Genomic DNA, 57,671 nt, shown 5'->3' with positions numbered 1-57,671 from the left:
GGCCCTTGCTGGGCACGTATCGTTCTGGGAGGCAATGCATTTCAAGACCGATATGCCGGCGTATTTCGTCTTGGCGCCGCGCGACGGCGGCCCGGTGCGCACGGTCGAGACCGACGCGTTCTTCCACTGGCACTACACCAACGCCTACGACGACGGCGACGACGTCGTCGTGGAGTTGCCGCGGTTCGCGACATCGACCTGGGCCGGTGTGAAGAGCTACACGGCTCACATCCGATCAGACGTCGCCCAGGTCGCCGGCTCAGCCGACCCGGACGATGCCGTCGTCCTGACGCGCTTTCGCATCGCGGCCAACGGCCGGGTCAGCCGCGAACCCGTCGCCGACTTCGGATGCGAGTTTCCGCAGATCGATCAACGGCGATCGACGTTGCGTCACGACTGCTCCTTTGTGGCCGTGCAGGACCCGAGGCGCTACAGCGGCCAGGGCATCGCCCGGATCGATCACCGGACCGGGGCGAGTCAGGTGTACAGCGCACCAGGCGACATCCTGGTCGAGCCCACCTTCGTGCCTCGTCCGGGCAGCACCGCCGAGGACGACGGTTGGGTGCTGACCGTCGGCTACCAGGAGGCGCGGCATCGCAGCAGGCTGATGGTGTTCGACGCCGCCCATATCGACGATGGACCGATCGCCGAAGCATGGCTGCCGTTTCATGTGCCGATGAGCTACCACGGCACGTTCACCTCGCGGGTGGCGCGCTGAAGGGCACCCAGCTTCAGGAAGCGCGGTAAGCGGTCAGCCACTGCAGCATCGGAGCGGCCGCCCGCGCCGCGTGCACGGCGTAGGCCTCCTCGGTCTGCATCGCGAACACCCGCTGGTCGCCGAAGCCGCGGTCGATGCGATCCCGCACGAAGGCCAACTCGACGACCTGGGCTGCGAACCGCTTGACCGCCTTGCCCGCGGGTCGTCCGCCCTGGCGGGTGGCCAACGCGACGGCCTGCTTGCGGTGCCGCAACGAACCCAGCCAGGTGGCCTCGTTCGGCGTCACGAGGCCCGCGGCCACCATGCCGGGCAGCTTGGCCGCGACAATGGTCTGCTCGCGGCGCCGGCCCTGCACGCCGAGCACGATCACCATCGCGAAGATCGGGACCATCCAGAACAGGTAGACCGCGAAATACCACCCGATGCCCAGCAGCGACGAGCCGTTCCACAGCCCGTGCATGACGACCGCGGCCAGGTAGCCCAGACCGATGTAACCCGCCCGGGTCAGCGCGTTGCGGTGGTGCAGCGCGAAATAGACGCCGATCCCGAGAAACGTGGTGAACAGCGAATGCGCGAACGGCGCCATGACCAGTCGCAATGCCGCGGTGAGCAGCGAATCGCCGAGCGATTCGCCGCTGGCGATGTAGAGGATGTCCTCGAGCCAGGCGAAACCGGCGCCGACCAGCCCGGCATAGACCAGGCAGTCGGTCAACGAGTTGAGTTCGTTGCGGCGCCGACCGGTCATCATGAACAGCAGAAACGTACCCTTTGCCGCTTCCTCGATCACCGGTGCGATGACGGCCACCGATACCCAGCTGACCTCATCGGTTCCGCCGGTCACGATCAGGGATTCGAAGAAGAGCCCGAGAAGCACCGACAGCACCACGGCAACCGAGGCGCCCCACAAGAACGCGAAGATCAACAGCCGCGGCGGCTCCGGCTCGAAGCGGTCCAGCCACACGTAGGCCAGCAGCACCAGCACCATGGTCAGGCTCGACAGCACCAGCCCGATCCCGGCGCCGACCGGGTTGAGGGCGGTCAGCCCGACGATGATCAGCCCCGCCACGGTGCCGAGCAGGATGAGGACCGCAAGCGGCGCCCCGACCTTTCGCACCTTGCGCTGGAACGGCGGCTGAATCGGCCAGGACTGGGGCGCGCCGGCGTAGGACACGAGAAGTCAGGGTAGCGAGCGCCGCGCAACAGGCTGGGGACCGGGTTTGTCCAGCATGTGCCCAGTCGAGTAACCTCTACCGGTACCTGTCTGTGGTTTTTGCATTCTTCTGCGGCGGGTAACACCAATAAACAACTGTCCCTACGATCAAACCTGTCCGGAGCAACCCACCACATGCCAAGTCCCTCCGTCACCTCGCCGCAAGTAGCCGTCAACGACATCGGCTCGAGCGAGGACTTTCTCGCCGCCATCGACAAGACCATCAAGTACTTCAACGATGGCGACATCGTCGAAGGGACGATCGTCAAGGTTGACCGTGACGAAGTCCTGCTCGACATCGGTTACAAGACCGAAGGCGTCATCCCGTCCCGTGAGCTCTCCATCAAGCACGACGTCGACCCCAACGAGGTCGTTTCCGTGGGCGATGAGGTCGAGGCTCTGGTCCTCACCAAGGAGGACAAGGAAGGCCGCCTGATCCTGTCCAAGAAGCGCGCCCAGTATGAGCGCGCCTGGGGCACCATCGAAGAGCTCAAAGAGAAGGACGAGGCCGTCAAGGGCACCGTCATCGAGGTCGTCAAGGGCGGCCTGATCCTCGACATCGGCCTGCGTGGCTTCCTGCCCGCGTCGCTGGTCGAGATGCGCCGCGTCCGCGATCTGCAGCCGTACATCGGCAAGGAGATCGAGGCCAAGATCATCGAGCTGGACAAGAACCGCAACAACGTGGTGCTGAGCCGCCGCGCCTGGCTGGAGCAGACCCAGTCCGAGGTGCGCAGCGAGTTCCTCAACCAGCTGCAGAAGGGCGCCATCCGCAAGGGCGTGGTCAGCAGCATCGTCAACTTCGGCGCGTTCGTCGACCTCGGCGGTGTCGACGGCCTGGTGCACGTCTCCGAGCTGTCCTGGAAGCACATCGACCACCCGTCCGAGGTGGTCCAGGTGGGCGACGAGGTCACCGTCGAGGTACTCGACGTCGACATGGACCGCGAGCGGGTTTCGTTGTCGCTCAAGGCGACTCAGGAAGACCCGTGGCGGCACTTCGCCCGCACCCACGCGATCGGCCAGATCGTGCCGGGCAAGGTCACCAAGCTGGTGCCGTTCGGTGCGTTCGTCCGCGTCGAGGAGGGCATCGAGGGTCTGGTGCACATCTCCGAGCTTTCCGAGCGCCACGTCGAGGTCCCGGACCAGGTGGTGCAGGTCGGCGACGACGCGATGGTCAAGGTCATCGACATCGACCTGGAGCGGCGCCGTATCTCGCTGAGCCTCAAGCAGGCCAACGAGGACTACACCGAGGAGTTCGACCCGTCGAAGTACGGCATGGCCGACAGCTACGACGAGCAGGGCAACTACATCTTCCCGGAGGGCTTCGACTCCGAGACCAACGAGTGGCTCGAGGGTTTCGAGAAGCAGCGTGAGGAGTGGGAGTCCCGCTACGCCGAGGCCGAGCGCCGGCACAAGATGCACACCGCGCAGATGGAGAAGTTCGCCGCTGCTGAGGCAGACGCCGCGGAGGCATCCTCATCGTCGAACGGAACGTCGCGTGGCGAGGAGCAGTCGTCGGGCGGATCGCTGGCCAGCGACGCCCAACTCGCGGCGCTGCGGGAGAAGCTCGCAGGCAACGCATAACGCGTTCGGCACCCTGACAGACTGGGGCGGTGCTGCGCATTGGGCTCTCCGGCGGTATCGGCGCCGGGAAATCGACCGTGTCCGCGACGTTCAGTGAACTCGGGGGGATCGTCGTCGACGGCGACGTGATCGCCCGCGAGGTCGTCGAGCCGGGGACAGAGGGGCTGGCCAAGCTGGTCGACGCGTTCGGCGAGCAGATCCTGCACGGCGACGGACCGTCGGCTGGGGCGTTGAACCGCCCGGCCCTCGCCGCGATCGCGTTCAGCGACGAGGAGAAGCGCAAGACCCTCAACGGGATCGTCCATCCGCTGGTCGCGCAGCGCCGATCGGAGTTGATCGCGGCTGCGGCCGAGGACGCCGTGATCGTCGAGGACATCCCGCTGCTTGTCGAATCCGGTATGGCACCGATGTTTCCGTTGGTGGTGATCGTGCACGCGGACGAGGATCTGCGGGTGAAGCGGTTGATCGAGCACCGCGGCTTCAGCGAAGAAGACGCCCGGGCCCGGATCGCCGCGCAAGCCACCGAGGAACAGCGCCGTGCCGTTGCTGACGTGTGGCTGGACAACTCGGGCAGCACAGCACAGCTGGTCGGCGCGGCGCGAGCGCTGTGGCAGGAACGGATCCTGCCGTTCGCGCACAACCTGCACGAGAATCGGCCCGCACACGCGGAACCGGTTCTGGTGCCCTACGACCCGACATGGCCCGACCAGGCACGGCGCATCCTGGCGCGGCTCAACACGGCCTGCGGGCACCGCGCCGCGCGCATCGACCACATCGGTTCCACGGCGGTACCCGGACTGGACGCCAAGGACGTAATCGACGTGCAGGTGACGGTCGGCTCGCTCGAGGTCGCCGACGAACTGCGCGAGGCGTTGACGACGGCCGGGTACGTCTGCAGGCCGATCACCGCCGATGTCGGCAAGCCGGACGCCCGCAGCACGGTCGCCGAGTTCGACCACACCGGCGATGAAGCGCTGTGGCGCAAGCGATTTCATTGCTCGGCCGATCCCGGTCGGCCGACGAACGTCCATCTGCGGGTCGACGGCTGGCCGGGCCAGCAGTTCGCGCTGCTCTTCGTCGACTGGTTACGCGCCGATCCAGGTGCCCAGGCCGACTACCTCATGTTGAAGCGGCAGGTCGCCGCCCAGGGACACACCGAGGTCGGCGCCTACGCCGACGCGAAAGAGCCGTGGTTCCCCGACGCATACCGGCGGGCGTGGGAGTGGGCGGACGCCACCGGGTGGCGGCCCTGAGGTCCGCGGAGCTTAGGCCTGCGGCGGCGCGCTCACACCGGCGGCCGGAGCGCCGTCCATCGGAAGATTCAGCGGCGCACCGCATTGCAGCACTCCGTACATCGGATCGTCCTTCGGCCGGAGCAACCGCGGCGCGATGAACTGATCGGCCTTGGCGACGATCTGGTCGTCGACGAGGATCTCGCAGTGCAGGTTCGACCCGTACGGCCATTCGATCGAAATCTCCATGCCGGCCAGCTTTGGGTCCGCCAGCACCGCGTTGACCTCGAACGTCTGACCGGGCAGCAGCGTGGGTTGCGCGCTGTTGACGTTCTGGTCGTCCATCTTGTACGCGACGACCGCGCCGCGGGACGTGCCGTCGGCCCGCGCGCGGTAGATGACGTTGTGCAGGATTTTGGGCTGGGCGGGCGGCGCCACCTCGGTGTCGGAATCGACCGGCTGACCCGACGCGATCGCTGGGGCCACCAGGGCGCCCACCAGCACGGCCCCCGCAGCGACCGAGGCGGCGAAAGGCGTGCGTTGGATGGGATTCACGTGATCAGAGACTACCGTTCGTCGCGATCCGGACAAATTCATGATCATTTCCAGGTCAGCGGCATGCCTTGACTGGCCAGCCACCGGTTCAGGTCGTATCCGTGCCGCGACAGCCCGTCGATCGCTGACACCGCGGCCTGTACCGCCTGCTCGCCGGTCTCCGGGGTCAGCAGGTTGTGCCGCACCGCGGTGAGCAGTTCGTCGACGTCGCAGAGTTCGACCCCCTCGCCGGTGCGGACCACCAGGTCGAGGTAGTGGTCCTCGGAATGCCAGACGTCCCGCCCGGGCGTGTAGCGCCCGACATCGAGGTAATAGTCCTGGTCCAGTTCGTGTCCCGGGTTGAAGTGGAACACCGTCGCACGCAGCCGTAGCGACGGCAGCAGCCATGATTCGAGGTAGTGGAACTGGGCACGGCCGGGAGCCGGGCGAGCCATGTAGAGGCCCCAGGGCCGGACCGTGTAGATCTCGACGGCCCGCACGATGCCCTTCGGATCGGTGTTGGTGTGGGCGCGCAGGTCGAACGTCTCGTGCTTGGGAGCGTGGATGGGTCAAGGATAGGGGCACCGGGCCGTCGGTGGGGGCGGCCGCCGCCACGGGGAATGAAGTTGTCGGTCCGCACGCTTAACCTGGTGCATTATGGCCTTCGCTACTGAACACCCCGTGCTCGCGCACTCGGAGTACCGCCCGGTCGACTCGATTGTGCGCACCGGCGGCCGCTTCGAGGTGGTCAGCCCGTATGCGCCCGCCGGGGACCAGCCCGCCGCGATCGACGAGTTGGAGCGCCGGATCAAGTCGGGCGAGCACGATGTGGTGCTGCTGGGCGCCACCGGCACGGGCAAATCCGCCACGACGGCGTGGCTCATCGAGCGGGTGCAGCGGCCGACTCTGGTGATGGAGCCGAACAAGACGCTCGCGGCGCAGATGGCCAACGAGTTGCGGGAGATGTTGCCGCACAACGCAGTCGAGTACTTCGTCTCGTACTACGACTACTACCAGCCCGAGGCCTACATCGCCCAGACCGACACCTACATCGAGAAGGACAGCTCGATCAACGACGACGTCGAGCGGTTGCGGCACTCCGCGACGTCGAGCCTGTTGTCGCGCCGCGATGTGGTCGTGGTCGCGTCGGTGTCGTGCATCTACGGTCTGGGCACCCCGCAGTCGTACCTGGACCGGTCGGTGGAGCTGCGAGTCGGCCAGGAGGTGCCGCGCGACGCGCTGCTGCGCCTGCTGGTCGACGTCCAGTACACCCGCAACGACATGGCGTTCACTCGCGGGTCGTTCCGGGTGCGCGGCGACACCGTGGAGATCATCCCGTCGTACGAGGAGCTGGCCGTCCGCATCGAGTTCTTCGGGGACGAGATCGAGGAGCTGTACTACCTGCATCCGCTGACCGGTGACGTGGTGCGCAAGGTCGACTCGCTGCGGATCTTCCCGGCGACGCACTACGTCGCGGGGCCGGAGCGGATGGCGCACGCGATCTCGACCATCGAGCAGGAACTCGAGGAGCGGCTGGCCGAGTTGGAGGGCCAGGGCAAGCTGTTGGAGGCCCAGCGGCTGCGGATGCGCACGAACTACGACGTCGAGATGATGCGCCAGGTCGGCTTCTGCTCGGGCATCGAGAACTACTCGCGCCACATCGACGGCAGGCCGGCCGGATCCGCGCCCGCGACGCTGCTGGACTACTTCCCCGAGGACTTCCTGCTCGTCGTCGACGAGTCGCACGTGACGGTGCCGCAGATCGGCGGGATGTACGAGGGCGACATGTCGCGCAAGCGCAACCTCGTCGACTTCGGTTTCCGGCTGCCCTCGGCGGTGGACAACCGCCCGCTCACCTGGGAGGAGTTCGCCGACAGGATCGGTCAGACGGTGTACCTGTCTGCGACGCCCGGGCCGTATGAGATGAGTCAGACCGGCGGGGAATTCGTCGAGCAGGTCATCCGTCCCACCGGCCTGGTCGATCCCCAGGTGTTGGTCAAGCCGACGAAGGGCCAGATCGACGACCTGATCGGGGAGATCCGCAAGCGCACGGAGCGCGACGAGCGGGTCCTGGTCACCACGTTGACCAAGAAGATGGCCGAAGACCTCACCGACTACCTGCTCGAGATGGGCATCCGGGTGCGGTACCTGCACTCCGAGGTGGACACGCTGCGCCGGGTCGAGTTGCTCCGGCAGTTGCGCCTCGGTGAGTACGACGTGCTGGTCGGGATCAACCTGCTGCGCGAGGGGTTGGACCTGCCCGAGGTGTCGCTGGTCGCGATCCTCGACGCCGACAAGGAAGGGTTCCTGCGGTCTCCGCGCAGCCTGATCCAGACCATCGGACGCGCCGCGCGCAATGTGTCCGGTGAGGTGCACATGTACGCGGACAAGATCACCGATTCGATGAAGGAAGCCATCGACGAGACCGAGCGGCGTCGTGCCAAGCAGATCGCCTACAACAAGGAGCACGGCATCGACCCGAAGCCGTTGCGCAAGAAGATCGCCGACATCCTCGATCAGGTGTACCGCGAGGCCGACGATGTCGAGGTCGGCGGCTCCGGTCGCAACGCCTCCCGCGGACGCCGTGCACAGGGCGAGCCAGGCCGCGCAGTCAGCGCCGGGATCATCGAGGGGCGCGACACGTCGAACATGCCGCGCGCCGAATTGGCCGACCTCATCAGAGATCTCACCGAACAGATGATGACCGCGGCCCGCGACCTGCAGTTCGAGTTGGCCGCGCGGATTCGTGACGAGATCGCCGACCTGAAGAAGGAACTGCGCGGCATGGACGCCGCGGGCCTGAAGTGATCCCGGACGGCTTGACCTCAAGTGCGGTTCAGCTCATAGCGTGATCGGGTGACCGAGACAGCGACGACCACCGCGGGCCGCTGGCGTGACCTGCTGGGGCCGAAGTATCTCGGCGCCAGCACCGTGCTCGCCGGCGGGGTCGCGCTGTACGCCACCAACGAGTTCCTCACCATCAGCCTGATGCCCAGCGCGGTCGCCGACATCGGTGGGCACCGGTTGTATGCGTGGGTGACGACGGTGTACCTGGTCGCCTCGGTGGTCGCGGCCACCACCGTGCACTCGACGCTGATGCGCCTCGGCCCTCGGTCCTCATACCTGCTGGCGCTCAGCGTGTTCGGCGCCGGCAGCGTGGCCTGCGCCGCGGCGCCGACCATGGAGGCGCTGCTGGTCGGCCGCACGGTGCAAGGGCTGGCCGGTGGGCTGTTGGCCGGGTTGGGCTATGCGGTGATCAACACCGCACTGCCCGAACGGTTGTGGACCAAGGCCTCGGCGCTGGTGTCGGCGATGTGGGGCGTGGGCACCCTGCTCGGTCCGGCCGCCGGCGGGATCTTCTCCCAATTCGGTTCGTGGCGTTGGGCATTCGGAGTGCTCGCGATCCTGACCGCGGCGATCGGCGTGCTGGTGCCGTTGGCGTTACCCGCGCGGCGGGTTGCCGGCGCCGACATCCCGATCACGCCGATCCCCGTGCCGTCGCTGATCCTGTTGGGCGCCGCGGCGTTGGCGGTCAGCGCGGCCGGGGTTCCTCGGGACGCGCGGGTCACCGCTGCGCTACTCGGCCTCGGTGCCGTTCTGGTGGCGGCGTTTCTGTTCGTCGACCGGCGGCTATCCGCGGCGGTGTTGCCGCCCAGCACGTTTGGTCGTGGGCCGTTGAAGTGGATCTACCTATCCCTCGGCGTGCTGATGGCCGCGACGATGGCGGACATGTACGTGCCGCTGTTCGGGCAGCGCCTGGCGGGCTTGACGCCCGTGGCCGCCGGCTTCCTCGGCGCCGGTTTGGCGCTCGGTTGGACCGTCGGCGAGATCGGCAGCGCCTCGATGGGCAACGGGCGGATGATCAGGAGGACCGTCGCGGTCGCGCCCGCCGTGATGGCCGCCGGTCTCGCGCTGGCGGCGGCGACCATGCGCGACGACGCCCCACCCGCCGCAGTTGCGGTCTGGGCGCTGGCGCTGGTGGTGACGGGCGCCGGGGTGGGCATCGCGTGGCCGCACCTGTCGGCATGGGCGATGAGCCGGGTCGACGATCCGGCGGAGGGGCCGACGGCGGCCGCCGCGATCAACACCGTCCAGTTGATTTGCGGTGCGTTCGGCGCCGGGCTGGCCGGTGTCGTCGTGAACCTGACCGAGACGGGTACCGCGACGCCCGCTCGGTGGTTGTTGGCGGGCTTCGCGGTGCTGGCCGCGCTCGGGTTGGTGGCGTCGACGAGGAGCGCGCGTTTGCCACACGTCCCCAATACCGCGACACCACAACGGCATTGAACGCTTCCCCGACCGAGGGGATAGAATGACCCCGGGTCGGAATCGATGAATTTGCTGCAGTAGTAGGAGTTTCGTTGTGGTTGTGAAGAGGATCGGGATGCAGGCCGCGCTCATCGGCGCACTGGCCGCCACCGCCTTGGGTGTCGGTTCGGGTGTGGCCAACGCCGAGCAACCGGTACCGAATACACCGGGTATGACGTGGAAGCTCGACAAGTGGGACGACTGGGACGACTGGGACGACCGCGGCCGTGGTCCGCGCTGGGACGGACCGGCCTACTGGAACGGCCCGCATTACGGCGGACCGTGCGCGTGGGTGCCGCCCGCAGTGTCGATGTGGGTGCCGCCCGCTGCCTGTTAGCCGACGCTGATCAGGTCTTGGCCGAACGCAGGCCGGCGGCGAACCGCAGATCCGCCACCAGGGCCTGAAACGCCTCCTCGCGGTCTTCGGGCCTGCCCCGAAGCACCGACGACGGGTGCACGGTGACCGCCACGGCGGGGTGGACGTCGAGGTCCGTGATCTCGTCGATCTCAGGGAGCCGTAAGGCCTCGCCGCGGTGTGCGGTGAGCCGAAACGCGCTGCCCATCATCGACTGAGCGGCGGTCGCGCCCATCAGAACCAGCACTTCAGGTCGAATCGCGTCCAGTTCGGCCAGCAGCCATGGCCGGCAGGCCACCACCTCGGTGCGGCCCGGTGTCTTGTGGATACGGCGCTTGCCGCGTTCGGGCAGTGTGAACTTGAAGTGCTTGACCGCGTTGGTCACATAGACCCGTTCACGGTCGATCCCGGCTTGCACCAGCGCCTTGTCCAACAGCTTGCCCGCGGGGCCGACGAACGGTGCGCCCGCCTTGTCCTCCTGATCGCCGGGCTGTTCCCCGACCAACATCATCTGGGCGTCCGCGGAGCCGCCGCCGAACACGGTCTGCGTGGCGTCGAGATAGAGGTCGCACCCCTTGCAGCTGTTGGCGGCGTCGGCGAGGCCGTCGAGATCACGGGTGTCCGGAACGAACTCCGCGGCGGTGTGCGTGGGCCGTGCGGGCATGCACAGCGATTACCCGGTTCCGCCACGATCACGCGCTATCGCGTCGACTTGACGACCTGCGCGAAGCTGAACTGCCATCGCTCCACGACACGGAAGCCCATTGCCTGCGGCACCCGATATGCGGGCGCACGACGAAGGCGCGGTCCCGGATCCAGCGCGGTCCCGCTCTCGCGATCAGCGACGCTGGTGTCGCGTTGGGAGACCGTCCACAGCACGGTGCACCGCCGAAGCTGGTCGGCGACCCCCCAGATGCCGAGATGGGCGTCCCACAGGCGGTTTCGGTCCGCCGCACGCGGGCCGCGGCCGGGGTCGAGGAGGTGCGCGTAAGCCTCTGGACGCGCGGCCGTGAGCGGGCGAATCGGACCGGGCGCCCAATTGGTGGTGTTGTCCAGGACCAGACAGTCGCCGGGGGAGGCGTGCGCGGTGAGGACGTCGGCGACCTGGCTGAAGTCCATGCCCTCCTTCGCATACGGGCCCCGCTGTTCGAGCAGATAATTCGGCGTCGCCGCCACCGCGAAAACAGTCAGCACTGCCGCGACGGTCTCGCGTGTCCTGGCGACCGCCGTGATGCCGACCGCCAGGAGCAGCGCCATGGCCGGCGAGGTGTAGCTGAGGTAGCGCGGGTAGTACACGGGTTCCAGCCACACCGAATAGAGCAGCAGCACCGCGGTCGGGATCGCGATCCAGCCCAGGCTGATGAGCACCAGTGACCCGACGCCGGCATCGGTGGGCCGGAACCGCCTCACCAGAGGCAGAATCAGCACGACCGCAGCGGCGACCGCGAACGCCGCGCTGTGGTCGAAGTACTGCTCCTGCACCACCTCCGCGACGGTGTCCCACCCCGGGGCGGTGATCCAGCGCACCTGGGCGATCTGCGTCCTGCTGAACACGAGGAACGGCACAACGGCGGTGATCGCCACGGCGACCGTCGCGATCCACCGGTGCACCACCGCGCGGTGAGCCGCCACCGCCGTGAGCGCGACGGCGTGAACGAGCATCAGCAGCACTGTGAACACGTTGAGGAGCGAGGAAGCCACCATGGCAAGCCCGTAGCAGGCCCACAGCCGCTTCGAGTTGCGGTGAACGGCGACCACCAGCAGCACCGTCACCCAGACGGCGGCCGCGGCCGTCAGCGCATACGACCGGTCCTCGATGCCGGCCCACGTGATGCGCGGAAGGATCGCGAACATGATCCCCGCACACGCGGCGAGCGTGCGAGACGAGAACCGGCGCGCCAGGACGACGACGCCGGCCGCCGCCACACCGACGGCCAGACAACTCGACAGCCGGGAGTAGAACTCGGTGACCGGGAACACCGTGAACCACCCGTGCATGAGCAGGTAGTACAGGCCGTGCACCGCATCGATGTTGTGCAGCAGGCGCCACAGTTCGGGGATCGACCGGGTCGAGGCCGAGATCGTCGCCGCCTCGTCGAACCACAGCGACGGCCGTGCGGCGCCGGCCGCCGAAACCGCCACCGCAAACACCGCCACCAGCGCGGCATCGAACCGGCCGGTCCGCACGGATTCCGACCCCTCGAGGCGCGCGAGACGCTGCGCTCCCAGTGAAAGTTCCACGTCTGCTCGGCTCCGTACCCGTCCGGTGAACGGGAAAACGCTAGCGTGCGCGAACTCGCCGCGCGCGTCGAATCGGCATCGAACACGGCACCGAACAAAACCGGCCAGCGACTTCTGTTGCCGCACTGATTGTTTCGCCAGGCGGTCGCGGAATTGCCGCTGCCCGCCGCAAATTGACGTCGACGTGGCCCGGGGTGTCGCCGGACATCGCTTGGCACCACCGTGTAGGCGGCGTCACGCAGGGCCGCGCGGGGTGACGTTGCCTGCCAAGTAGGACGAAATAGCAGGCAAACGCCATTGGAAGGGCTACTGTTCCGAATGGCGTTGGAATCGACCCCGGGAGGACATGGATGAGCGCCTACAAGACCGTCTTGGTTGGCACGGACGGATCGGACTCGTCGCTGCGCGCGGTGGAGAAGGCTGGTCAGATCGCCGGTGACGCCAAGCTGGTCATCGCGACGGCGTACTTCCCCCAGGCCGAGGACCAGCGCGCAGCCGACGTGCTCAAGGACGAGGGCTACAAGATGGCCGGCAACGCACCGATCTACGCGATCCTGCGTGAGGCCAAGGAGCGGGCCCATCAGGCCGGCGCTCAGAACGTCGAGGAGAAGGCCATCGTCGGCGCGCCCGTCGACGCCCTGGTGGAGTTGGCCGAGGAGATCAAGGCCGACCTTCTGGTGGTCGGCAACGTCGGGTTGTCCACCATCGCGGGCCGCCTCCTCGGTTCGGTGCCTGCCAACGTCGCGCGCCGGTCCAAGACCGACGTGCTGATCGTGCACACCACGCCGTAACCACCACCAGCGCCACACCGATCACCCAGTCGCCCCAGCCGACGTAGGCGGTGGAGCGCGCCCCGAGCGGGACGTCGACCACGGTGGCGCCGCGCTCGGAAGCGGGTGACCACGCCAGCCGTCGGCCCTGCGCATCGAACGCCGAGCTCACCCCGGACAGCGCGGCGTGCACAGCGGGACGACCTGTTTCGACGGCGTGGACGGCGGGCATGCTCGCCAGCTGGGGTTGCGCCCAACTGCCCTGGTACGACGAGGTCGCGCTCTGGTAGGCGAGTAGATCAGCGCCGAGCTCCACCTCGCGCCGGGCCAGGTCCGAGAACAGCGTCTCGAAGCTGATCAGCGGCCCCACCGCGACGCTGTTGGAGTGCAGGTCGGTGTGCAGCGCGACCGGCCCGTCGCCGCGGCGACGATCCTCGTCCGCGGCGCCCGTCCCGGAGGTGGCCCAGTCGAGCAGCCCCCGCAGCGGCACGTACTCGCCGAACGGCACGAGGCGGGTCTTCGCATATGAGCCGCGCACCCCGTCCGGCCCGATGAGCACCGACGTCTTGTAGATGCCGCCGGAAGGGGCGCGGGCGTCGACGTTGACCAGCAGGTCGGCGCCCACACGCCGAGACAGGTCGGCCAGCCGGGCCGCGACGTCGGGGTGTGCGGTCAGGTCCACCGCGACGCTGCTTTCACCCCACACCACCAGGTCGACCCGCTGACCGCGCAGGCCGTCGGTCAGGCGCTCGCTGGCTGCTTGGCGGGCGGTCGCATCGTCGATGTCGCCCGGCTGCACCAGCGCCACGCGCATCGACGGGCCGGGCACGGGCGGCGGCGAAAGCCAGAACCACGCGGGACCGATCGCGAGCAGCACGACCGGAAGCGCGATCATCCAGGGCCTGCGCAGCAGAACGGCGCCGACGGCGGCGGTGTTGACCGCCACCACGAGGAAGCTGACGAGCCAGACGCCGCCCAGCGTCGCCGACGCCAGCGTCGCCGGCTGGTTCCACTGCGACGCGCCGAGCAGGGCCCACGGACCGCCGAGCCGGTCCCACGACCGCACCGCTTCGGCGAGGATCCACAGCGACGGCAGTATGGCCACGGCCGCAAGCAAGCCGCGACCGGTGAGCTCACCGGCGAGCAGGCGCTGCGCCGCCCAACCGAACGGCAACCACAACGCGCCGAGTCCGGCCCCGAGCAACACCAGCAGGGGACCGGCGCTCGGCCACAGCCAGTACTGGGTGACGCAGATGAACGTCGCCATCCCCAGCCAGGCCCGCACGGCGCCTCGCCCGGCCGTCGGCGCGGCGCGAACGACGAGGAGCAGCGGAACCAACCCGGCCCAGGCCACCCAGCACCACGCGGGCGCCGGAAAAGCGAGCGCAGGCAACGCGCCGGCGAGCACCGCCGACGCGTAGCCGAGCACTAGATCAGGTGGCCGACGCTTTGGCGATGCTCGCGATCGCCTGATCGAGCGTGGAGTTGAACTCCTCATCACTCTGCTGGGCGGTGAGGCCCTCGGTCAGCGCGCGCGAGAAGCTCGCGATGACACCGGTGTTGCGCGACAGCTTCTCGTTGGCCTCGTCGCGGCTGTAGCCGCCAGACAGCGCCACGACGCGCAGCACGTTCGGGTGATCGACCAGCTCCTTGTACAGGTTGTCGGTGTCGGGCAGCGTCAGCTTCAGCATGACCTTCTGGTCGCCCAGGTTGTTGACCCCTTCGAGCAGGGCGGCCTTGAGCTGGTCCTCCGCCTCGGCCTTCTTCGGACTCTTGATGTCGACCTCGGGCTCGATGATCGGCACCAGGCCCTTGGCGAGCACCTGCTTGGCGACTTCGAACTGCTGCGTCACGACGGCGTCCAGGCCCGCGCCCGGCAGCTTGATGACCGAGCGTTCCTTGGTGCCGAAGATGCCCTTGGCGACTGCGCGGTCGAGCAGGTCGTCGAGGCCCGGCATCGGCTTCATCGTCTGGGCGCCGTCCTTCTCCTCGGCCAGGCCCTTGTCGATCTTGAGGAACGGCACGATGTTCTTGACGTTCCACAGGTAGTCGGCGGTGGGACGGCCCTCGATCTCGCGGTCCATCGTCATCTCGAACAGGATCGCGCCCATGATGCGGTCGCCGTCGAAGGCCGGGCTGGTGATGATGCGGGTCCGCATTTCGTGCACCAGGTCGAACATCTGCTCATCGCCGGAGTACTGATCCTCCGCGATCCCGTAGAGCTTCAGCGCCTTCGGCGTGCTGCCGCCGCTCTGGTCGAGCGCTGCGATGAAGCCCGCGCCGCTCTGCGCCTTCTTTAGCTGGTCGTCATTCATCCGTGCCTCCTCAGACGAACGCATGGTACGTCACCGCCGAATGCCGTTCGGAGACCACCGGATCAGCGTTGGGAGACTTCCCTCGCGGCCAGTGCGCCGTAGAGCGCCAGCAGCGAGGATGCCGCCGCGGCGTTGAGGCCGAAATCTCGTGCGCGAATGTGCGCACCCACCGCCAGCGTGAAGTAGACGGTCAACATCACCAACGTCAGTTTGGCCAGCCACGGCATGCGGGTGCCGGCCAGCAGTCCCACTGCCGAGGCGGCCTTGACAACGGGGAAGATCCAGCGATTCTGCTGCGGGTACTTGACGTCGTCGAGGCATTTCGCGACATACGGGACGGGCTGCACGCAGATCGCGGCGTCGGCAGCCTGGGCGGCCGCCAGCAGCGCCAGCAGTTTCGGCGAGTTGTTGGTCATGCCCCCAGCGTAGGAGCGGCGCCCAGGTAGGCGGAACTACCAGCCGCGTTCTTTCCACTCAGCCAGGTGCGGGCGCTCGGTGCCGAGCGTGGTGTCGTCGCCGTGGCCGGGATAGACCACCGTCGAATCGCCGTACACGTCGAAGACCCGGCGGGTCACGTCGCCGAGCAGCTGGTCGAACGCGCCGTCCTCCCATGTCTTGCCGACGCCACCGGGGAACAGGCAGTCGCCGGTGAACAGGTGGGTCGCGTCGTCGGCCCCGTCAAGCGCGAGGGCCACCGAGCCGGGCGTGTGGCCCTGCAGATGGATGACATCGAACGACAGATCGCCGATTTCGACGGTGTCACCATGGGCCAGCAGGCGATCCGGTTTGACCGGCAGGGTGTCGGCGTCGAGCTGGTGTGCGGCGGTCGGTGCTCCGGTCGCCTTCGCCACGTCAGCCAATGCCTGCACGTGGTCGAAGTGCTGGTGGCTCGTGACGATCAGCGACAGCTGCGGCGCGTGCTTCTCGATCAGTTCGAGTAGGACCGAGGCGTCGTTGGCGGCGTCGATGAGCAGCGTCTCGCCGGTTCGGGAACAGGTGACGAGGTACGCGTTGTTGTCCATCGGGCCCACCGAAACCTTGACGATCGATGCGCCGGGGAGGGTGCGCCGAGCGGCCATTCCGGGCTCGACATGGCCGGTGTAGTTGTCGTCGACGGTCATGGTCCTCACGGTATCGGGCTTGTCGGTGGCGACACATAGCATGGGCATCAACTCTGTCGTGCGGGAGCGGATGCGGAAGGACTGACTTGGCTGACCGCCTTGTTGTGAAGGGTGCGCGCGAGCACAACCTGCGCAGTGTTGATCTTGATCTGCCCCGCGACGCACTGATCGTCTTCACTGGTTTGTCGGGCTCGGGCAAGTCGTCGCTGGCGTTCGACACGATCTTCGCCGAGGGTCAGCGCCGCTACGTCGAGTCGCTGTCGGCCTATGCGCGTCAGTTCCTCGGTCAGATGGACAAACCGGACGTCGACTTCATCGAGGGCCTTTCGCCTGCGGTGTCCATCGACCAGAAGTCGACCAACCGCAATCCCCGCTCGACCGTCGGCACCATCACCGAGGTCTACGACTACCTGCGTCTGCTGTATGCCCGCGCCGGCACCCCGCACTGCCCGGTCTGCGGTGAACGCATCGCCCGCCAGACCCCCCAGCAGATCGTCGACCAGGTGCTCGCGATGGACGAGGGCCTGCGGTTCCAGGTGCTCGCGCCGGTGGTGCGCACCCGCAAGGGTGAATTCGCCGACCTGTTCGACAAGCTCAACAGCCAGGGCTACAGCCGCGTGCGCGTCGACGGCGTCGTATACCCACTCACCGATCCGCCCAAGCTCAAGAAGCAGGAGAAGCACGACATCGAGGTGGTCGTCGACCGGCTCACCGTGAAGGCCACCGCCAAGCAGCGGCTGACCGACTCGGTGGAAACGGCGCTGAACCTTGCCGACGGCATCGTGGTGCTCGAGTTCGTCGATCGCGAGGACGACCATCCGCACCGCGAGCAGCGCTTCTCGGAGAAGCTGGCCTGTCCCAACGGCCATCCGTTGGCCGTCGACGACCTCGAGCCGCGGTCGTTCTCGTTCAACTCGCCCTACGGCGCCTGCCCCGAGTGCCTGGGTCTGGGCATTCGCAAGGAGGTCGACCCCGAACTCGTCGTCCCCGACCCGGACCTCACGCTGGCCGAGGGCGCGATCGCGCCGTGGTCGATGGGCCAGACCGCCGACTACTTCACCCGGATGCTGTCCGGGCTGGGCGACGCGCTCGGGTTCGACGTCGACACGCCGTGGAAGAAGCTTCCCGCCAAGGCGCGCAAGGCGATCCTCGAGGGCTGCGACGAGCAGGTGCACGTGCGGTACAAGAACCGCTACGGCCGAACCCGTTCGTACTACGCCGATTTCGAGGGCGTGATGGCGTTCCTGCAGCGCCGCATGGAGCAGACCGACTCCGAACAGATGAAAGAGCGATACGAAGGCTTCATGCGCGACGTGCCGTGCCCCGAGTGCGAGGGCACGCGGCTGAAGCCCGAGATCCTGGCGGTGACGCTGACGGCGGGGGACTTCGGCGCGAAGTCGATCGCCGAGGTTGCCGAACTGTCGATAGCGGACTGCTCGGAGTTCCTCAACGCGTTGACGCTCGGTGCACGCGAACAGGCGATCGCCGGGCAGGTGCTCAAGGAGATCCAGTCGCGGCTGGGCTTCCTGCTCGACGTCGGCCTGGACTACCTGTCGCTGTCACGCGCCGCCGCCACGCTGTCCGGCGGTGAGGCACAACGGATCCGGCTGGCCACCCAGATCGGCTCCGGACTGGTCGGGGTGCTGTACGTGCTCGACGAACCGTCGATCGGGCTGCACCAGCGCGACAACCGCCGGCTGATCGACACGCTGGTCCGGCTGCGGGACCTGGGCAACACCTTGATCGTCGTCGAGCACGACCTCGACACCATCGCCCATGCCGACTGGGTCGTCGACATCGGGCCCGCGGCCGGTGAGCACGGCGGGCAGATCGTGCACAGCGGACCCTACGACGAACTGCTGAAAAACCCCGAATCGCTTACCGGAGCATATCTTTCGGGCAAAGAAGAGATCGAGGTGCCGGCGATCCGGCGGCCCGTCGACAAGAAGCGGCAGCTGACGGTCGTCGGCGCACGCGAGCACAACCTGCGCGAGATCGACGTGACGTTCCCGCTGGGGGTCCTCACCTCGGTCACCGGGGTGTCGGGGTCGGGTAAGTCCACACTCGTCAACGACATCCTCGCGTCGGTGCTGGCCAACAAGCTCAACGGTGCGCGCCAGGTACCGGGCCGCCACACGCGGGTGACCGGTCTGGACAAGCTCGACAAGCTGGTCCGGGTCGACCAGTCGCCGATCGGCCGGACGCCGCGCTCCAACCCGGCGACGTATACCGGCGTCTTCGACAAGATCCGCACGCTGTTCGCGGCCACCACCGAAGCGAAGGTGCGCGGCTACCAACCGGGCCGGTTCTCGTTCAACGTCAAGGGCGGTCGCTGCGAGGCGTGCTCCGGCGACGGCACGATCAAGATCGAGATGAACTTCCTGCCCGACGTGTACGTGCCGTGCGAGGTGTGCCAGGGCGCCCGGTACAACCGCGAGACGCTCGAGGTGCACTACAAGGGCAAGACCATCGCCGAGGTGCTGGACATGTCGATCGAGGAGGCCGCGGAGTTCTTCGCGCCGATCACCTCGATCCACCGGTATCTGAAGACGCTCGTCGACGTGGGCCTGGGCTACGTGCGGCTCGGGCAACCGGCGCCGACGCTGTCCGGCGGCGAGGCGCAGCGCGTCAAGCTCGCATCGGAGCTGCAGAAGCGGTCGACGGGCCGCACCGTGTACATCCTCGACGAGCCGACCACCGGTCTGCATTTCGAGGACATCCGCAAGCTGCTCAAGGTGATCAACGGCCTTGTGGACAAAGGCAATACGGTGATCGTGATCGAGCACAACCTCGACGTGATCAAGACCTCGGACTGGATCGTCGACATGGGGCCCGAGGGTGGGGCCGGCGGTGGCACGCTCGTCGCGACAGGGACACCGGAAGACGTCGCGGTCAATCCCGAGAGCTACACCGGCCACTTCCTCGCCGAGGCGCTCGGTGTCGCGCGACCAACCCCCAAGCGCCGCAACGGCCGCAAGGTCAGCGCCTGATCCAGCGTCCTAGTAGCCGATCGACGGCAGCCAGGCGCCCTGCGGTTCGTTGTAGAGTCCGATCGTCATCAGCGTCGATTGTTGGACGAGGCGCAGGCCGTTGTGCAGGCACCACGTCATCAGCCGCGGATTGCGCGACGGCACGAGGACACCAAGGCCGACGAACTGCTCGGCGGCGCCGAGTAGAGCGATGATGTCGTCATCCGTCTCGCCGACTGCGTGACCGATATAGCCTAATCCCGTTGTGTACGCGGTGATTTGGCCTCGGCGCTGCACTACGCTCGCCATGCCGCGTGCGATCGCGGTCCGCAGCTCAGGATGACGGTCGTGGCCGTGTATTCGGCGGCAGAGGTGGTCGCACTCGTCGACGTCATCGAGGGTCGCCGGTCGCACCATCGTCGACGGCACGACGACAGCATCGAGCGGCCGCTGAAAGACCGACAGCGGCTCGCGTACCGCGAACCCGAGTTTCGCGTACAGCGACAGCGACCGGTAGTTGTAGGCGGTCTGCACCAGCCGGACACCCGCAACGTCACGTTCTCGCGATCGTTGCAACAGCGCCTCCATCAAGGCGTGGCCGACGCGACCCTGCTGTTGTGTCGGGCTGACGCTGACGGGTCCAACCCCGACTATGGTGGCGCGCTCGTCCTGTAACGCGCTGCCGACGATCTCGTCGCCGCATTCGGCCACCAAACCGAATGTGCCCTCGGTCGACAGCATCCCCTGCATCAGACCGGCCGTGAACTCGGGGCTGGCCGGCTCGACCGGAAAATTGTGTGCGGTGGCGAGCGACTCGAAGGCGTTCCACATGACGCGTGCGCAAGCAGCGGCGTCGTCGATGACCGCCTCGCGCAGGTGTACGTCGGTCATCGCCCAATCGTCGCGCCGAGACTGCCCACAGATCGCGGTTTTTCGCGATTCCGCAATCTCACCGGCTGGGCCCACGCGCAGCTGGGGATTTCGACAGGGGTGAGGGGAACCGCGGGCTGATCCGCACGCCGTCCAGCCACTCGGTCAACTCGTCGGCGCGGCGCTGCAACGCCTGGTGCGCCGAACGGCCGACGTCTTCGAGCAGCCGCACCTCGACGCGGCCGTCGTCGTCCTGCCCCCAGGCCCCGACGATCCTGCCGTCGCACCAGGCGGTCGGACCGCCGTTGCCGTTCCTGTCGAACACCTGGCTGCGGTGCGGCCCCAGGTACCAGTCCCGGTCGAACCAGCCCATCGTGGTGACGTCGAGGCTGGGCAACAATGCGCACCACGGCTCTGGCTCGGGTTCGACGTCGAGGTCGTCGGGCAGTGCGAAGCCAGGTGCGCCGTCGAGATCCACTTCCACGGCGCCGATGTCGCGCAACGCCTGCCGCGCCCACGTCAACGTGTTGCCGAACCACCACTTGACGTCGGTCAGAGTCGCCGGACCGAAGGCGGCCAACCACCGTCGCACCAGCACCGCGCGCGCCGTTTCCGGATCGACCGCATCGGCCGGTGCCAGCCAGTCCGAGGCGGACACCCAGAGCGGTCGCGACGTCGTCCACTTCCCCTCATTCGGACCGCGCAGAATGTCACCGCGCACCGACAACGCGGTGAGGATCCGCGGCGCCAGCGGCGTCTCGCCGCCCCAGCGCTTGCCCGGAGCCGGGTCCCACGCACCCGCCAACTCGGGCAGCGCGGACCGCAGGTCTTTCGCGCTGGTCGGCCCGTTGTCGGCGAGGTGGCGCAGCACCGCCGCACCCGCCGCGTCGAGCCACGCGTCGCCGTCTGTACAGACACCGGCCTTCTGCGCGTCGGAGATGAGGCGACGGCGCTCGTTGTCGGCGACCCGGTCGCTGGCCGCCGCCTGGATCAGCGGCAGGTCTTCGGAGCGCACCGTCCACAGCGTCCTGCGCATCGCGAGGTGTTTGACCAGCGTGCGGCGCTCGTAGAGCAGCACGTCGAGGTCGGCCACGGTGAAGCCCGGCACTCGCGCCCACAGCGACAGGTAGGGCGTCGCCGGATCGGTCGTGTGCAGCCCCACGACGCTGCCCGCGACGTCGCGAACCGAATCCGCCGGCTCGCACAGGAAGTGCCGACGGGCGAGCCGGGCACGTCGTTCCTCGACAGTGAATCTGCGCATCGCCTGCGAACCGTACCTTCGGCCGCCGACAAAGTTTGGGATCGGTAGCCACCCGACCGGCCTTGACTTGCCCCATGACGGGGAATGTCTCTTTGTCTCCCGTTGTGATGCTCGCTGACTGGGCGCTGGGGACGGTGTGGACTCTTAAGCGGCGTATCGGCGGTTTCGAGAGGGCAGGATGCCGGTGCCGGCTCGACCGTTGCGAGTCGGGGACGATTTGGGCTGATGTTGCTTCGGAGAAGCCCGCTGGCGGGTGGTGTATGCGCGCGGCGACGTCGAATCAGTACGAGTGGGCGAGGTGGTGCGAGGTCGGCTCGGACACCTACCGCAAGCGTCCAAGCTGCTCCACGTCTTGTCGGACCCGTCTGCGACTGTGGTGATCGTGGAGCATTGGGATTTGCAGGCCCGCTTCGCGGTTGGCCAGCTTGAGGCAGCGTTGGCGGCGCAGGGCCGCCGGATCGTGGTAGCTGCCCGGGTGAGAGAACCGATGATCTGGTGCCCGACATGATGGAAGTCGTCACATCGATGTGTGCCCGCCTCTACGGTCGCCGTGGCGCGTGCAACCGGGCGATGACCGCGGCCAAGCGAGTGGCCGGCGATGGCTAGGTTCGAGGTCCCCGACGGTTGGGTGGTGCAGGCCTACCGGTACGCGCTGGACCCGACACCGGCCCAGGCGCGGGCGTTGGCGTCGCATGCTGGTGCGGCCCGGTTCGCCCACAATCACATGCTCGCCGTGGTGAAAGCAGTCATGGACCAGCGCGCCGCGGAACGCAGTTATGGTATAGACGAGGCGCAGCTGACCCCGGTGGTGGGGTGGTCGTTGCCGGCCTTACGCAAGGTGTGGAATCAGCACAAAACGGTGTGCGCGCCGTGGTGGGCAGAGAATTCCAAAGAGGCCTACAACACCGGTCTGGACGGATTGGCTCGCGGGCTGGACGCCTGGTCGAAGTCGCGGCGTGGTCAGCGCGCCGGTGCACCGGTGGGATTTCCCCGTTTCAAGTCTGCCCGGACGTCACGGTCGGTGCGGTTTACCACCGGCACCATCCGCGTCGAGCCTGATCGTCACCACGTGACCCTGCCACGGGTCGGCGCCATCCGCACCCATGAATCCATGCGAAAGCTCGCCCGACGCCTCGAAGCCGGCACGGCGCGGATACTATCGGCGACCGCGGCTCAAGACAGCGCCGGCCGCTGGCACTGCTCGTTTCAGAGCGTGGTCGCGGCCAAGTCTCGGCCCGCCCACGCCCGGGTCTCGCCGCACCCGGTGGTCGGCGTTGACGTCGGGGTGAAAGCCGACAGCCTGTTGGTGGTCGCCACACCCGGCGGTGTAGAGATCGATCGGATCCCGGCCCCGAAGTCGTTGACCGACGCGCAACATCGGCTGTCGATGTTGCAGCGGCGCGCTGCGCGCCAGCATGGAGCCTACGATCCGGCGACCCGGACCAAACGCGCACCGTCACATCGTTGGCGCGTCACTCAGGCCCGGATCGGCAAGGCGCACAACCGCGCCGCGGCGGTACGCCGTGATGTGCTGCACAAGGCCACGACAGCGCTGGCCCAACAGCACCAGGTCGTCGTTGTCGAGACACTTAACGTCGCTGGCATGCGCGCAGCTGGCGGCGCCTGCAAACGAGGACTCAATAGAGCACTCGCCGATGCCGCACTTGCTGAGATCCGTCGAATGCTCGACTACAAAACACGTTGGTACGGTGGTCATCTGGTACCCGCAGACCGCTTCTATCCGTCGACGAAGACATGTTCTGCGTGCGGGAGGCGAAAGCCAAACCTCACCCTCGTCGATCGCATCTTCCACTGCGACGGATGCGGTATGAAGATCGACCGCGATATCAACGCCGCAACCAACCTCGCCCGACTCGGCGAACCCGTGCACGCGGGTGAACAAAGTCCCGCCGGGAGTGGCCCGGTGGCAGGACGTGGAGCTACGCATGAGACCGATCCCGCGCCAGCGGGCGACGCTGCAGGCGATGAAACGTCAACCCCGCGCCACCCAGTGGATCAGACGGGGACCGCCGCACCACAAGGTGAGGCTGCCTAATGGCCAAGCATTCACATTCGCTCACCAAAAGGCAACGGAAGATCGATGAATCGAGTCGCGATCCCGGTGCTCGACAGCGCCATCCTGGATGCCGAAGTCGCGGTGCTGACCGCCGCCGCGCACGACTACTTCGGCGACGACACCTTCGATTCGGAGCTCAGCCATCTGCTCGCCCGGCATCGGCAGCGTTGAATCCTGATGCGCAGGAAGGTGATTCGCGAATCAGTGCGCTCATCGAGAGGTATCGAAACGTCGCTGATGACAGCGACGTCGCGTTGGACGCGGAACCGGTGAGAAGTCGGCGTGACGATTACGCGCTCGCGGCCGGGGCGGACACGCGCGCTCGGGTACGGGAGTCATTGCCGGCGGCACCGGCTGCGTCAACCAGGCGCCGACGCGTTCCTGGCCGAGATTTTGGCCGCGGAATCGGATTACTGAGAGTCGTCGGAGTCCTTGTTCATCTGTTCGCGGATTCGATCGAGACGCTCGGCGGCCGCTCGCTGTCGCTCGTCGTACTGTTCGGCGACGCTGCGGCCCTCCGGTGTCTCCTCGGCGAGTTCGGATGCGCCGATCGCGGTGCCGTACCGGGTTTCGATCTTCTCTCGCACGGATTCGAACGTCGGGACACCGCCCGGGGTGTATCCGCTGTCGACCGGTTCGACGGGCGTGGTGGCCCCGGGTTTGGGCTCGACGATCTCGGCGTCGACCGCGGGTTCCGGGTCGGGAGGCGGTTCGTCCGGCATGTCGCTCACGGTACCCGTTGCTGCCCAGCACGCGCGTCCGGGCAAATAATGTCAGTTGCGACAGTTTTCGGTGAAAACGTCGCCGAACACTGCCGGGCCGCGTAGCGTATCGCCGTTGGCAAACCGGGCGAGAGGAGCCCAACATGCGCGGTGCCACGTTCTTTTCAGCGGTCGTCGCGGTCGGCCTGGCGCTTGCCACCGCCGCACCGGTCCTCGCCGACGAAACCGACGACGTGTTCATTTCCGTGATCGAAGCCGAGGGCATCCCGTTCTCGACGCCGGAGGACGCCATCGTGCTCGCTCACGCGGTGTGCGATTACGTGGCCGCCGGCCAGGCCCCAGAACAGGTGGCCGTGGAGATCAGCGAACCCGCCAATTGGACCGTCGAGCAGAGCGGGTTCTTCGTCGGGGCTGCGACCCAGTCGTACTGCCCGGCGTAGCAGTCGATTTCGGCCGCATCAGCGCGGCTTGGCCAACGGGAACGGGAGCGTCTCTCGGATGCTGCGGCCGGTGATCAGCATGACGACGCGGTCCACGCCCATGCCGAGTCCACCCGTCGGTGGCATCGCGTACTCCATCGCGTGCAGGAAATCCTCGTCGAGTTCCATCGCCTCGGGATCGCCGCCCGCGGCCAGCAGCGACTGCTCCTGCAACCGTCTGCGCTGCTCGACCGGATCGGTGAGCTCGCTGTAGGCGGTGCCGAGTTCGACGCCCCAGGCGACCAGGTCCCAACGTTCGGCGACACCGGGAACGCTGCGGTGCGGCCGGGTCAGCGGAGAGACCGACGTCGGGAAGTCCTTGTAGAAGGTGGGCTCTTCGGTGCGGTCCTCGACGAGTCGCTCGTAGAGTTCCAGCACCACCGCGCCGGCGTCCCAGTGCGTCAGGTAGGGGATTCCGGCGGCGTCGCACAGCTTGCGCAGCGTCGCCAGGTCGGTGTCGGGGCAGATCTGCTCGCCGAGCGCGTCCGACACCGCGCCGTGCACCGTCTTGACCTTCCACTGCCCCGAGATGTCGACGGGTTCGAGCGCGCCGGCGTCCCGCGGTCGGTAGAACACCTGCGAGCCGTTGGCGGCCTCGGCCGCGTTCTGGATCAACTCGCGGCAACCGTCGACCCACACGTTGTAGTCCGCGTGGGCCTGATACGCCTCCAGTAGCGTGAATTCGGGGTTGTGGCTGAAGTCCACGCCCTCGTTGCGGAATGCGCGGCCCAGCTCGAAGACCCGCTCCACCCCGCCGACGCACAGCCGCTTGAGGTAGAGCTCGGGGGCGATGCGCAAGTAGAGGTCGAGGTCGTAGGCGTTGATGTGGGTCAAGAACGGGCGGGCGTTCGCGCCTCCGTGGATCTGCTGCAGGATCGGTGTCTCGACCTCCAGGAATCCCTTGCCGACCAACGTCTCCCGGATCGCGTGCAGCACACCGCTTCGCGCGCGGATCAGGTCGCGGGCATCGGTGTTGATCGCCAGGTCGACGTAGCGCGCGCGGACCCGGGCCTCCTGATCGGTCAACCCTTTCCACTTGTCGGGCAATGGACGCAGGCACTTGCCGATCAGCCGCCAGCCGTGCACCAGCAGCGAGCGGGTGCCCTTCTTGCTGTAGCCCATCGTGCCGGAGACCTCGATCAGGTCGCCCAGGTCGATGGCGTGGGTGAAGTCGGCGGTGGATCCCGACTCGAGCAGCGAATTGTCCAGGAGCAGTTGGACTTCGCCGGACCAGTCGCGCAGCTGGGCGAACAGCACGCCCCCGTAGTCGCGACTTCGCAGCACTCGGCCGGCGACTGTCACCGGAAGGCTGTCGTCCGTTTCCAAGGCGGCCGCGATCGTGTGCGACGGCTCCCTGCCGACGGGGTAGGCATCGATTCCGTTGTCCTGCAACGCTTTGAGCTTGGCCATCCGCACCCGGACCTGTTCGGGCAGCCGCGGCTCGTCGCCGTCGGGTAGGTCCGCCGCCAGGCCGCTGACGTCCGGGGCCGTGCCGTCGTGGTGCAGCAGTCCCGTCGTTATCAGCTCCCGAGGTACCGCGGTGTGGTGCCCGGTGTGCGGCTGTTCATGGCGCCGCGAGAACGGCAGCACGAGAAAACCCTCGGCGATCACCGATGCCACCCCGACCCGCGGCACCAGCCGGGCGTCTTCGTAACAGGCGTAGCGCGGCACCCATTCCGGTTGGTATTTCATGTTCGACCGGTACAGCGTCTCGAGTTGCCACCACCGCGAGAAGAACACCAGAAGGCCGCGCCACAGCCGCGCGACCGGGCCGGCGCCCAGCTGCGCGCCCTGCTCGAAAGCCGAGCGGAACATCGCGAAGTTCAGCGAAATCCTCGTGACGCCGATGCCTTCGGCCTGCATACACAGTTCGCTGACCATCAGCTCGATGGTGCCGTTGGGGGATTGGGGTGAACGGCGCATCAAATCCAGCGAGGCGCCGGTGGCGCCCCATGGCACCAGCGAGAGCATCGCGACAACGTCATCATGCTGCACGGCCTCCACCAGCAGGCAGTCGCCGTCAGCGGGGTCGCCGAGCCTGCCCAGTGCCATCGAGAAACCGCGCTCGTCGTCGGTGTCGCGCCAGGCGTCCGCCCGGGTGATGACCTCGGCCATCTCCTCGGAGCCCAGATCGCGATGCCTGCGGATGCGCACGCTGACGCCCGCGCGACGGGCCCGTGTCACCGCCTGCCGGACGGCGCGCATGTCCGGTCCGGAGAGCCGGAATGTGTCGGGATGGAGGATGGCTTCGTCGCCGAGTTGCAACGCGTTGAGGCCCGCCGCGTGAAACGCCTCCGCGCCGGCCGAGCTGGCGCCCATCACACCAGGCGCCCAGCCGTAGGTCTGACACAGCGCCAACCACGCACCGATTGCCGCGGGCCATGCTTTCGGGTCGCCGATGGGGTCCCCGCTGGCCAGGCAGACACCGACCTCGACGCGGTAGGTGATGGCGGCCCGCGCGGTCGGGGCGAATACCACCGCCTTGTCGCGGCGCGTCGCGAAATAGCCGAGCGAGTCGTTCTTACCGAACAACTCCAGCAGCCCGCGCAGCGCTGATTCGTCCTCGCCGGTGAGGGCATTATCGGCCCGCTGGGACTGAAACAGCACGACCGCCGCGACCATCAGGGCCACCGCGCCGAACAGCCCGAGCAGCGCGTTGACGAGTACATGCGGATGTCCGGAGAAGTTGGACGAGTCCGCGCCCGCGAACGCGCCGACCCGGTTCAGCGCGTACCAGAATCGGTCATCGCTGGCCAGCGAGCCGGGGAACAATTCGAGCAGTCCCCACCCGATCGCCGTGCCGATCGCCAGACCCGCGACCAGCACGCCCGCCGCCTTGAGCAGCGCGCCGCGGCGCACTTTCGCCCAGAATTCGCGCCGCGCCAAGAGCAGGAAAAGGATCGCGGCGACGTGGAAGATCAGCCCGATCACCTCCCCGCTCTCCTGCACGACCGATTCGTCGCCGGTCATCAGATCCGCGATGTTCCAGCCGATCGCGGCCACCATGTAGCCGAGCAGGATCCACCACGCGATGCTCTTGCGCGCCGCCAGGGCGGCGGCCAGCAGCGCCAGCACGAACGCCCACGCGAAGCTCGTGTCGGGAAAGTTGAAGATGTAGTCGTTGACGAACTCGCGCGGCACTCTGATGACCGATCGCACGAACGGCGAGACGCTCGCCAACAACGACAGCGTGGCGATGACGCCGACGGTCCAACCGGCCGCTGCGGGCACCCACCAATACCGGGACCTGCGCCGGGTGCTGGGCAGGGTGGCGACGGTCATACGCCGCGACATTATTCGGTTGTGACGTGAAATGGGCGGTGACTCACGACCAGACGGGACCGGTGTATTTCTCGCCGGGACCCTGCCCGGGCTCGTCCGGCGAAGCGCTGGCTTCGCGGAACGCCAACTGCAGCGTCTTCAGCCCGTCGCGGACCGGTCCGGCGTGCGGTCCGAGATACTCGGCGGACGCGGTGACCAACCCGGCCAGCGCGGTGATCAGCCGGCGCGCCTCGTCGAGATCGCGGTGCGGACTGTCGTCGGGGTTCTCGGCCGACAAGCCCAGCTTCTCCGCGGCGGCGCTCATCAGCATGACCGCTGACCGGGTGATCACCTCGACGGCGGGGATGTCGGCCAGGTCGCGCACGGCCGAGCCGTCCAGGTCGCGTGGGTTCGAGTCATCGGTCACGCCTGTTAGACTGGCATGCGCGACCGTCCCGGCAAACGTCAGGGACAGCAAGTGGAGTCCCTCTCCCACCGCTGGCCACAGGAACCTTCCGAAGGCTCAGCGGTCCGGTCACAGGCATTTATGCCTGTCCTGGTCGGCTGCGGGCCCTGCTGTGAGCAGGGCTTTTCTGTTCGGTTGAGCAGAGTGCTGACGGAAGTGGACTCCTAGAGGACAACAGTAGGAGGCCCCATCAGCACTGAGACCCGCGTCAACGAGCGCATCCGCGTACCTGAAGTCCGCCTGATCGGACCGGGCGGTGAGCAGGTAGGCATCGTGCGCATCGAAGATGCACTCCGCGTCGCCGCGGATGCCGATCTCGATCTCGTCGAAGTAGCACCGGATGCGAAACCGCCGGTCTGCAAGATCATGGACTACGGAAAGTTCAAATACGAGACGGCTCAGAAGGCACGCGAGTCTCGCAAGAACCAGCAGCAGACCGTCGTCAAGGAACAGAAGCTCCGTCCCAAGATCGACCCGCACGACTACGAGACCAAAAAGGGTCACGTGATCCGCTTCCTCGAGGCGGGGTCGAAGGTCAAGGTGACGATCATGTTCCGCGGGCGCGAGCAGTCGCGGCCCGAGTTGGGCTTCCGCCTCCTGCAGCGACTGGGCGCCGACGTCGCCGACTACGGCTTCGTCGAGACGTCCGCCAAGCAGGACGGCCGCAACATGACGATGGTGCTGGCACCGCACCGCGGCGCGAAGACTCGCGCCAAGGCGGCCCAGCAGGCCGAAGGCTCCGCAGAGCCGGCCCCAGCACCCGACAGAACCAGTTAGAACGACAGAGCAGAGGACATATGCCCAAGGCGAAGACCCACAGCGGCGCTTCCAAGCGGTTCCGGCGCACCGGGACCGGCAAGATCGTGCGCCAGAAGGCCAACCGTCGCCACTTGCTCGAGCACAAGCCGAGCACCAGGACCCGGCGTCTCGAAGGCCGCACCGGCGTGTCGGCCAACGACACCGCCCGCGTCAAGAAGATGCTCAACGGCTGACCGACTCATCTCGTACGACCTGAACGAAGGAACACTCCCATGGCACGCGTCAAGCGCGCAGTCAACGCCCAGAAGAAGCGGCGGACCATACTCAAGGCATCCAAGGGCTATCGGGGCCAGCGGTCGCGGCTCTACCGCAAGGCCAAAGAGCAGCAGCTGCATTCGCTCAACTACGCCTACCGCGACCGCCGCGCCCGCAAGGGTGAGTTCCGCAAACTGTGGATCTCTCGCATCAACGCCGCGGCCCGGGCCAACGACATCACCTACAACCGGCTGATCCAGGGCCTGAAGGCCGCCGGGGTCGAGGTGGACCGCAAGAACCTCGCCGAGATCGCCGTCAGTGATCCGGGCGCGTTCACCGCGTTGGTGGAGGTCGCCAAGGGTGCGCTGCCCAGTGATGTGAACGCGCCGTCAACATCCTCTAAATCCGGCGAGGCTGCCTGACGCTCACCGAACGCTCCGCCCGAGTGGCCGCAGCGGTCAAGCTGCACCGTCACGTCGGGCGACGCCGCGCCGCACGCTTCCTCGCCGAGGGGCCCAACCTCGTCGAGGCAGCGCTGCGGCGCGGACTCGTATCGGAGGTGTTCGCCACCGAAGCCGCGCTTGACCGGTTCGGTCCCATGCTGGCCGACGCCCGCGTGCACCTGGTCACCGAAAGGGCGGCAAAAGCGTTGTCGGAAACCGTGACTCCAGTCGGTCTGATCGCGGTGTGCTCGACACCGGAGACATCGCTGCGTGACGTGCTGGCCGGTTCTCCGCGACTGGTGGCGGTCGCGGTGGACATTTCCGAACCGGGCAACGCCGGCACGCTGATCCGCATCGCCGACGCGATGGGCGCCGACGCCGTCGTGCTCGCCGGCCACAGTGTCGACCCGTACAACGGCAAGTGCCTGAGAGCGTCGGCGGGCAGCATCTTCTCGATCCCGGTGGTCGACGGGGGTGAGGCCGCCGATGCCGGCGGGGTCGTCGCCGCGTTGGGCGAGGCCGGTCTGCAGGTGCTGGCCACCACCGTCGACGGCGAGGTGTCGTTGGAAGACGTGGACCTCACCGCGTCGACGGCGTGGTTGTTCGGGCCCGAAGCGCACGGCCTGTCAATCGAATTGGCCACCATGGCCGATCACCGGGTGCACATCCCGATGCCGGGCCGCGCCGAGAGCCTCAACGTGGCCTCGGCCGCGGCGATCTGCCTCTACCAGAGCGCGCGGGCTCGGTCCTAACTCAGCAATCCCCGTGCCACGTGGGTGATCTGCACCTCGTTGCTGCCGGCGTAGATCATCAGTGACTTGGCGTCGCGCGCCAGCTGCTCGACGCGGTACTCGGTCATGTAACCGTTGCCGCCGAACAACTGCACGGCCTCCATCGCGACGTCCGTGGCGGCCTGCGAGCAGTACCACTTGATCGCCGATGCCTCCGCCAGCGAGATCGCGGTGCCGGTCTGTGCCGCCTCGATGACCCGGAACAGGATGTTGCGCACGTTCATTCGAGCAACTTCCATGTTGGCCAGCTTGAGCTGGATCAACTGGAACTGGGCGATCTCCTGGCCCCACAGCGTTCGGCTCTTCGCATAGTCGACCGACAAGCGCAGGCACTCCTCGATGACGCCCAGCGACATCGCCGCGACCCCGATGCGCTCGGCGGAGAAGTTCGACCGTGCGCTGGCGCGTCCGTCGCCGGCTGCGTCCTCGGTCTCGCCGAGCAGTCGATCACGACCCAGCCGGACATTGTTGAAGAACAACTCCCCGGTGCGCGAACTGTGAATCCCCATCTTGCGGAACGGCTTCGACTGCACGAAGCCCTCCATGCCGCGGTCCAGCACGAAGGTCAGCACTTTGCGATCGCGCTTCTCGACACCGGGTTCGTCGAGCTTGGCGTACACCACCACGACGTCGGCGTCGGGCCCGTTGGTGATGAACGTCTTCTGGCCGTTGAGGATGTAGTCCTCACCGTCGCGCACGACGTAGGACTTCATCCCGCCGAACGCGTCGGAGCCCGAGTCGGGTTCGGTGATCGCCCATGCGCCCACCTTGTCGTAGGTGACCAGATCGGGCAGCCAGCGCTCCTGCTGAGCCAGTGTGCCGCGGCTCATGATCGTCGGCACCGTCAGGCCGAGGCTGACACCCATCCCGGTGACCACGCCCATCGCGACCCGGCACAATTCGCTGACGACGACGAAGCCCATGCCGCCGGCTCCGTCTCCGAACATGCCGCCGCTCGACGGTTTGTCCGACGACTCGCCGCCGTCGCGCAATCGGGCCAGCCGCTTGTTCAGCGAGTCGCGGGCCATCTCGGTGATGCCGAATGTGGCGAACAGTTTGCGGACGATGGGGTAGGGCTCCATGTCGCCGCTTTCCAGCGCGTCGACGTGCGGGCGGATTTCCTTGTCGACGAACTCGCGCACGGCGTCGCGCACGGCAAGATCGACATCAGACCATTCGAGCATGCCCCTCAGGCTGCCTTATGGCGTCCGCGGGCCGGACGCAGGCCCGCCAAAGAGAAGGTGGTGTGCACCAGAGAGCCGGCCCGGTCGAGCAGCGACCTTCGAGGCGGAACATAGTGCATCGGCAGGTCGCGGCGGTCACTCGGCGGTGCCATGAACGCGGGCGCCTCCACCAGCGGGGCATCCGCGGGGAGCCGACCCTCTGCGCGCCGGTAGGCGGTCAAAGCCCTTGGGTGCAGCCGGATTTCGTCCGGTACCGCGACGAACGCGAACTCGACCAGCTTCCCGAAGAGGCGCAGCAGGACCTCGTCACCGGGCGTCCAGCGCATGTTCGCCTTCTCGCGCAGCGCTTCGTCGAACAACCCCGCGGCAATCCAGCGCTGCGCGCCGACCATGGGCTTGAAGATCTGGTCCCACACGCCGGTGGGCATCAACACGAACCAGGGTTTGGGGATGCGAATGGAGAAGATGTCGAGCGTGGCGCGATTGATCTCGAGCTCCTCGCGGCACTTGCGATCCCAGTACTCGCAGAACTCCTCCCAGCTGTCGGGCACCGGCCGCATGCTCATGCCGTACATGCGGTACCACTGCACGTGCTCGTCGAACAGTTGGCGCTTCTCGGCTTCGGTCAGCCCGCCGCAGAAGTATTCGGCGGTCTTGATGATCAGCATGAAGAAGGTGGCGTGCGCCCAATAGAACGTCTCGGGATTGAGCGCGTGGTAGCGACGGCCTTCGGAGTCGACGCCCTTGATCGTGGTGTGGTAGCTCCTGATCTGCTCTCCGGTCGTCATGGCGCGCTCGCCGTCGTAAACCACGCCCATGATCGGGTACACCGAGCGGGCGACGCGCTGCAGCGGCTCGCGCAGCAGGATCGAGTGGTCCTCGACGCCCGCGCCCAACTGTGGATACATGTTCTGGACCGCGCCGATCCAGACGCCGAGTAGGCCGGTGCGTAGATCCCCGAAGTACTTCCACGTCAGCGAGTCCGGACCGAGGGGATAGGGGCAATCGGAACCCGGATCGCCTGCCTCACTGGATGTCGATTCGACCGTCATCGGATCCTCACTGCCTGGCTCCTGGTGTTCACCGGACGAACACCACGATAATGTTGACAACGTATGTTGTCTACGCTCTGGGAGGGTGTGGCGCCGCAGTGTTATCGACCCTCCATCGACCAGCCACAGCCTCGTAACCAGCAACTTCGGTTCGGAACCCGCGCATAGGTGCACAGCGCACGTAGGCTCGCCCTGTGGATGTCGAGTCGTTCGATGAACGATCCGGCGGCATCGGCGAAATCGAACAAGGACCGGATCGCGCCCAGCGGTCGGGACGGTCGCTGGCGCCGATGGCGTGGCTGAAGGACACCAACCACAGCCCGTCTGTCATCGCGCTTTTGCGCCGAGCGCGACGAGCCCTCCCCGGTGATCCCGAGTTCGGCGACCCCTTGTCGGTTTCCGGCGTCGGCGGTCCCAGCGCGGCCGCCAGGGCCGCCGATCGGATCCTGGAACGGGACGCGGTGTCGCGTGAGGTGAGCCTCGGCGCGTTGCAGGTGTGGCAGGCCCTCACCGAGCGCGTGTCCGGCAAGCCCGCCAACCGCGAGGCGACGCTGGTCTTCACCGATCTCGTCGGGTTCTCGACGTGGTCGCTGAACGCCGGCGACGAGGCCACGCTGAGGCTACTGCGCCGGGTATCCCAGGCCGTGGAGCCGCCGCTGCTCGAAGCCGGTGGACACATCGTCAAGCGCATGGGCGACGGGCTGATGGCGGTCTTCTCCGAACCGGCGACGGCGGTGCGCGCCGTGATCGCCGCGCGCGAGGCGGTGAAGGCCGTCGATGTCGACGGCTACACGCCGCGGATGCGGGTCGGCGTGCACACCGGTCATCCGCAGCGGATCGGATCGGACTGGCTGGGCGTCGACGTCAACATCGCGGCACGGGTGATGGAACGCGCCACCCGAGGTGAGCTGGTGGTCTCACAGGACACCCTCAAGCGCATTCCCGCCGAGGAGTTCGACTCCCTCGGCGTGGTCGCCAAACGCCTCCGCAGGCAGGTGTTCGGACCCAAGCAGGACGGTGTGCCCGCCGACTTCGTCATGTACCGACTGAGAACCCGGCGTCAGTCACCGGCGGGCGGCGACGAGTCCGAAGACACCGCAGCGGAATAGCGTTCGAAGCATCGCTATGATCGCCGGGTGGCTGACCAGCCCGTAGACCTGTCCGAAGAAGCGCTGACCAAGGCCGTCAGCGCGGCTCGGCATGCGTTCGAGTTGGCGACCGATCTGGATGCGCTCGCGCGGGCGAAAACCGAACATCTCGGTGACCGATCGCCGATCGCCTCGGCGCGCCAGTCGCTCGGAGCGCTGGCCAAGGCCGACCGGGCAGATGCGGGCAAGCGGGTGAACATCGCCCGCGCGGAGGCGCAGCGCGCCTACGACGAACGGTTGGCGACGCTGCGGGCAGAGCGAGACGCCGCGGTGCTGGTGGCCGAGCGCATCGACGTGACGCTGCCGTCGACGCGCCAACCGATCGGCGCGCGCCACCCGATCACGATCCTGGCCGAGCGCATCGCCGACACGTTCGTCGCGATGGGGTGGGAACTGGCCGAAGGTCCGGAGGTCGAGACCGAACAGTTCAACTTCGATGCGCTGAACTTCGCGCCCGACCATCCCGCACGCAGCGAGCAGGACACCTTCCACATCGCCCCCGAGGGCTCGCGGCAGGTGCTGCGCACGCATACCTCACCGGTGCAGATCCGCACGCTGCTCGAGCGCGAGCCGCCGGTGTACATCATCTCGATCGGACGCACGTTCCGGACCGACGAACTCGACGCCACCCACACGCCGGTGTTCCACCAGGTCGAGGGCTTGGCGGTGGACAAGGGTCTGACGATGGCGCACCTGCGCGGCACGTTGGACGCGTTCGCCCGCTCGGAGTTCGGCCCGCAGGGCCGCACCCGGTTTCGGCCGCACTTCTTCCCGTTCACCGAGCCGTCGGCCGAGGTCGACATCTGGTTCGAGAACAAGAAGGGCGGTCCCGGCTGGGTGGAATGGGGCGGCTGCGGCATGGTGCACCCGAACGTGTTGCGCGCCTGCGGAATCGACCCGAACGTGTACTCCGGCTTCGCGTTCGGCATGGGCCTGGAGCGCACACTTCAGTTCCGCAACGGCATTCCGGACATGCGGGACATGGTGGAGGGTGACGTCCGGTTCTCGTTGCCGTTCGGGGTCGGCGCCTGATGCGGCTGCCGTACAGCTGGCTGCGCGAGGTCGTTCGGGCCGGTGCTCCGGATTGGGACGTGGCGCCCGACGAACTCGAGCAGACGTTGATCCGCATCGGCCATGAGGTCGAGGAGGTCATCCCGGTCGGGCCGATCACCGGTCCGCTGACCATCGGCCGGGTCGCCGAGATCGAGGAGCTCACCGAGTTCAAGAAGCCGATCCGTGCGGTCAAGGTGGATGTCGGCGATGCGGATCTGCGCGACATCATCTGCGGTGCAACCAATTTCGTCGTCGGCGATCTGGTCGTGGTGGCGCTGCCCGGCGCGGTGCTTCCGGGCGACTTCAGGATCGCCAGCCGCAAGACCTACGGCCGGACCTCGGACGGCATGATCTGCTCGACGGCCGAGATGAATTTGGGCATCGACCATTCCGGCATCCTGGTGCTGCCGCAGGGTACCGCCGAACCGGGCACGCCGGCCGCCGACGTGCTCGGTCTCGACGACGTCGTGTTCCACCTGGCGATCACACCGGACCGCGGCTACTGCCTCTCGGTGCGCGGCATGGCCCGCGAGATCGCCGCCGCATACGATCTCGACTTCGTCGACCCCGCCGACGTGGCGGCCCTGCCCGCGCAGGGCGAGGCGCTGCCGCTCGCCGTCGAACCGGGCACCGGCGTGCTGCGCTTCGGGTTGCGGCCCGTGACCGGTGTCGATCCGGCCGCGGTGTCGCCGTGGTGGCTGCAGCGACGGCTGCTGTTGTCCGGGATCCGGGCCATTTCGCCCGCGGTCGACGTCACCAACTACGTGATGCTCGAGCTCGGCCATCCGATGCACGCCCACGATCGCGCGCTTGTCTCGGGAGGTTTCCGGGTGCGGTTCGCCGAACCGGGGGAGACGGTGGTGACCCTCGACGACGTCGAACGCCGTCTCGACCCGGCCGATGTGCTGATCGTCGACGACGTCGCCACCGCCGCGATCGGCGGCGTGATGGGTGCAGGCACCACCGAGGTGCGGGATGACACCACCGATGTGTTGCTCGAGGCCGCGGTCTGGGACCCGGCCGCGGTGTCGCGCACCCAACGGCGGCTGCACCTATACAGCGAGGCCGGTCGGCGATACGAACGCACCGTCGACCCGGCGATCTCGGTCGCGGCGCTGGACCGCTGCGCTGCGCTGCTGGCCGAGATCGCCGGTGGCACAATCGAGCCCACATTGACCGACTGGCGCGGCGAGCCGCCGCGGGAAGACTGGTCACTGCCGCCGGTGAGCATGGCGATCGACCTGCCCGACCGTACCGCCGGCGTCGGCTACGCCGCGGGCACCGCCGAGCGGCGGCTCACCCAGATCGGCGCACACGTCACCGTCACAGACGGACGACTGGCCGCCACTCCACCGAGTTGGCGACCCGACTTGCGTCAGCCCGCCGACCTCGTCGAAGAGGTCCTGCGCCTGGAAGACCTGGAGGTCATCCCGTCGGTATTGCCGAACGCGCCCGCCGGACGTGGCCTGACGCCACTGCAGAAGCGCCGCCGCGCGATCGGAAAATCGCTGGGACTCAACGGTTATGTGGAGATCCTGCCCACGCCGTTCCTGCCCGCGGGCGTTTTCGACGACTGGGGCCTGCCGACCGACGATCCGCGTAGGTCGACGACCGACGTGCTCAATCCGCTGGAGTCCGACCGGCCGCAGCTGGCCACCACGCTTCTACCCGGCCTGCTGGAAGCCCTGAGCCGCAACGTGTCTCGCGGTACCCATGACGTGGCGCTGTTCGCGATCCAGCAGGTCGTCGAGCCCACGCCGGAGAACCGCGCCGTCGACCGGATCCCCACCGACCGGCGGCCCAGCGACGACGAGATCGCGGCGCTCGACGTGTCGCTGCCCAGACAGCCTCAGCACGTCGGGGTCGTGCTGGCGGGGCAGCGTGAGCCCGCGGGACCGTGGGGCCCCGGCCGTCAAGTGGAGGCCGGCGATGCCTTCGAGGCGGTCCAGATCATCGCCCGCGCCTCCGGTGTCGATCTGCGGTTACGTCCGGCGCAGCACCTGCCGTGGCACCCCGGCCGATGCGCCGAGGTGGTGCTCGGCGAGCCGGAGACCGGGGTCGTCGTCGGCCACGCCGGTGAACTGCACCCCGCGGTCGTCGAGCGTTCGGGGCTGCCGAAGCGGACCTGCGCCGTCGAACTGGATCTGGGGGCCGTTCCGATCGTCGAGCGGCTTCCCGCCCCGTCGGTGTCGCCGTTTCCGGCCGTGTTCCAGGACATCAGCCTCGTCGTCGAGGAGGAGGTCGCGGCGGCCAGCGTGGTCGACGCCGTCCGGGCCGGAGCGGGACCGCTGCTCGAGGACGTGCGGTTGTTCGACGTCTACACCGGCCCGCAGATCGGTGAGGGCCGCAAGTCGCTCACATTCGCGCTGCGGTTCCGCGCCACTGATCGCACTTTGACCGAGGACGAGGCCAGCGCCGCCCGCGAAGCGGCCGTCCGGGCCGCGGCGGACCGGGTGGGCGCCGAGCAGCGCCGATAACCTCTCCCCGCGAGCAGGCGCAAAGTGCCCCTTTTCACGGCCGCCAAGGGGCAGTTCACTCTGCTCGGCGGATCCAAGGCTAATGGGTTTGCATATGACTGCATAACCATGCAGAATTGCCTGCATGGTTTCAGTGGCGGTGGCCGGCGCCAGCGGGTATGCCGGCGGCGAGATTCTTCGACTCCTGCTCGGCCATCCCGCATACGCCGACGGGCGGCTGACGATCGGGGCACTGACCGCCGCGGCGAGCGCGGGCACGCCGCTGGCCGAGCACCATCCGCATCTGCTGCCGCTGGCCAACCGGGTGTTGGAGGGCACCGACAAGGACGTGTTGAGCGGCCACGACGTGGTCTTCCTGGGACTGCCGCACGGGCATTCGGCGGAGCCGGCCGACCAACTCGGCGCCGACACGCTGATCGTCGACTGCGGCGCTGACTTCCGGCTCACCGACGCCGCGGCGTGGGAGCGGTTCTACGGTTCGGCGCACGCCGGCAGCTGGCCGTACGGTCTGCCGGAGCTGCCGGGCGCCCGCGACCGGTTGCGCGGCGCGAAGCGGATCGCGGTGCCCGGCTGCTATCCGACCGCGGCGCTGTTGGCGCTGTGGCCGGCGATCGCCGAGGACCTCATCGAGCCCGCCGTGACCGTGGTCTCGGTCAGCGGCGCCTCGGGCGCCGGCCGAGCCGTCAAAGCCGACCTGCTCGGCGCCGAGCTGATCGGCTCGGCGCGGGCCTACAACGTCGGCGGCAGGCACAGGCACACGCCGGAAATCGCGCAGGGGCTGCGCGCCGTGACGGACAAGGACGTGACGGTGTCGTTCACGCCCGTGCTGATCCCGACCTCGCGCGGCATTCTGGCCACCTGCACCGCCCGCACCGTCGCGCCGCTGTCAGAGATCCGTGCCGCCTACGAAAAAGCTTACGACGCCGAACCTTTCGTTCATCTGCTCCCGGAGGGACAGCTGCCGAAGACCGGTTCGGTGCTCGGCAGCAACGCGGCCCAGCTGGCCGTCGCCGTGGATGAAGACGCCCAGACGTTCATCGGCATCGCCGCGATCGACAACCTGGTGAAGGGCACCGGCGGCGCCGCGGTGCAGTCGATGAACCTGGCGCTCGGCTGGCCGGAGACCGAAGGGCTTTCGATTGTGGGAGTGGCGCCGTGACGGGCTCTGATGTCGCCGGCCAGGCCGCTGCGGCGACGGAGAGCCGGCTCATCCGCAGCCAAGGGGTGACCGCGCCCGAGGGTTTTCGCGCGACCGGCATCGCCGCGGGCATCAAGGCGTCCGGGGCGTTGGACCTGGCGTTGGTGTTCAACGAGGGGCCGGACTATGCCGCCGCGGGCGTGTTCACCCGCAACCAGGTCAAGGCGGCTCCGGTGCTGTGGAGTCAGCAGGTACTCACCACCGGCCGTCTCCGCGCGGTCATCCTGAACTCCGGCGGCGCCAACGCCTGCACCGGCCCCCAGGGGTTCCAGGACACCCATGCCACCGCCGAGGCCGTGGCCGAAGCGCTGAGCGACTGGGGCACCGAGACGGGTGCGATCGAGGTCGCGGTCTGCTCGACGGGGTTGATCGGCGACCGGCTACCGATGGACAAGGTGCTGCCCGGCGTCGAGGCAGTCGTCCACGAGCTGGCCGGCGGGCTCACCGGCGGCGAGGAAGCCGCGCGGGCCATCATGACCACCGACACCGTGCCCAAACAGGTTGCACTGCACCACGCCGGCAACTGGACCGTCGGCGGAATGGCCAAGGGCGCGGGCATGATCGCTCCGTCGCTGGCCACCATGCTGTGCGTCATCACCACCGACGCGGTAGCCGACTCCGCCGCGCTGGACCAGGCGCTGCGCCGGGCGGCCGCGCGCACCTTCGACCGCCTCGACGTCGACGGCAGTTGCTCGACCAACGACTCGGTGCTCCTGCTGGCCTCCGGCGCGAGCGCGATCAAACCCAGCCAGAGCGAACTCGACGATGCGGTGCTGCGCGTGTGCGACGACCTCTGCGGACAACTGCAGGCCGACGCCGAGGGCGTGACCAAGCGCATCGTCGTCACGGTGACGGGCGCGACGTCTGAGGACGACGCTCTGTTGGGTGCCCGGCTCGTCGCGCGCGACAGCCTGGTGAAGACCGCGCTGTTCGGATCGGACCCCAACTGGGGTCGGGTGCTCGCCGCCATCGGTATGGCCCCGTTCCCCGTGGATCCGGAGCGGATGACCGTGGCGTTCAACGCGATTCCGGTATGGCAGGACGGTGCGCCGCGGCCGGGCGCGCGTGAAGTCGACTTGTCCGGAGAGGACATCGCCGTCACCATCGACCTCGGCGACGGTTCCGGGCAAGCCTCGATCCGCACCACCGACCTGTCGCACGGATACGTCGAAGAGAACTCGGCTTACAGCTCATGACCGTCGAAACCCCGTTCAAGGCACAGGTTCTGGCGGCGGCGCTGCCGTGGCTGAAACAGATGCACGACAAGATCGTCGTGATCAAATACGGCGGCAACGCGATGACCGACGAGGTGCTCAAGACCGCGTTCGCAGCCGACATGGTGTTCCTGCGCAACTGCGGCATCCACCCCGTCGTCGTGCACGGTGGCGGACCGCAGATCAGCGCAATGCTCACGAGGCTCGGTATCCAGGGCGACTTCAAGGGCGGATTCCGCGTCACGACGCCGGAAGTGCTCGACGTCGCGCGGATGGTGCTGTTCGGTCAGGTCGGGCGCGAACTGGTGAACCTGATCAACGCGCACGGGCCCTACGCCGTCGGCGTCACCGGTGAGGACGCGCAGTTGTTCACCGCCGTGCGCCGCGACGTCATGGTCGACGGCGTGGCGACCGACATCGGCCTGGTCGGCGATGTCGAACGCGTCGATCCGAGTGCGTTGATCGACTTGATCGGGGCGGGTCGCATCCCGGTCGTCTCGACGATCGCCCCCGACGTCGACGGCGTCGTGCACAACATCAACGCCGACACCGCGGCCGCCGCGTTGGCCGAGGGTCTCGGCGCGGAGAAGCTGATCATGCTGACCGACGTCGAGGGCCTGTACACCGACTGGCCGGACCGCGACTCACTGGTCAGCGAAATCGACTCGGCGGCACTGACTCAGCTGTTGCCCACGTTGGAAACCGGCATGGTGCCCAAGATGGAAGCCTGCCTGCGGGCCGTCACGGGCGGGGTGCCGAGCGCACACGTGATCGACGGCCGGGTCGAACACTGTGTGCTGGTCGAACTGTTCACCGACGAGGGGACGGGTACGAAGGTGGTGCGCCCGTGACACTGCAGGAACGCTGGCAGGCCGTCATGATGAACAACTACGGCACCCCACCGCTGGCGCTGTCCAGCGGTGACGGCGCCGTGGTGACCGACACGGACGGCAAGTCCTATCTGGACCTGCTCGGCGGCATCGCGGTCAACATCCTCGGTCACCGGCACCCCGCGGTGATCGAGGCCGTCACCCGCCAGCTCAATACGCTCGGACACACCTCGAACCTGTATGCCACCGAACCCGGCATCGCCCTGGCCGAAGCCCTGGTCGGATTGCTCGGCGCCGAGGGCGCCAGGGTCTTCTTCTGCAACTCGGGCACCGAGGCGAACGAGATCGCCTTCAAGATCACCCGGCTCACCGGCCGCACGAAACTCGTTGCGGCGCAGGGAGCTTTCCACGGCCGCACGATGGGCTCGCTCGCCCTGACCGGGCAGCCGTCGAAGCAGGAGCCGTTCGCGCCGCTGCCCGGCGAGGTCAGTCACGTGCCGTACGGCGACGTCGACGAACTTGCCCGCGCTGTCGATCAGGACACCGCCGCGGTGTTCCTCGAACCGATCATGGGCGAGGGCGGTGTCGTGGTCCCGCCGGCGGGCTACCTCGTCGCCGCACGGGAGATCACCGCGCAGCACGGCGCGCTGCTGGTGCTCGACGAGGTGCAGACCGGAATGGGCCGCACCGGCGCGTTTTTCGCCCATCAGCACGACGGCATCACCCCCGACGTCGTGACCCTGGCCAAGGGGCTGGGCGGTGGATTGCCGATCGGCGCGTGCATCGCGACCGGCACCACCGCCGACCTGCTGACCCCGGGGTTGCACGGCAGCACCTTCGGTGGCAACCCGGTCTGCACCGCTGCCGCGCTGGCGGTCCTGCGGGTGCTCGCCGACGAGGACCTGATCGGCCGCGCCGAGGTGCTCGGCAAGACCCTGTCGGCGGGCATCGACGCGCTCGGCCATCCGCTGATCGACCATGTCCGCGGTCGCGGGCTGCTGCTCGGTGTCGTGCTGACCGCGGAATCCGCCAAGGCCGTGGAGGCGGCGGCCCGCGACTCCGGGTTCCTGGTCAACGCCGCGGCGCCGGACGTGATCCGGTTGGCTCCGCCGCTGATCATCACCGAGGCCCAAATCGACGGCTTCCTCACCGCGCTGCCCGCCCTGCTCGACAAAGGCGCCGCGTCATGACCGTGAGGCATTTCCTGCGTGACGATGACCTGAACCCCGGCGAGCAGGCCGAGGTGCTCGCGCTCGCGGCCGAACTCAAGGCGCGGCCGTTCAGCCGCCGCCCGCTGGAGGGCCCGAGTGGGGTGGCCGTCATCTTCGACAAGAACTCCACCCGCACCCGGTTCTCCTTCGAGATCGGCATCGCCCAACTCGGCGGTCACGCCGTTGTCGTCGACGGTCGCAGCACTCAGCTCGGTAGGGACGAGACGTTGGAGGACACCGGGCGGGTGCTCTCGCGTTACGTCAAGGCAGTCGTGTGGCGCACGTTCGCCCAGGACCGGCTGACCGCGATGGCGGCGGGTGCGAGCGTCCCGATCGTCAACGCCCTGTCCGACGAGTTCCACCCGTGCCAGGTGCTCGCGGACCTGCAGACGCTCGCCGAGCGCAAGGGCACGCTGGCCGGCCTGCGGATGTCCTACTTCGGCGACGGCGCCAACAACATGGCGCACTCGCTGATGCTGGGCGGCGTGACGGCGGGCGTGCACGTCACCGTCGCGGCGCCGCCCGGCTTCCAACCGCATCCGGATTTCGTCGACGCAGCGCAGAAGCGTGCATCGGAAACCGGTGCGACGGTCACCGTCACGTCTGACGTGCATGCGGCGGCCGAGGGCGCCGACGTGCTCGTCACCGACACCTGGACGTCGATGGGCCAGGAGAACGACGGCCTGGACCGGGTGGGGCCGTTCCGGCCGTTCCAGGTCAACGCCGACCTGCTGTCCCGCGCGGAGACCAACGCCGTTGTGCTGCACTGCCTTCCGGCGCACCGCGGCGAAGAGATCACCGATGACGTGATCGACGGGCCGCGCAGCGCGGTGTGGGACGAGGCGGAGAACCGGCTGCATGTGCAGAAGGCGTTGCTGGTGTGGCTCTTGGAGCGAACATGACTTCCGCGGCGACCCGAGCCGGCCGGCAGGCTCGCATCGTGGCGATCCTGTCGTCGCAGTCGGTGCACAGCCAGACCGAGCTGGCCACCTTGCTGGCCGAAGAGGGCATCGAGGTCACCCAGGCCACGCTGTCGCGTGACCTGGAGGAACTCGGAGCGGTGAAACTTCGCGGCGCCGACGGCGGCGTCGGCGTATACGTCGTCCCCGAGGACGGCAGCCCGGTACGTGCTGTTTCCGGTGGGACGGAACGGATGTCGCGGCTGCTGGCCGAACTGCTGGTATCGACCGACGCCAGCGGCAACCTGGCGATCCTGCGCACCCCGCCGGGCGCGGCGCACTACCTGGCCAGCGCGATGGACCGCGCGGCACTGCCGTTCGTCGTCGGCACCGTCGCCGGCGATGACACCATCCTGGTCGTCGCGCGTGAGCCGATGACCGGCGCCGAGCTGGCAACCAAACTCGAGAGCATTCGAACGAAGGAGACTTGCTGATGTCCGAACGCGTCATCCTGGCGTATTCCGGCGGCCTGGACACCTCGGTGGCGATCAGCTGGATCGGCAAGGAGACCGGGCGCGAGGTGGTCGCCGTCGCGATCGACCTCGGGCAGGGCGGCGAAGACATGGAGGTCATCCGGCAGCGGGCGCTGGACTGCGGCGCCGTGGAGGCCGTGGTCGTCGACGCCAAGGACGAGTTCGCCGACGAATACTGCCTGCCCGCAATCCAGTCCAACGCCCTGTACATGGACCGCTATCCGCTGGTCTCGGCGCTGAGCCGACCGCTGATCGTCAAGCACCTGGTGACCGCGGCACGTAAGTACGGCGGCGGTATCGTCGCGCACGGGTGCACCGGCAAGGGTAACGACCAGGTCCGCTTCGAGGTCGGATTCGCTTCGCTGGCACCGGATCTCGAAGTGCTGGCGCCGGTGCGCGACTACGCGTGGACGCGGGAGAAGGCGATCGCGTTCGCCGAGGAGAACGCGATCCCGATCAACGTCACCAAGCGTTCACCGTTCTCGATCGACCAGAACGTCTGGGGCCGTGCCGTGGAGACCGGCTTCCTCGAGCACCTGTGGAACGCCCCCACCAAGGACGTCTACGACTACACCGAGGACCCGACGCTCAACTGGAGCACCCCCGACGAAGTGATCGTCGGTTTCGAACGCGGCGTTCCAGTTTCGATCGACGGCCGGCCGGTGAGCGTGCTGCAGGCCATCGAGGAGCTCAACCGTCGCGCCGGCGAGCAGGGCGTCGGCAGGCTCGACGTCGTCGAGGACCGGTTGGTCGGCATCAAGAGCCGCGAGATCTACGAGGCGCCGGGCGCGATGGTGCTGATCACCGCACACACCGAACTCGAGCACGTCACGCTCGAGCGCGAACTCGGCCGGTTCAAGCGCCACACCGACCAGAAGTGGGGCGAGTTGGTCTATGACGGGCTGTGGTACTCGCCGCTGAAAACCGCGCTCGAGTCGTTCGTCGCCACGACCCAGGAACACGTGACCGGCGAGATCCGGATGCTGTTGCACGGTGGGCACATCTCGGTGAACGGACGCCGGAGCCGGGAATCTCTATACGACTTCAACCTCGCGACCTATGACGAGGGCGACACGTTCGACCAGTCCGCAGCCCGGGGTTTCGTGCAGATCCACGGCCTGTCGTCGAGCATCTCAGCGCGACGGGATTTGGACACATGAAAGCCCCACCGCGAGTGACCGTGTTTGCCCCTCGACACGCCGGATTCGGACGTACAAACGTGGTCATTCGCGCCGAAGTGAGTGACCTGATATGAGGACCAATGAAGGGTCGCTGTGGGGCGGACGGTTCTCCGGCGGCCCGTCGGACGCGCTCGCGGCGCTGTCCAAGTCGACGCACTTCGACTGGGTGCTTGCGCCCTACGACATCCGGGCGTCAAAAGCGCACGCTCACGTGCTGTCCAACGCCGGCCTGCTGACCGATGAGCAGCGCGACGGCCTGCTCGCCGGCCTCGACAGCCTGGCCTCCGATGTCGCCGACGGCAGTTTCGCGCCGCTGCCGACCGACGAAGATGTGCACGGCGCGCTGGAACGCGGGCTGATCGACCGGGTCGGCCCGGAACTTGGCGGCCGCCTGAGGGCCGGCCGGTCGCGAAACGACCAGGTGGCCACGCTGTTTCGGATGTGGCTGCGCGACGCGATCAGGCGCGTCGCAGCCGGTGCACTCGAAGTCGTCGATGCGCTGGCGACGCAGGCCGCGGCCCACCCGACCGCGATCATGCCCGGCAAGACGCACCTGCAATCCGCGCAGCCGATACTGCTCGCGCACCACCTGCTCGCACATGCGCACCCGCTGTTGCGCGACGTCGACCGACTGGCCGACTTCGACAAGCGAGCGGCGGTGTCGCCCTACGGTTCCGGCGCACTGGCGGGCTCGTCGCTGGGCCTCGACCCCGATGCGATCGCCGCGGACCTGGGCTTCGACACAGCTGCCGACAATTCGGTCGATGCGACGGCAGCCCGCGACTTCGCGGCCGAGGCCGCATTCGTCTTCTCGATGATCGCGGTCGACCTGTCCCGTCTCGCAGAGGACATCATCCTCTGGAGCACAACGGAATTCGGCTACGTCACGCTGCACGACTCCTGGTCGACCGGCAGCTCGATCATGCCGCAGAAGAAGAACCCCGACATCGCCGAACTGGCTCGCGGCAAGTCCGGCCGCCTGATCGGCAACCTCACCGGACTGTTGGCCACGCTGAAGGCGCAACCGCTGGCTTACAACCGGGACCTTCAGGAGGACAAGGAGCCGGTGTTCGACTCCGTCGCCCAATTGGAGCTGCTGCTGCCGGCCATGGCCGGCCTGGTGGCGACGTTGCGCTTCGACGTCGACCGGATGACCGAACTCGCCCCGCTGGGCTACACATTGGCGACAGACGTCGCCGAGTGGCTGGTGCGCAGGGGAGTGCCGTTTCGGGTCGCGCACGAAGCAGCTGGCGCAGCGGTCCGCGCGGCGGAGGCCCGTGGTGTCGGCCTGGAAGACCTCGAGGACGCCGAACTCGCCTCGATCCACCCTGAACTGACGCCGCAGGTACGTGAGGTGCTCAGCATCGAAGGCTCGGTGAACTCACGTGACGCCCGCGGCGGCACGGCGCCGATTCAGGTCGCCAAGCAACTCGGCGTCGTCCGCGAGACGGCAGAGCGGCTGGGGCGACGTTTGAGGGGATGACCTAGCCGGCGGGGTTGGTGTAGATCCGGCCGGGCCTGATGAGCACCGCGGCGCGACGTTCCTCTGCCATCACCCTGTCGTAGGTGTCCCAGTCGTCGTGTGTTCCACCGGCCGCCTTGAAGACATTGCGCAACAAGGTTTTCAGCCCCGCTTCGTCGACGTCCGGATGCGGGTCGTCAGGACCGATGAGCTGTGCCTCACCCTCGACGGTCGCCCACTGCCAGCCGGCGCGGACCACGATCGTGGCGCGCGGGTCGGTGCGCAGATTGTCCAGCTTGCGGGAGCCGCCGACGGCGACCGCCCCCACCACTTGATCGCCGGTGACCGGGTGCGGCAAGACCCCGGCGTTGACCACCGACGACTGGATACTGCCGTCGCGACGCAGCGTGCTCAGCACACACAGCCCGTGATCGGCGGCAACCAGGTCGGAAAAGGCGGAGACATCGGCCATGACGGGCTCCTTCCCACCGCCCCAGTCAATCACCCGTCCGCGGCGGCAAGCCAGGCTTCTTCGAGAGAATCCTTGCGCGCCTGCAGTTCCTGCAGTTCGGCATTGAGCTCGCCGACGCGGACGTGGTCGGCGGCCGCCTCGGCCATCGCCTCGTGCACCGCTGCGATCCGCGACTCCAGCTTCTCCAACTGACCCTCGATGCGGGCCATCTCCTTGCCGGTGCGCCGCTCCCGCGCCGACGCGGTCTCGCCTTGCGGCGCTTCGACACGTCCGGAAGCCGACGACGGAGACGCCGCGGCCGCGCGGTGTGCCAGGTACTGCTCGATCCCTCCCGGCAACAGGTCGCAGCGGCCGTCGCCGGTCAGCGCATACGTCACGTCAGAGACCCGTTCGAGGAAGTAGCGGTCGTGGGTGACGACGATCAGCGTGCCCGGCCAGCCGTCCAGGTAGTCCTCGATGACGGTCAGCGTGTCGATGTCCAGATCGTTGGTCGGCTCGTCGAGCAGCAACACGTTCGGCTCGTCGAGCAGCAGTCGCAGGAACTGCAGCCGGCGCCGTTCGCCACCGGACAGCTCCGCCACCCGTGCGGTCAGCTTGTCGCCGGTGAAGCCGAAATCGCGTAACAGCGTGTCGGCGCTCACCTCCGCGCCGCCCGCCAATTCCGTGATGCGCCTACGGTTCTCGACGGCATCGAGTACACGCTCGGAGCCGTCGACTTCGGCCAGCGCCTGGCTGAGGTAGCCGATCTTGAGCGTGGCGCCCCGCTTCAGGGTTCCGGCGGTCGGCGCAACTTCACCGGCCAACAACCGCAATACCGTCGTCTTGCCTGTGCCGTTGACGCCGACCAGGCCGATGCGTGCGCCGGGCCCGATCGACCAGTCGACCTTGTCGAGAATCACCTTGTCGCCCGCCTGCAGGCGGACGCGGTGGAGATCGAAGACGTCCTTGCCCAGGCGTGTTGTCGCAAAGCGTTGCAACACAAGGGAATCACGCGGGGGCGGTTCGTTGGCGATCAGATCGTTGGCGGCCTGGATACGAAACTTCGGTTTCGATGTCCGCGCGGGCGGACCGCGGCGCAGCCACGCCAGCTCCTTGCGCATCAGGTTCTGCCTGCGCGCCTCGGCGCCGGCCGCCAGCCGCATCCGCTCGGCGCGGGCAAGCACGTAGGCCGCGTAACCGCCGTCATACCCGTCGATGGTGCCGTCGTGCACCTCCCACGTCCGCGTGCACACCGCATCGAGGAACCAGCGGTCGTGACTCACCACCACCAGCGCCTTGCCCCTGCGTCGATTCAGGTGCTCGGCCAGCCAGCCGATCACCTCGACGTCGAGATGGTTGGTCGGCTCGTCGAGTACGAGCACGTCGTGCCCGGCGATCAGCACTGCCGACAATGCCACCCGGCGCCGCTCACCACCGGACAGCCGACCGACCACTGTGTCGAGCGCGACGTCGGCCAACAGGTGCGAAACGACGTCGCGGGTGTCGGGTTCGGCGGCCCAGACGTGGTCGGCCCTGCCGCCGACGATCACGTCGCGCACCGTGGCGTCGGCGGCGAAGTCGTCGCTCTGCCGCAGATAGCCCACCGACAACCCGGACGTGTGAGTGACCCGGCCGGAATCCGGCTCGCGGGCGAGCGTCAGGATCTGCAACAGCGTGGTCTTACCGTCGCCGTTGCGCCCGACGACGCCGATCGCGTCGCCGTCGTCGATTCCCAGGCTGACCGCATCGAGAAGCGTCCGCGTGCCGTAGCCGACCGTCGCGCGCTCGACGTTGATCAGATTCGCCATCAGCCGCCGATGATAGGTCGGCCCTCTCGGACCCGGCGCTGTGCCATGATGACGTCGGCAAACGCGGGGTAGCGGCATCGGCCTGAAGGGGAGCGTGCGGTGTGGATCTGTCGGCGATAACCAGGCCGGTCGGGCGGTTGGTGGCCACCGCCCAGAACGGGCTGGAGGTGCTGCGCTACGGCGGCCTGGAAACCGGTGCCGTGCCCTCGCCGTTCCAGATCATCCAGAGCGTCCCGATGTACCGGCTGCGGCGCTACTTCCCGCCCGACACCAGGCCGGGCGCCAAACCGCCCGGACCACCCGTGCTGATGGTCCATCCGATGATGATGTCGGCCGACATGTGGGACGTCACCCGCGAGGACGGCGCCGTGGGAATCCTGCACAAGGCAGGCATCGACCCGTGGGTCATCGACTTCGGCGCACCAGACAAGGTCGAGGGCGGAATGGAGCGCACGCTCGCCGACCACGTGGTCGCACTCAGCGAGGCCATCGACACCGTCAAAGAGGTGACGGGCCGCGACGTCCACCTCGCCGGCTACTCGCAGGGCGGCATGTTCGCCTACCAGGTCGGGGCCTACCGCCGGTCGAAGGACCTCGCGAGCATCATCGCGTTCGGCTCGCCGGTCGACACCCTGGCCGCGCTGCCGATGAACATGCCGGCCAGCATCGCGCCCGCGGCAGCGGACTTCATGGCCGATCACGTCTTCAGCCGGATTGACATCCCGGGATGGCTCGCGCGTACGGGCTTTCAGATGCTCGACCCGATCAAGACCGCGCAGTCGCGCATCGACTTCCTGCGCCAGTTGCATGACCGCGAGGCGTTGCTGCCGCGCGAGCAGCAGCGTCGCTTCCTGGCTTCCGAAGGTTGGATCGCGTGGTCCGGACCCGCGATCGCCGAACTGCTCAAACAGTTCATCGCGCACAACCGGATGATGAGCGGCGGCTTCTCCATCCACGGTGACCTGGTCACGCTCTCCGACATCGACTGCCCCGTGCTGGCGGTGATCGGCGAGGTCGACGACATCGGCCAGCCCGCCTCGGTGCGCGGCATCAAACGCGCCGCCCCCAGGGCTGATGTTTACGAATACCTCATCCGCTCAGGGCATTTCGGGCTCGTCGTCGGGTCGAAGGCGGCCAGCCAGACATGGCCGACCGTCGCGCAGTGGGTCAAGTGGCTCGACGGCACCGGCGACCGGCCCGAGGGCGTCAACCCGATGGCCCTGCAGCAGGCCGAACCCAACGAGACGGGTGTGTCGTTCAGCTCGCGGGTCGCGCACAGCACCGCCGCTGCCACCGAGATGGCATGGAGCCTCGCCCGCTCGGCGGCCGATGCGGTCGTGACCGCCAACAAATCCGCCCGGGCGTTGGCCGTCGAGACGGCCCGGACCCTGCCTCGCCTGGCCCGGCTCGGCCAGATCAACGAGCACACCCGCATCTCGTTCGGCCGGATCCTGTCCGAGCAGGCCCGCGACCTTCCCGGCGGCGACTGCCTGCTGTTCGACGGCCGAGTCCACACCTACGAAGCCGTGGACCGTCGCATCAACAACGTCGTCCGCGGTCTCATCGAGGTCGGGGTGCGCCAGGGTGCGCACGTCGGCGTGCTGATGGAGACCCGCCCCAGCGCGCTGGTGGCGATCGCGGCGCTGTCGCGGCTCGGTGCGGTCGCGGTGCTGATGCCGCCCGATGTCGACCTGCCCACCGCTGCGCGGCTCGGTTCGGTGTCGGACATCATCGCCGACCCGAGCAACCTCGACGCCGCCCGGCAACTCGACATGCGCGTGCTGGTGCTCGGCGGCGGTGAGTCCCGCGACCTGGACGTCCCCGGCGACGCCGACGTCATCGACATGGAGAAGATCGACCCCGACGCCGTCGATCTGCCCGGCTGGTACCGACCGAATCCGGGCCTTGCCCGAGACCTTGCGTTCGTCGGCTTCAGTTCGATCGGCGGCGAACTGGTCGCCAGGCAGATCACCAACGCCCGCTGGGCGATCTCGGCGTTCGGCACCGCGTCGGCGGCCAACCTCAGTCGCAGCGACACCGTCTACTGCCTGACCTCGCTGCACCATCAGTCCGGGTTGCTGGTTGCGCTGGGCGGCGCCGCCGTCGGCGGTTCGCGGATCGCGCTGTCGCGCGGGTTGCAGCCCGACCGGTTCGTCAAGGAGATCCGCCAGTACGGCGTCACCGTGGTGACCTACACGTGGGCGATGCTGCGCGAGGTCATCGATGATCCGTCGTTCTCCCTGCACGGCAGTCACCCGGTGCGGCTGTTCATCGGTTCGGGTATGCCGACCGGGCTGTGGAAGCGCGTGGTCGATGTCTTCAAGCCGGCACACGTTGTCGAGTTCTTCGCGACCACCGACGGACAAGCCGTGCTCGCCAACGTGTCCGGTGCGAAGATCGGCAGTAAGGGCCGTCCGCTTCCGGGTGGTCGGGACCTCGAGCTGGCGGCCTACGACCCCGAAGAAGACCTGATCCTGGAGGACGAGCGGGGGTTCGTACGCCGGGCCGAGGCCAACGAGGTCGGCGTGCTGATCGCCCGCCCGCGGGGACCTGTCGATCCGACTTCCCCGGTGAAACGGGGCGTCTTCGCGCCCGCGGACACCTGGGTGTCGACGGAGTACCTGTTCCGCCGCGACACCGACGGCGACTACTGGCTCGTCGACAACCGCGGCGCGGTTATCCACACCGGACGCGGATGCGTGTTCGCATCGACGGTCAACGACGCCGTCGGCTGCCTCGGCGCGGTCGACCTCGCCGTCACCTACGGGGTGCAGACCAAGGATCGCCAGCTCGCCGTCACCGCGCTGGCCCTGTGCCCGGGCGGCAGCATCCCGTCCGCGGACCTGTCCGAGGCGATGGCCGAGCTGCCGGTGGGCGACCCGCCCGACATCGTTCACGTGGTGCCGAAGATGGCGTTCAGCGCGTCGTACCGCCCGCTGGTCAGCCCGCTGCGCGCGGAAGGCATTCCGAAACCGTCGCGTAACGCCTGGTATCTGGACCCCGATACGAATCGGTACAAGCGGTTGACCGTCGCGGTGCGCGCCGAGCTCGCCGGCGGCCAATAGCACGACCTGCCGCGAGGCCCGGGCGCTGTTACGCTCCCGCTGGCGGCAGGTCGCCGGACCGGGCAGCCGCGCCACCGAGCTGGAGGATTGATGACATCGCGAACCGGTACGCAGCGCGACGTCGGGCGTCGCCTCGTTCTGGGCACTCTCGCCGGTGGCGTGCTGGCCGCCGGCCTGCTGACCGGTGTCGCATTGCCGACCGCGGCAGCGCAGCCCGCGGAACCGACCGTCGAGACCGAGGCCCCTGAGCCCCAAGCCGAGGGACCGCCGACTCCCTGCACCGGCGAGGACTGCAAGAAAGACGACGAGGCGGCAGCGCCCAAGGTGAACGCCGACCAGGTGCTTTCCGTCATTCACGAGGAGTACCGGCAGGGCGACGGCGGCGGTCAGATCTCCAAGCTGATCGACGACGCGGTGAAGCTGCGCCAGCAGGGTTACCGCCCGTCGAACGCGAACGCAGCGGCGCTGGCGGACGCGCTCGAGCATCGGCCGAACCAGACGCCGCTCGTCGAAGCGCTCAAGGAGACCATCGCCTATCAGCGCAAGCTGCAGGCGCGGGCCGCCCAAGCCGTGGTGGACGACGGACCTGTCGCCGGCCCGGTGCCCGTCATTCCCGGCATGACCGTCCCGGGCGGCTGATCCGCCGTGGCGCTCGACGCGAAACTTCTCGAAATCCTGGTCTGCCCGCAGGACCGGGGACCGCTGCTGCTCGTCGACCCCGATCAGCCGGAATACCTCTACAACCCGCGGCTGCGCCGGGCATACCGCATCGACAACGGCATCCCGGTGCTGTTGACCGACGAGGCCGTCGCCGTCACCGACGAGGTCGAGCACCAGCGGATGGTGGACCGTGCGTCAGGAGAGGCCGGGTAGCTCTCCGGTGAGGTAGCGCTGCAGGTTCGGCGCGATGGTCTTCGCGATCTGCTCCACCGGCAGGGATCTGAACGGGTCGAGTTCGAGGATGTAGCGGGCCATCACCACGCCCACCAATTGCGAGGCGACGAATTGCACGCGGATCGGTCCGCTACCGGGCGGGTCGTCGACGCGCGAGCCGACCTCTTTGACGATCACCTCCTGCAGGAATGTCCGGAACAACGACGAATCGTTGCCCGCGAGCATCGATCGCAGCGTCGCGATGAAACCCTTGCCCATTTCGGAATCCCACAGCGGCAGCAGAAGTGAGGGCAGTACGCGGCCGATCTCCTCCACCGGAACCTGCCGCAGCGGGCCGATGACCTGCATCGGGTCGATCGGGATGTGGATCGCGGCGGCGAACAACTGGGTCTTCGTCCCGAAGTAGTGGTGCACCAACGCGGGATCGACCTCCGCCGCCGCGGCGATCGCGCGGATCGACGTCTTGTCGATACCGTTGCGAGCGAACAACTCCCGCGCGCTCGACAGAATGCGTTCCCGGGTGTCCGACGGTCCGGGCGGCCGGCCGGGGCGTTTGCGCTCAGCATTGGTGGTCAACGTCGTCACGGTGTCCTTCGTCGTAGCGTGGCCGCCGCAAGGCACAGCGCCAGAACCGCGAAGCCGATCACCACCGCCATGTCTCGCACCGCGATGAATGTCGGCTCCGAATAGGCGCCGACCTGTCGCAGCGCCTCCAGAGCGTAGCTTGCAGGCAGCACGTTGCTGATCCACTGCAGCCAGTCCGGCAGCACGTCGCGCGGCACGATGATTCCGCACAGCAGAAGCTGCGGGACGATCACCACGGGCATGAACTGCACGGCCTGAAATTCGGTGCGTGCGAACGCGCTACACAGCAGACCCAGACCGACCCCGAGTACGGCGTTGATGATCGCGATCGTGAAAACCCACACCGGGCTGCCTTCGGTACGGAATCCGAGGAAAGCGTACGAGACGATGCACGCGAGCGTCGCCTGCGCGGCAGCGGCAATCGAGAACGCCGTGCCGTACGCGGCGAGCAGGTCGGTGCGGCGCAGGGGAGTGGTCAGAATCCGTTCCAACGTGCCCGAAACCCGTTCGCGCTGCATGGTGATCGACGTGATCAGAAACATCACCACGAGCGGGAACACGCCGAGCATGATCAAGCAGGCGTTGTTGAACGGAGACGGTGTTCCGGGCGGGTGCGGAGCATCCTCGAACATGAAGTAGAGCAACGTGATGATCAGGCTGGGCACGACGAGGATCATCGCGACGCTGCGGTGATCGGCCGCCAGTTGGCGCAGGATGCGGCCGGTGGTGGCGAGATATGCCTGGGGACTCAACCTGCTTCGGCTGCGGCGGCCGCGGTGCTGTGCCTGATGACGGACAGAAACGCTTCCTCCAGTGACTGACATTTCGTGTCCTCTCGTAGCTTCGTCGGTGTGGTGTGGGTGAGCAGGCGACCTTCGCGCATCAGCAACAACTCACCGCAGTGATCGGCCTCGTCCATCACATGGCTGGACACCAGAAGCGTCGTCCCCTGACCCGCCAAGCGGTGGAACTGCTCCCACAGGTCCACCCGCAGTACCGGGTCCAGGCCGACTGTCGGTTCATCGAGGACGAGCAGATCCGGGTGTGAGACGAGGGCGCACGCCAACGAGGCGCGGGTCTTCTGGCCGCCGGACAGATTGGCGCACACCGCGGTTCGATGGTCGTCGAGCCCGACGGCGGCGACGGCCTCATCGGCGGCCTCAGCGTCGGTCCCGTACAGCGAGGCGAAGTAACGAACATTGTCGATCACTCGTAGGTCGTCGTAGACCGTGGGATCCTGCGTGACGTAACCGACCCGGTGCCGCAGGTCCGCCGATCCGGCGGGCCTGCCCAGCACCGTCACCGAACCACTGGTGATGATCTGCGTGCCGACGATGCTGCGCATCAGCGTGGTCTTGCCACATCCCGAAGGGCCGAGCAGGCCGGTGATCGTGCCCTGCGCGATCCGCACGGTGATGTCGTCGAGAGCCAGGCGCTTACCGCGGACGACCCGCAGATTTGAGATGTCGACGGCCGGCGCGGGCGTTGACCCGGGGAATTCATCACGCGATGAAGTCATCATGCGATGAATACTGCGCCCGCTCGTCGGGCCTGTCAAGGGCACCGGCAGAATCGCTTCGGTGAGCGCCGAGTTGCTGTCCACGGATCCCTTGACCGCGGCGCGGCGGCTGCTCGGCGCGACGTTGTCCGGGCGGGGGGTGAGCGCGATGATCGTCGAGGTCGAGGCGTACGGCGGGCCGGCCGACGGCCCGTGGCCCGACGCGGCGGCCCACTCCTTCCGCGGGCCGGGACCGCGTAACTCCGTGATGTTCGGACCGGCCGGGCGCCTCTACACCTATCGCAGTCACGGAATCCATGTGTGCGCCAACATCGTGTGCGCCACCGACGGCGTCGCGGGGGCCGTGCTGCTCAGGGCCGCGGCGATTGAAGCGGGCCTGGATGCGGCGCTCGCGCGGCGCGGGGAGCTGGTTCGACCGGTCGCCCTGGCGAGGGGGCCGGGCAACCTGTGCTCGGCTCTGGGAATCACGATGGAGGACAACGGGATTGATGTGTTCGCCAAGAAGAGCCCGATCAGGCTGACGCTCGGCGAGCAGCACGCCGCCGAGGAGGGTCCGCGGGTCGGTGTGAGCAAGGCCGCCGATCGGCCCTGGCGGCTGTGGCTCGCCGGGCGTCCGGAGGTGTCGATGTACCGGCGCAGTCCGCGTGCTCCGATGCCGGGTGAGAGCGACTAAGGGCGAGACGTCATGCAGCCATGCGCGGATGGGTGGCGGTGAAAAGCGCGACAGTCCCGACCATCGTCGTCGTGAACTTCTCGAAGTAGGCGCCGAGGGCCTTCTGCAGGCCGGCGAGGTCGTCTGTGTCGTTATGGAAGGTGCCGGATGCGTTGAATCGGTTCATCGTTCGCCGACCCAACAGGTTGTGGCGAACGCCTACACCCAGGATCGTGGAGCCGAAGAACACGCCATCGGGCGCGAGAGCGTTGGCGACGTTTTCGATCGCCAAGGATTTGCCTTCCCAGTCACCAGGAATGCAATGGAGCACATAGTTGGCGGCGATGGAGTCGAATTTCTCCTGCGTAGGGATCGGAGAAAAGACATCCGAACGCAGCAGCCTCGGCGACAGCTTGCGCAGGCGCTTGCCCGCCGTCGCGAGGCTGTCGGGGCTCAGATCGAGCAGTGTGAGCTTGGGGTCGCGGCAGGGAAACGTGGTGTGCTGCAGGTACCACCCCGTGCCCGGCCCGATGTCGAGGTGGTTGCAGCGGATGTGCTCGTCGTAGTGCTGGAGAAGTCGGCCCCGGGGGCAACGCCACAGCCATCGGTTGTTGAACATCAATACGTAGAGGTTGTAGATGAGGAGCCCCCGCACGTTGTAAAACGCCGCTCCTTTGCGAACCTCCAGTGGATCGGGCGCTGTCATACGGTGTTCGACTCTCCCTCACAGCAGCGTTCGCGCTGCGCCATGCTATCGACCGAATGTGCGGATCAGGACGCGGCGCGCTTGCCGCGGCGGCCGCTTGTCCTGGTCACCGCCTGCGGGCGAACCGGATGCGGCCGATCGGCCGCGGTACGGGAAGATCGACACCGTGACGTCTAAGGGCACCCCGGACATCCTCGACGAGCTGCGGTGGCGCGGTTTGATCGCGCAGTCCACCGACGAGGACGCGCTCGCGGCGGCATTGGCCGGCGGACCTTTGACCCTGTATTCGGGTTTCGACCCGACCGCTCCCAGCCTGCACGCGGGCCACCTCATCCCGCTGCTGACGCTGCGCCGCTTTCAGCAGGCCGGGCATCGACCGATTGTGCTCGCCGGCGGCGCCACCGGCATGATCGGCGACCCCCGCGATACCGGCGAACGCACGCTGAACACCGCGGACACCGTGGCGGACTGGGCCGACCGCATTCGCGGTCAACTCGAGCGTTTTGTCGAGTTCGACGGTTCCCCGACGGGCGCGGTGGTGGAGAACAACCTGTCCTGGACGGGGCCGCTGTCGGCGATCGAGTTCCTGCGCGACGTCGGAAAGCACTTCTCGGTAAACGTGATGCTCGACCGTGACACGGTTCGGCGCCGACTCGAGGGGGAGGGCATCTCCTACACCGAGTTCAGCTACATGCTGCTGCAGGCCAACGATTATGTGGAATTGCACCGGCGCTACGACTGCACGTTGCAGATCGGCGGCTCCGACCAGTGGGGCAACATCATCGCCGGCGTGAGGTTGGTCCGCCAGAAGGACGGGACGACGGTGCACGCCCTGACGACTCCGTTGGTGACCGACTCCGAAGGCAAGAAGTTCGGCAAGTCGACCGGCGGCGGGAGCCTATGGCTGGACCCCGAGATGACCAGCCCGTACGCCTGGTACCAGTACTTCATCAACACCGCGGACGCTGACGTCATCCGTTATCTACGCTGGTTTACTTTTCTGGCCCCCGCTGAGCTCGCCGAGCTCGAGGAGGCGACGACGGAACGAGCGCACGAACGTGCCGCGCAGCGTCGACTGGCCCGCGAGCTCACCACGCTCGTACACGGTGAGGCGGCGACGCGCTCGGTCGAGCACGCCAGCCAGGCCCTCTTCGGTCGCGGTGAGCTCGCTGAACTCGACGAACCCACGCTGGGCGCCGCCCTGCGCGAGGCCGCGGTCGCTCGGCTCGAACCAGGGCAGCCGGACTCGATCACCGACCTCCTGGTGGTCAGTGGGCTCTCCGCGAGCAAGGGGGCCGCCAGGCGGACGATCGCCGAGGGCGGTGTCTACGTCAACAACGCCAGGGTCGACAGCGAGGAGTGGGTTCCGCAGCCCGCCGATTTTCTCCACGGCCGCTGGCTCGTGCTGCGCCGCGGTAAGCGCAACATCGCAGGCATCGAACGGGTCGCGTGAATTCTCAACCGAGACGGGAACAACGAAGCGGGCCGGGGCGTTAGACCCTCTGGTTGGAGTCAACGCACCTCGGTGCGCGCGACAGGTGTCGAGTTGAAATACCCCTTCTATCAGGCCATTTGACTCCTAGTTTTCCCTCACGTACCTTGTTGATTCGTCGCTGCGACACGGGCCAAGCCCGAAGAGCGCGGCGGTTCCCAGAGGGAAATCCCACTTCGGTGGGTTCCTGAGCGTCCGCACTACGAGTACGCGGCTTCAAAGCCGCGGGCTAGTCGCGCGGCCGTGCGGGTGTGTTGTTTGAGAACTCAATAGTGTGTTTGGTGGTTTTTGTTTGTTGTTGTTTTTTGCCTGCCTCTTTTTC

52 protein-coding genes and 2 pseudogenes (1 of these 54 running past the window's edge) are annotated in these 57,671 nt (G+C 67.7%); 32 read left to right on the top strand and 22 right to left on the bottom strand.

Annotated features, from left to right (window positions below):
- On the top strand, positions 1-718 hold the end of the coding sequence (locus AU188_RS11830; protein WP_059163906.1) for a carotenoid oxygenase family protein. 827 nt of this gene lie to the left of the window's left edge; 718 of the gene's 1,545 nt are visible here — the last part of the coding sequence; the start codon falls outside the window, past its left edge; the stop codon is at positions 716-718.
- 13 nt (positions 719-731) lie between these two features.
- Here AU188_RS11830 and AU188_RS11825 read toward each other — a convergent pair whose 3' ends face one another.
- On the bottom strand, positions 732-1,889 hold the full coding sequence (locus AU188_RS11825) for a PrsW family intramembrane metalloprotease (RefSeq protein WP_059163905.1): 1,158 nt from the start codon (positions 1,887-1,889) through the stop codon (positions 732-734).
- Positions 1,890-2,063: 174 nt separating this feature from the next.
- On the opposite strand from AU188_RS11825, the gene rpsA reads away from it, so the two are divergent.
- Both rpsA and coaE read left to right on the top strand, forming a co-directional pair.
- Positions 2,064-3,509, top strand: a complete 1,446-nt coding sequence (gene rpsA / locus AU188_RS11820) for a 30S ribosomal protein S1 (protein ID WP_059099372.1) — start codon at positions 2,064-2,066, stop codon at positions 3,507-3,509.
- 29 nt (positions 3,510-3,538) lie between these two features.
- Positions 3,539-4,762, top strand: a complete 1,224-nt coding sequence (gene coaE, locus AU188_RS11815) for a dephospho-CoA kinase (RefSeq protein ID WP_059163904.1) — start codon at positions 3,539-3,541, stop codon at positions 4,760-4,762.
- Positions 4,763-4,774: 12 nt separating this feature from the next.
- Here coaE and AU188_RS11810 read toward each other — a convergent pair whose 3' ends face one another.
- Together AU188_RS11810 and AU188_RS11805 are read right to left on the bottom strand one after the other, a co-directional pair.
- Entirely contained in the window at positions 4,775-5,296 is a 522-nt protein-coding gene (locus tag AU188_RS11810) for a hypothetical protein (RefSeq protein ID WP_059163903.1), read from the bottom strand.
- Between the two features lie 44 nt (positions 5,297-5,340).
- Positions 5,341-5,775, bottom strand: a complete 435-nt coding sequence (locus AU188_RS11805; RefSeq protein WP_059163902.1) for a ribonuclease FAU-1 family protein — start codon at positions 5,773-5,775, stop codon at positions 5,341-5,343.
- Positions 5,776-5,932: 157 nt separating this feature from the next.
- Between AU188_RS11805 and uvrB the strand changes: the two genes are divergently transcribed.
- The 3 genes from uvrB (at position 5,933) to AU188_RS11790 (ending at position 9,917) form a co-directional block, all read left to right on the top strand.
- Positions 5,933-8,083, top strand: coding sequence for an excinuclease ABC subunit UvrB (gene uvrB, locus AU188_RS11800; RefSeq protein ID WP_059163901.1), 2,151 nt, complete (start codon positions 5,933-5,935; stop codon positions 8,081-8,083).
- A 48-nt stretch (positions 8,084-8,131) separates the two neighbouring features.
- Positions 8,132-9,559: an MFS transporter gene (locus AU188_RS11795; protein ID WP_059163900.1), complete on the top strand. Its 1,428-nt coding sequence runs from the start codon at positions 8,132-8,134 to the stop codon at positions 9,557-9,559.
- 76 nt (positions 9,560-9,635) lie between these two features.
- Positions 9,636-9,917 (top strand): hypothetical protein, encoded by a 282-nt coding sequence (locus AU188_RS11790; RefSeq protein WP_059163899.1) that lies wholly within the window; start codon positions 9,636-9,638, stop codon positions 9,915-9,917.
- Between the two features lie 10 nt (positions 9,918-9,927).
- Here AU188_RS11790 and AU188_RS11785 read toward each other — a convergent pair whose 3' ends face one another.
- Entirely contained in the window at positions 9,928-10,599 is a 672-nt protein-coding gene (locus tag AU188_RS11785; protein ID WP_059163898.1) for a UdgX family uracil-DNA binding protein, read from the bottom strand.
- A gap of 35 nt (positions 10,600-10,634) precedes the next feature.
- Positions 10,635-12,176, bottom strand: coding sequence for a glycosyltransferase family 39 protein (locus AU188_RS11780; protein WP_286137416.1), 1,542 nt, complete (start codon positions 12,174-12,176; stop codon positions 10,635-10,637).
- A gap of 350 nt (positions 12,177-12,526) precedes the next feature.
- On the opposite strand from AU188_RS11780, the gene AU188_RS25765 reads away from it, so the two are divergent.
- Positions 12,527-12,967, top strand: a complete 441-nt coding sequence (locus AU188_RS25765; protein WP_082686597.1) for a universal stress protein — start codon at positions 12,527-12,529, stop codon at positions 12,965-12,967.
- Here the strand turns inward: AU188_RS25765 and lnt are convergent.
- The 4 genes and pseudogenes from lnt to AU188_RS11760 all read right to left on the bottom strand — a co-directional run.
- Positions 12,933-14,444: pseudogene (gene lnt / locus AU188_RS11775) on the bottom strand (apolipoprotein N-acyltransferase); the annotation flags it as partial. The gene AU188_RS25765 and the pseudogene lnt overlap by 35 nt on opposite strands.
- The gene (locus AU188_RS11770) at positions 14,380-15,261 is read right to left on the bottom strand and encodes a fructose bisphosphate aldolase (RefSeq protein WP_059163897.1); all 882 of its coding nucleotides are present in this window, start codon (positions 15,259-15,261) and stop codon (positions 14,380-14,382) included. The pseudogene lnt and the gene AU188_RS11770, both read right to left, overlap by 65 nt.
- A 62-nt stretch (positions 15,262-15,323) precedes the next feature.
- A complete protein-coding gene (locus tag AU188_RS11765; RefSeq protein ID WP_059163896.1) occupies positions 15,324-15,677 on the bottom strand; it encodes a DoxX family protein in 354 nt (117 codons plus the stop codon).
- Positions 15,678-15,713: 36 nt separating this feature from the next.
- Entirely contained in the window at positions 15,714-16,382 is a 669-nt protein-coding gene (locus AU188_RS11760) for an MBL fold metallo-hydrolase (protein ID WP_059163895.1), read from the bottom strand.
- Between the two features lie 86 nt (positions 16,383-16,468).
- On the opposite strand from AU188_RS11760, the gene uvrA reads away from it, so the two are divergent.
- Positions 16,469-19,372, top strand: a complete 2,904-nt coding sequence (gene uvrA, locus AU188_RS11755) for an excinuclease ABC subunit UvrA (RefSeq protein ID WP_059163894.1) — start codon at positions 16,469-16,471, stop codon at positions 19,370-19,372.
- A gap of 9 nt (positions 19,373-19,381) precedes the next feature.
- Here uvrA and AU188_RS11750 read toward each other — a convergent pair whose 3' ends face one another.
- Positions 19,382-20,242 (bottom strand): GNAT family N-acetyltransferase, encoded by an 861-nt coding sequence (locus AU188_RS11750; protein WP_059163923.1) that lies wholly within the window; start codon positions 20,240-20,242, stop codon positions 19,382-19,384.
- Positions 20,243-20,300: 58 nt separating this feature from the next.
- Positions 20,301-21,482, bottom strand: coding sequence for a winged helix DNA-binding domain-containing protein (locus AU188_RS11745; protein WP_059163893.1), 1,182 nt, complete (start codon positions 21,480-21,482; stop codon positions 20,301-20,303).
- A 299-nt stretch (positions 21,483-21,781) separates the two neighbouring features.
- Between AU188_RS11745 and AU188_RS25760 the strand changes: the two are divergent.
- The 3 genes and pseudogenes from AU188_RS25760 to AU188_RS25290 form a co-directional block, all read left to right on the top strand.
- Positions 21,782-22,088 (top strand): annotated as a pseudogene (locus AU188_RS25760) (IS607 family transposase); the annotation flags it as partial.
- Positions 22,089-22,113: 25 nt separating this feature from the next.
- On the top strand, positions 22,114-23,538 hold the full coding sequence (gene tnpB / locus AU188_RS11735) for an IS607 family element RNA-guided endonuclease TnpB (RefSeq protein WP_286137414.1): 1,425 nt from the start codon (positions 22,114-22,116) through the stop codon (positions 23,536-23,538).
- 45 nt (positions 23,539-23,583) lie between these two features.
- Positions 23,584-23,730: a hypothetical protein gene (locus tag AU188_RS25290; protein ID WP_156426651.1), complete on the top strand. Its 147-nt coding sequence runs from the start codon at positions 23,584-23,586 to the stop codon at positions 23,728-23,730.
- A 239-nt stretch (positions 23,731-23,969) separates the two neighbouring features.
- Here AU188_RS25290 and AU188_RS11730 read toward each other — a convergent pair whose 3' ends face one another.
- Positions 23,970-24,281: a PspA/IM30 family protein gene (locus AU188_RS11730; protein WP_059163891.1), complete on the bottom strand. Its 312-nt coding sequence runs from the start codon at positions 24,279-24,281 to the stop codon at positions 23,970-23,972.
- A 143-nt stretch (positions 24,282-24,424) separates the two neighbouring features.
- Here AU188_RS11730 and AU188_RS11725 point away from each other — a divergent pair, with 143 nt between their 5' ends.
- Positions 24,425-24,721: a DUF732 domain-containing protein gene (locus tag AU188_RS11725; RefSeq protein WP_059163890.1), complete on the top strand. Its 297-nt coding sequence runs from the start codon at positions 24,425-24,427 to the stop codon at positions 24,719-24,721.
- A gap of 18 nt (positions 24,722-24,739) precedes the next feature.
- Here AU188_RS11725 and lysX read toward each other — a convergent pair whose 3' ends face one another.
- Together lysX and AU188_RS11715 are read right to left on the bottom strand one after the other, a co-directional pair.
- Positions 24,740-28,042, bottom strand: a complete 3,303-nt coding sequence (gene lysX / locus AU188_RS11720) for a bifunctional lysylphosphatidylglycerol synthetase/lysine--tRNA ligase LysX (protein ID WP_059163889.1) — start codon at positions 28,040-28,042, stop codon at positions 24,740-24,742.
- 43 nt (positions 28,043-28,085) lie between these two features.
- A complete protein-coding gene (locus AU188_RS11715) occupies positions 28,086-28,448 on the bottom strand; it encodes a DUF1844 domain-containing protein (RefSeq protein WP_059163888.1) in 363 nt (120 codons plus the stop codon).
- Between the two features lie 228 nt (positions 28,449-28,676).
- On the opposite strand from AU188_RS11715, the gene infC reads away from it, so the two are divergent.
- Genes infC through AU188_RS11695 form a run of 4 tightly spaced genes read left to right on the top strand, consistent with a single transcriptional unit; the run spans position 28,677 to position 30,696 of the window.
- Entirely contained in the window at positions 28,677-29,264 is a 588-nt protein-coding gene (gene infC / locus AU188_RS11710; RefSeq protein WP_082683722.1) for a translation initiation factor IF-3, read from the top strand.
- A gap of 20 nt (positions 29,265-29,284) precedes the next feature.
- The gene (rpmI, locus tag AU188_RS11705) at positions 29,285-29,479 is read left to right on the top strand and encodes a 50S ribosomal protein L35 (RefSeq protein WP_059099354.1); all 195 of its coding nucleotides are present in this window, start codon (positions 29,285-29,287) and stop codon (positions 29,477-29,479) included.
- A 39-nt stretch (positions 29,480-29,518) separates the two neighbouring features.
- Positions 29,519-29,923 carry a 50S ribosomal protein L20 gene (rplT, locus tag AU188_RS11700; RefSeq protein WP_059163887.1) on the top strand — a complete coding sequence of 135 codons (405 nt, stop codon included), beginning with the start codon at positions 29,519-29,521 and terminating at the stop codon, positions 29,921-29,923.
- The gene (locus tag AU188_RS11695; RefSeq protein WP_172799474.1) at positions 29,920-30,696 is read left to right on the top strand and encodes a TrmH family RNA methyltransferase; all 777 of its coding nucleotides are present in this window, start codon (positions 29,920-29,922) and stop codon (positions 30,694-30,696) included. The genes rplT and AU188_RS11695 overlap by 4 nt, the downstream gene beginning before the upstream one ends.
- On the opposite strand, the gene AU188_RS11690 is transcribed toward AU188_RS11695, so the two are convergent.
- Together AU188_RS11690 and AU188_RS11685 are read right to left on the bottom strand one after the other, a co-directional pair.
- Positions 30,693-31,919, bottom strand: a complete 1,227-nt coding sequence (locus AU188_RS11690) for an acyl-CoA dehydrogenase family protein (protein WP_059163885.1) — start codon at positions 31,917-31,919, stop codon at positions 30,693-30,695. The two genes, AU188_RS11695 and AU188_RS11690, sit on opposite strands and share 4 nt — an antisense overlap.
- A gap of 5 nt (positions 31,920-31,924) precedes the next feature.
- Positions 31,925-32,971 (bottom strand): oxygenase MpaB family protein, encoded by a 1,047-nt coding sequence (locus AU188_RS11685; protein ID WP_059163884.1) that lies wholly within the window; start codon positions 32,969-32,971, stop codon positions 31,925-31,927.
- A gap of 194 nt (positions 32,972-33,165) precedes the next feature.
- On the opposite strand from AU188_RS11685, the gene AU188_RS11680 reads away from it, so the two are divergent.
- The 11 genes from AU188_RS11680 (at position 33,166) to argH (ending at position 46,198) form a co-directional block, all read left to right on the top strand.
- Entirely contained in the window at positions 33,166-34,080 is a 915-nt protein-coding gene (locus tag AU188_RS11680; protein ID WP_059163883.1) for an adenylate/guanylate cyclase domain-containing protein, read from the top strand.
- A gap of 27 nt (positions 34,081-34,107) precedes the next feature.
- Entirely contained in the window at positions 34,108-35,151 is a 1,044-nt protein-coding gene (gene pheS / locus AU188_RS11675) for a phenylalanine--tRNA ligase subunit alpha (protein WP_059163882.1), read from the top strand.
- Positions 35,151-37,649 (top strand): phenylalanine--tRNA ligase subunit beta, encoded by a 2,499-nt coding sequence (gene pheT, locus AU188_RS11670; RefSeq protein WP_059163881.1) that lies wholly within the window; start codon positions 35,151-35,153, stop codon positions 37,647-37,649. The genes pheS and pheT overlap by 1 nt, the downstream gene beginning before the upstream one ends.
- Before the next feature lie 124 nt (positions 37,650-37,773).
- Positions 37,774-38,808 (top strand): N-acetyl-gamma-glutamyl-phosphate reductase, encoded by a 1,035-nt coding sequence (gene argC, locus AU188_RS11665; RefSeq protein ID WP_059163880.1) that lies wholly within the window; start codon positions 37,774-37,776, stop codon positions 38,806-38,808.
- Positions 38,805-40,043 carry a bifunctional glutamate N-acetyltransferase/amino-acid acetyltransferase ArgJ gene (gene argJ / locus AU188_RS11660; RefSeq protein WP_059163879.1) on the top strand — a complete coding sequence of 413 codons (1,239 nt, stop codon included), beginning with the start codon at positions 38,805-38,807 and terminating at the stop codon, positions 40,041-40,043. Before argC ends, argJ begins: the two co-directional genes overlap by 4 nt.
- Positions 40,040-40,912 carry an acetylglutamate kinase gene (gene argB / locus AU188_RS11655; protein WP_059163878.1) on the top strand — a complete coding sequence of 291 codons (873 nt, stop codon included), beginning with the start codon at positions 40,040-40,042 and terminating at the stop codon, positions 40,910-40,912. The genes argJ and argB overlap by 4 nt, the downstream gene beginning before the upstream one ends.
- Positions 40,909-42,081: an acetylornithine transaminase gene (locus tag AU188_RS11650; RefSeq protein ID WP_082686595.1), complete on the top strand. Its 1,173-nt coding sequence runs from the start codon at positions 40,909-40,911 to the stop codon at positions 42,079-42,081. The genes argB and AU188_RS11650 overlap by 4 nt, the downstream gene beginning before the upstream one ends.
- Positions 42,078-43,004: an ornithine carbamoyltransferase gene (gene argF, locus AU188_RS11645; RefSeq protein ID WP_059163877.1), complete on the top strand. Its 927-nt coding sequence runs from the start codon at positions 42,078-42,080 to the stop codon at positions 43,002-43,004. Before AU188_RS11650 ends, argF begins: the two co-directional genes overlap by 4 nt.
- Positions 43,001-43,495, top strand: a complete 495-nt coding sequence (locus AU188_RS11640; RefSeq protein WP_059163876.1) for an arginine repressor — start codon at positions 43,001-43,003, stop codon at positions 43,493-43,495. The genes argF and AU188_RS11640 overlap by 4 nt, the downstream gene beginning before the upstream one ends.
- Positions 43,495-44,694: an argininosuccinate synthase gene (locus tag AU188_RS11635; RefSeq protein ID WP_059163875.1), complete on the top strand. Its 1,200-nt coding sequence runs from the start codon at positions 43,495-43,497 to the stop codon at positions 44,692-44,694. Before AU188_RS11640 ends, AU188_RS11635 begins: the two co-directional genes overlap by 1 nt.
- 91 nt (positions 44,695-44,785) lie before the next feature.
- Positions 44,786-46,198, top strand: a complete 1,413-nt coding sequence (gene argH / locus AU188_RS11630) for an argininosuccinate lyase (RefSeq protein ID WP_059163874.1) — start codon at positions 44,786-44,788, stop codon at positions 46,196-46,198.
- 1 nt (position 46,199) lies between these two features.
- Here the strand turns inward: argH and AU188_RS11625 are convergent, their stop codons facing one another.
- On the bottom strand, positions 46,200-46,649 hold the full coding sequence (locus AU188_RS11625; RefSeq protein ID WP_059163873.1) for a TIGR03618 family F420-dependent PPOX class oxidoreductase: 450 nt from the start codon (positions 46,647-46,649) through the stop codon (positions 46,200-46,202).
- A gap of 29 nt (positions 46,650-46,678) precedes the next feature.
- Positions 46,679-48,436 carry an ABC-F family ATP-binding cassette domain-containing protein gene (locus AU188_RS11620; protein ID WP_059163872.1) on the bottom strand — a complete coding sequence of 586 codons (1,758 nt, stop codon included), beginning with the start codon at positions 48,434-48,436 and terminating at the stop codon, positions 46,679-46,681.
- Between the two features lie 101 nt (positions 48,437-48,537).
- Here AU188_RS11620 and AU188_RS11615 point away from each other — a divergent pair, with 101 nt between their 5' ends.
- The 3 genes from AU188_RS11615 to AU188_RS11605 all read left to right on the top strand — a co-directional run bounded on the left by AU188_RS11615 (position 48,538) and on the right by AU188_RS11605 (position 52,374).
- Positions 48,538-51,501, top strand: coding sequence for an acyl-CoA synthetase (locus tag AU188_RS11615; protein ID WP_059163871.1), 2,964 nt, complete (start codon positions 48,538-48,540; stop codon positions 51,499-51,501).
- Positions 51,502-51,591: 90 nt separating this feature from the next.
- Positions 51,592-52,140, top strand: coding sequence for a hypothetical protein (locus tag AU188_RS11610; protein ID WP_156426650.1), 549 nt, complete (start codon positions 51,592-51,594; stop codon positions 52,138-52,140).
- 6 nt (positions 52,141-52,146) lie between these two features.
- Positions 52,147-52,374, top strand: a complete 228-nt coding sequence (locus AU188_RS11605) for a Trm112 family protein (protein ID WP_059163870.1) — start codon at positions 52,147-52,149, stop codon at positions 52,372-52,374.
- Here AU188_RS11605 and AU188_RS11600 read toward each other — a convergent pair.
- The 3 genes from AU188_RS11600 to AU188_RS11590 are packed head-to-tail and all read right to left on the bottom strand — an operon-like array spanning position 52,357 to position 54,502.
- Positions 52,357-52,971 carry a TetR/AcrR family transcriptional regulator gene (locus AU188_RS11600; protein ID WP_059163920.1) on the bottom strand — a complete coding sequence of 205 codons (615 nt, stop codon included), beginning with the start codon at positions 52,969-52,971 and terminating at the stop codon, positions 52,357-52,359. The two genes, AU188_RS11605 and AU188_RS11600, sit on opposite strands and share 18 nt — an antisense overlap.
- A 5-nt stretch (positions 52,972-52,976) precedes the next feature.
- Positions 52,977-53,804: an ABC transporter permease gene (locus AU188_RS11595; RefSeq protein ID WP_082686594.1), complete on the bottom strand. Its 828-nt coding sequence runs from the start codon at positions 53,802-53,804 to the stop codon at positions 52,977-52,979.
- Complete coding sequence (locus AU188_RS11590) at positions 53,729-54,502, bottom strand: ABC transporter ATP-binding protein (protein ID WP_059163869.1); 774 nt, start codon at positions 54,500-54,502, stop codon at positions 53,729-53,731. Before AU188_RS11590 ends, AU188_RS11595 begins: the two co-directional genes overlap by 76 nt.
- Before the next feature lie 58 nt (positions 54,503-54,560).
- Between AU188_RS11590 and AU188_RS11585 the strand changes: the two genes are divergently transcribed.
- Positions 54,561-55,172 (top strand): DNA-3-methyladenine glycosylase, encoded by a 612-nt coding sequence (locus AU188_RS11585; RefSeq protein ID WP_059163868.1) that lies wholly within the window; start codon positions 54,561-54,563, stop codon positions 55,170-55,172.
- 10 nt (positions 55,173-55,182) lie between these two features.
- Here the strand turns inward: AU188_RS11585 and AU188_RS11580 are convergent, their stop codons facing one another.
- Positions 55,183-55,857, bottom strand: coding sequence for a class I SAM-dependent methyltransferase (locus tag AU188_RS11580; protein ID WP_059163867.1), 675 nt, complete (start codon positions 55,855-55,857; stop codon positions 55,183-55,185).
- Between the two features lie 190 nt (positions 55,858-56,047).
- Between AU188_RS11580 and tyrS the strand changes: the two genes are divergently transcribed.
- On the top strand, positions 56,048-57,310 hold the full coding sequence (tyrS, locus tag AU188_RS11575; RefSeq protein WP_172799471.1) for a tyrosine--tRNA ligase: 1,263 nt from the start codon (positions 56,048-56,050) through the stop codon (positions 57,308-57,310).
- Positions 57,311-57,671 lie beyond the last annotated feature (361 nt).

This window comes from Mycobacterium sp. IS-3022 (assembly GCF_001500065.1).
Taxonomy (GTDB): Bacteria; Actinomycetota; Actinomycetes; order Mycobacteriales; family Mycobacteriaceae; genus Mycobacterium.
Note: the sequence above shows the minus strand (reverse complement) of the source record. Positions and strands in the feature narration are given on the sequence as shown.

Coding starts and splice junctions, on each gene's coding strand:
- AU188_RS11725 (WP_059163890.1), top strand. CDS start 24,425: ATGCGCGGTGCCACGTTCTTTTCAGCGGTCGTCGCGGTCGGCCTGGCG.
- lysX (WP_059163889.1), bottom strand. CDS start 28,042: ATGACCGTCGCCACCCTGCCCAGCACCCGGCGCAGGTCCCGGTATTGG.
- AU188_RS11750 (WP_059163923.1), bottom strand. CDS start 20,242: ATGACCGACGTACACCTGCGCGAGGCGGTCATCGACGACGCCGCTGCT.
- rpsA (WP_059099372.1), top strand. CDS start 2,064: ATGCCAAGTCCCTCCGTCACCTCGCCGCAAGTAGCCGTCAACGACATC.
- uvrB (WP_059163901.1), top strand. CDS start 5,933: ATGGCCTTCGCTACTGAACACCCCGTGCTCGCGCACTCGGAGTACCGC.
- AU188_RS11635 (WP_059163875.1), top strand. CDS start 43,495: ATGTCCGAACGCGTCATCCTGGCGTATTCCGGCGGCCTGGACACCTCG.
- AU188_RS11640 (WP_059163876.1), top strand. CDS start 43,001: ATGACTTCCGCGGCGACCCGAGCCGGCCGGCAGGCTCGCATCGTGGCG.
- AU188_RS11690 (WP_059163885.1), bottom strand. CDS start 31,919: ATGCTCGAATGGTCTGATGTCGATCTTGCCGTGCGCGACGCCGTGCGC.
- argH (WP_059163874.1), top strand. CDS start 44,786: ATGAGGACCAATGAAGGGTCGCTGTGGGGCGGACGGTTCTCCGGCGGC.
- AU188_RS11610 (WP_156426650.1), top strand. CDS start 51,592: ATGACATCGCGAACCGGTACGCAGCGCGACGTCGGGCGTCGCCTCGTT.
- AU188_RS11765 (WP_059163896.1), bottom strand. CDS start 15,677: ATGACCAACAACTCGCCGAAACTGCTGGCGCTGCTGGCGGCCGCCCAG.
- AU188_RS11745 (WP_059163893.1), bottom strand. CDS start 21,482: ATGCGCAGATTCACTGTCGAGGAACGACGTGCCCGGCTCGCCCGTCGG.
- pheT (WP_059163881.1), top strand. CDS start 35,151: ATGCGGCTGCCGTACAGCTGGCTGCGCGAGGTCGTTCGGGCCGGTGCT.
- rpmI (WP_059099354.1), top strand. CDS start 29,285: ATGCCCAAGGCGAAGACCCACAGCGGCGCTTCCAAGCGGTTCCGGCGC.
- AU188_RS11730 (WP_059163891.1), bottom strand. CDS start 24,281: ATGCCGGACGAACCGCCTCCCGACCCGGAACCCGCGGTCGACGCCGAG.
- AU188_RS25765 (WP_082686597.1), top strand. CDS start 12,527: ATGAGCGCCTACAAGACCGTCTTGGTTGGCACGGACGGATCGGACTCG.
- AU188_RS11760 (WP_059163895.1), bottom strand. CDS start 16,382: ATGACCGTCGACGACAACTACACCGGCCATGTCGAGCCCGGAATGGCC.
- AU188_RS11685 (WP_059163884.1), bottom strand. CDS start 32,971: ATGACGGTCGAATCGACATCCAGTGAGGCAGGCGATCCGGGTTCCGAT.
- argB (WP_059163878.1), top strand. CDS start 40,040: ATGACCGTCGAAACCCCGTTCAAGGCACAGGTTCTGGCGGCGGCGCTG.
- argF (WP_059163877.1), top strand. CDS start 42,078: ATGACCGTGAGGCATTTCCTGCGTGACGATGACCTGAACCCCGGCGAG.
- AU188_RS11770 (WP_059163897.1), bottom strand. CDS start 15,261: ATGAATGACGACCAGCTAAAGAAGGCGCAGAGCGGCGCGGGCTTCATC.
- argC (WP_059163880.1), top strand. CDS start 37,774: ATGGTTTCAGTGGCGGTGGCCGGCGCCAGCGGGTATGCCGGCGGCGAG.
- rplT (WP_059163887.1), top strand. CDS start 29,519: ATGGCACGCGTCAAGCGCGCAGTCAACGCCCAGAAGAAGCGGCGGACC.
- AU188_RS11785 (WP_059163898.1), bottom strand. CDS start 10,599: ATGCCCGCACGGCCCACGCACACCGCCGCGGAGTTCGTTCCGGACACC.
- AU188_RS11595 (WP_082686594.1), bottom strand. CDS start 53,804: ATGTCAGTCACTGGAGGAAGCGTTTCTGTCCGTCATCAGGCACAGCAC.
- AU188_RS11580 (WP_059163867.1), bottom strand. CDS start 55,857: ATGACAGCGCCCGATCCACTGGAGGTTCGCAAAGGAGCGGCGTTTTAC.
- AU188_RS11625 (WP_059163873.1), bottom strand. CDS start 46,649: ATGGCCGATGTCTCCGCCTTTTCCGACCTGGTTGCCGCCGATCACGGG.
- AU188_RS11590 (WP_059163869.1), bottom strand. CDS start 54,502: ATGATGACTTCATCGCGTGATGAATTCCCCGGGTCAACGCCCGCGCCG.
- AU188_RS25290 (WP_156426651.1), top strand. CDS start 23,584: ATGAATCGAGTCGCGATCCCGGTGCTCGACAGCGCCATCCTGGATGCC.
- AU188_RS11620 (WP_059163872.1), bottom strand. CDS start 48,436: ATGGCGAATCTGATCAACGTCGAGCGCGCGACGGTCGGCTACGGCACG.